We start from the raw sequence: 57,671 nt of genomic DNA, 5'->3' as shown, positions 1-57,671 counted from the left end.
GACCTCAATTTCGACAATCCGCGCGTGGTCAGCGCGCTCATCCAGGTGATGAAGCGCTGGCTGGATGCCGGGGTCGACGGCTTCCGCCTCGACGCCATTCCCTATCTGTGCGAGCGCGAGGGCACCTCGAACGAGAACCTCCCCGAGACGCACGCCATCATCAAGCGGCTGCGCCAGGAGCTGGATTCCTATTCCAAGGGCAAGCTGCTGCTGGCCGAGGCCAATCAATGGCCGGAGGACGTGCAGGAATATTTCGGCCGCGGCGACGAATGCCACATGGCCTATCACTTTCCGCTGATGCCGCGCATCTACATGGCGATCGCGCAGGAGGACCGCTTCCCGATCACCGACATCCTGCGCCAGACGCCGGATATTCCGGCGAGCTGCCAATGGGCGCTGTTCCTGCGCAATCACGACGAGCTGACGCTGGAAATGGTCACCGACGTCGAGCGAGACTATCTCTGGACCACCTACGCCAACGATCCCCGCGCCCGCATCAATGTCGGGATCCGCCGGCGCCTCGCGCCGCTGATGGACAACGACCGGCGCAAGATCGAGTTGATGAACTCGCTGCTGCTGTCCTTCCCCGGCACGCCGATCATCTATTACGGCGACGAGATCGGGATGGGCGACAACATCTATCTCGGCGACCGCAACGGCGTGCGCACGCCGATGCAGTGGAGCCCGGACCGCAACGGCGGCTTCTCGCGCTGCGACCCGGCACGCCTCTATGCACCGCTGATCATGGACCCGGTCTACGGCTACGAATCGGTCAACGTGGAGGCGCAGTCGCGCAGCCTGTCGTCGCTGCTCAGCGCCACCAAGCGGCTGATCTCGGTGCGCAAGTCGACGCTCGCCTTCGGCCGCGGCACCATGACCTTCATCCGCCCGGCCAATCGCGCCGTGCTGGCCTATGTCCGGCAATATCGCGACGAGGTGATCCTGTGTGTCGCGAATCTTTCGCGCGCAGCGCAAGCCACCGAACTCGATCTGTCGCCGTGGAAGGACCGCATCCCGCAGGAGATGCTCGGCCGCACGCGCTTCCCCGCGATCGGCGAGCTGCCCTACATGATCACGCTGGGGCCTTACGGCTTCTACTGGTTCCAGCTTCAGGAGCGCGACAAATCCGAGCCGGTGACGCCGCGCGCGGTTCCGGAGTTCGAGACCCTGGTGGTGCCGGTGAACTCGAACTGGGTGTCGCTGGCCCGCGAGCGCGGCGTGTTCGAGCGCGACGTGCTGCCCGGATTCCTGTCACGGACGCGGTGGTATCCCGAGCACAATCCCAAGCAGATCAAGACCACACTGACCTCGGCGGTGCCGTTCAGCGACATCGGCGACAACAGGCCATGGATCGCGTTCTTCGAGACGACGCGGGACGACGTTACGACGCGCTACGTGCTGCCCATGCAGATCGAATGGGTGCGCTTCGACCGCGAACGCTTCAATCCGAAGGCGCTCGCCGCCGTCCGCCAGGGTGCGCGCGAGGGTACCCTGCTTGACGTCGGTACCGACCAGATCTTCATCGGCCTTTTCTTGCGAGGTCTGTCGCAAGATCTGGTCGTGGACGAGAACAATCTGCGGCTGGAGTTCAAGGCCACCAGCCGGTTCGCTGACTATACCGTCAAGGAGCCCGAACGCATCCGCGCCATCGAGCAATCGAACAGCACCGCGCTGGTCGACAACCAGTATGTCGCCAAGATCTATCGCCGGCTGGAAGGCGGCATCAATCCCGAGATCGAGATCGGCCATTATCTCACCGAGGTCGCGCGCTTCGCCAATACGCCGGCGTTGCTCGGCAGTGTCGAGCTGGTCGAAGGCGACCAGCGCAGCGCGCTCGGTGTGCTGCATGCCTATGTCGAGAACCAGGGCGACGGCTGGACCGTGACGACGGGCTATCTTGATCGCTATGTCGACGAGCAGCGCGTGTGGATTGCGGGCGAAGCGCCCCGCGAGACCCAGGAGCAGACGCTTTATCTGCACTTCATCGCTCAGATCGGCCGACGGCTCGCCGAGCTGCATGTCGCCATGGCCGCCGCGAAGACGGATGATCTGGCTCCGGAGCCGATCGGCCCTGCACATGCCGAAGCCCTCGTGTCCAGCCTCAAGGCGCGGGCCGAGCGGGTGCTTCAGCGACTGGCCGACAGCCGCGACGGGCTGCGCGAGGCGGATCGGCCGTTGATCGACCGGCTCATGGCGCTGCGCGCGAGCCTACCCGGCCAGCTGAATGCACTCTTGCCTTCCGGGATGGGCGGGTTGAACATCCGTCATCATGGCGACTTCCGCCTCGGGCAAACTCTGATCGTGAAGGACGATATCTTCATCATCGACTTCGACGGCGATCCCCGTCTGCCGCTGGCCGGCAAGCGGCGCAAGCTGCCGGCCGCGCGCGACGTCGCCGGCATGATCCGCTCGATCGATGCGTCGGTCAACGCCGCGCTGAGCCGCGCGCTCACGGGCGCCTCCGACGAGCAAGGCCGGCTCACGGCCGCGCTCGACGAATGGCGCGAGCGAGCTGCCGTCACCTTCCTGTCCGCCTATCGCGATGCCATGACCGATCGGCGGCTGTGGCCGGAGAACCGGCAATCCGCGGAGGGCCTGTTAAGGTTTTTCCTGCTTGATCAGGCCTTCGATGACGTAGAGTACGAGCTGTCCCACCGGCCTGAGGGGCTCCATGCGCCGCTGACCGGACTGCTTCGCATTCTGTCCAGTACCGAGAGCGAAGCCCATGCCTAAACTGCCTGCCGAAGCCTATGCGATCATCGAGGGCCGCCACTCCGACCCCTTCCACTATCTCGGGCTGCACCCTGAGGGCGGCAAAAGCGTGGTGCGTGCGTTCCTGCCCGAGGCCTCGAATGTCGAGGCTGTGGGCGAACATGGCGAGGTCGCCTCGCTCGACCGCGTGCATGATGCCGGGCTGTTCGTCGGCGCCCTGCCCAACGGCTCGAAGCACTATCAGCTGCGCGCAAAATTCGGCGGCGCCGTCGTCGAGTTCGAGGATGCCTACCGCTTTCCGCCGATCCTGACCGATTTCGACCTTTACCTGCTCGGCGAAGGCACCCACCAGCGGCTGTATGACAAGCTCGGCGCCCATCCGATGCGGCACGAAGGCGTCGACGGCATCGGCTTCGTGGTGCTGGCGCCGAATGCACGGCGCGTCTCCGTGGTCGGCGATTTCAATTTCTGGGACGGGCGGCGCCATCCGATGCGGGTACGCGGCGCCGGTTATTGGGAATTGTTCATCCCGCATGCCAAGGCTGGCGATCACTACAAGTTCGAGATTATCGGACCGCATGGCCATCTGCTGCCGTTGAAGTCCGATCCGATGGCGTTTGCGAGCGAAGTCCGTCCCAAGACGGCGTCAATCGTGTTCGATGAGGCCCATCTGCCGCGCCCGCGCCCGTCACCTGATGGCATCAACGCGCTGTCGGCGCCGATGTCGATCTACGAGGTTCATCTCGGCTCATGGCGCCGCAAAAACGGGGATGAGTGGCTGACCTATCGCGAACTGGCCGAACAGCTGCCGGCCTATGCCCGCGACATGGGTTTCACCCATCTCGAATTCCTGCCCGTGAGCGAGCATCCGTTCGACGGCTCCTGGGGCTACCAGCCGACCGGCCTCTATGCCCCGACCAGCCGGTTCGGGACTCCCGAGGATTTCGCCGCCCTGATCGATGCCTGCCACCGCGAGGGCGTCGGTGTGCTGCTCGACTGGGTGCCGGGGCACTTCCCCGACGATCCGCATGGCCTGGGCAGCTTCGACGGCACCGCGCTGTACGAGCACGCCAACCCGCTGCAGGGCCGTCACCTCGACTGGGGCACGCTGATCTACAATTACGGCCGCACCGAAGTGACGAATTTCCTGGTATCGAATGCCCTGTTCTGGATGGAGCGCTATGCCATCGACGGCCTGCGCGTCGATGCCGTCGCGTCCATGCTCTATCTCGACTACAGCCGGCCGCCGGGCGCTTGGATCCCGAACCAGTATGGCGGACGCGAGAACATCGAGGCGATCAACTTCCTGCGCCGCTTCAACACCGAGGTCTTCGCCCGCTTCCCGCAGGCGACCACGGCGGCGGAAGAATCCACCGCCTGGCCGCAGGTCTCGCGCCCGGTCGAATTCGGCGGGCTCGGCTTCGGCTACAAGTGGAACATGGGCTGGATGCACGACACGCTGAACTACATCAGCAAGGATCCCGTTCACCGCAAGCACCATCACGGCGACATCCTGTTCGGCCTGCACTACGCCTTCTCGGAGAACTTCATCCTGCCGCTCTCGCACGACGAGGTCGTGCACGGCAAGCGATCGATCCTCGGCCGCATGCCCGGCGACGAGTGGCAGCGCTTCGCGAATTTGCGCGCCTATTACAGCTTCATGTTCGGCCACCCCGGCAAGAAGCTATTGTTCATGGGCGCCGAAATCGCGCAGAGCCGCGAATGGAACCACGACCAGTCGCTCGACTGGCACCTGCTCGAATACAAATACCATTCCGGCATCCAGTCGCTGATCCGCGACCTCAACCGGCTCTACCGCGCGGTGCCGGCGCTGCACCAGATGGACTGCGACCAGGCCGGCTTCGATTGGCTGGTCACCGACGACGCCAATCGCAACGTGTTCGCCTGGCTGCGCAAGGGATTTGACGAGCAGGCGCGGTGTCTCGTGATCACGAACTTCTCGCCGAACGTCTATCAGAACTATCGCGTTCGCGTGCCCTTCGGCGGCAAATGGAAGGAGGCGCTCAACTCGGACTCCGCCCATTATGGCGGCAGCAATGTCGGCAATGTCGGCGAAGTCCATGCCGAGAATGGCGAGCTTCGCCTCACCATTCCACCGCTCGCCGCGATCTTCCTCGTTCCGGAAAGCTGACACATGCGCCTGACTGCTGGATCGCCCGCACGCCTCGGCGCAAGCTGGGACGGGCGCGGCACCAATTTCGCGCTGTTCTCCGCCAACGCACAAAAGGTCGAGCTCTGCCTGTTCGACAGCCAAGGCCGCCGCGAGCTCGAGCGGATCGAGCTGCCGGAGAGGACCGAAGACGTCTGGCACGGCTATCTCAACGACGTCTCGCCCGGCCAGCTCTACGGCTATCGCGTGCACGGCCCCTACGAGCCCGAGCACGGCCATCGCTTCAACGCCAACAAGCTGCTGCTCGATCCCTATGCCAAGCGGCTCGCGGGACGGCTGGTCTGGAGCGACGCGCATTTTGCCTACCGCACCGGCTCGGCCCGCGAGGATCTCTCCTTCGACCGCCGCGACAACGCACGCGGCATGCCGAAGGCCGTCGTGGTCGACGAGACCTTCAACTGGGGCCGCCGCGAGATCCGTCCCAACATCCCCTGGGAAGACACTGTCATCTACGAGGCTCACGTCAGGGGGCTGACGCAGAAGCGCGATGACGTACCGCCGAATTTGCGCGGCACCTATGGCGGCCTGTCCTCGCCGGCGATGATCGATCACCTGAAGAAGCTCGGCGTCACCACGGTGGAGCTGCTGCCGGTGCATAGCTTCGTCGACGATCGCATCCTGGTGGAGAAGAAGCTCGTCAATTACTGGGGCTACAACACGCTGTCCTTTTTCGCACCCGAGGCACGCTATGCCCAGGACAACGCGCTCGACTCCTTCCGCACCACGGTGGCGCGTCTGCACGATGCCGGCATCGAGGTGATGCTAGATGTCGTCTACAACCACACCGCCGAGGGCAACCATCTCGGCCCGACGCTGTGTTACCGCGGCATCGACAACGCCTCTTATTACTGGCTGAACCGCGAGAACCCGCGTTATTACGACGACTTCACCGGTTGCGGCTCGTCGGTGAACCTCACCCATCCGCGCGTGCTGCAGATGGTGATGGATTCGTTGCGCTACTGGGTCGAGGTCTGCCACGTCGACGGCTTCCGCTTCGACCTCGCCACCACGCTGGCGCGTGGGCCGAATGGCTATGATCGCGGCATCTCGTTCCTGACCGCGATCCGGCAGGATCCGGTGCTGGCGACCGTCAAGCTCGTCGCCGAGCCGTGGGACCTCGGGCTGGGCGGTTACCAGGTCGGCGCCTTCCCCTCGCAATGGTCGGAATGGAATGACCGCTATCGCAGCGCCATGCGCCGCTATTGGAGCGGTGAAGGCAGCCTGATCGGCGACATCTCCAGCCGCATGACGGCGTCGTCCGACCTATTCAACCACGACGGACGGCGGCCGCGCGCCAGCATCAACCACATCACCGTCCACGACGGCTTCACGCTCGCCGACCTCTTCAGCTACAACGAGAAGCACAACGAGGCCAACGGCGAGGACAATCGCGACGGCTCCAACGACAACCACAGCAACAATTGCGGCGTCGAGGGTCCGACCGACGATCCCACAATCATCGGCCTGCGCCGCCAGCTTCGCAAGAACGTGCTGGCCTGCCTGATGCTCGCGCAGGGCGTTCCGCTGATCCTTGCCGGCGACGAGGTCGGCAATTCGCAATCCGGCAACAACAACGCCTATTGCCAGGACAACGAGATCGGCTGGGTCGGCTGGGACAATCTCGGCAAGGAAGGCGACGACATGGTCGATTTCGTCGCCCATCTCGCCGACATCCGCCGCCGGTTCTCGCAACTTCGCAGCCATCGCTGGCTCGACGGCCGCCCCAAGGACGGCATCTCTTACGGCGCACTGTGGCTGACCCCCGCCGGCGACGAGATGACGGAGAACGACTGGAAATTCCCGGAAGGGCGGTTTCTCTCCTATGTGATGGGGCCCATGGAACCAGGCAGCGCCGCGATCTTTATCGTTCTGAACGCCGCGCCCGAAGAGATCGCATTCAAATTGCCCAAAATGACCGAATACAAAAGCTGGCAGCAGATCCTGAACACGACGGATGCCAAGCTGAACACGGTCGACTTCCCGCCCGGAAGCGACAGCAAGGCGCCGCCACGCTCCGTGCTCGCCTTCGCGGGGGCCCTATGAGGCCATCCTTCGGGGCGAAGCCGACCAAGGACGGCGTGTCGTTCCGTCTGTGGGCGCCCGCCGCGCGCCGCGTCGATCTCCTGCTCGACCGACGGCACGCGATGCAGCGCCGTCAGGATGGCTGGTACGTGACCGAGATTGCCGGCCTTCCCGTAGGTAGTCGCTACAAGTTCAGGATCGATGACGAGATCGACGTGCCCGATCCGGCGTCGGCCTTCCAGCCCGAGGATGTGTTCGGTCCGAGCGAGGTGATCGACCACGACGCTTTTTCATGGCGTGCGCGCGATTGGCGCGGTCGCCCCTGGGAAGAGACGGTGCTGATCGAGACCCATGTCGGCACCTTCACGCCAAAAGGCACCTACCATGCCATGAACGACAAGCTCGATCACCTCGCTGCAACCGGCGTCACCGCGCTGGAGCTGATGCCGCTGGCGGATTTCGCGGGACGCCGCGGCTGGAGCTATGACGGCGTGCTGTGGTATGCGCCCGACAGCGCCTATGGCCGCCCGGAAGACCTGAAGACACTGATCGACGAGGCGCATCTGCGCGGACTGATGGTGTTCCTCGACGTCGTCTACAATCATTTCGGCCCTGAAGGGAATTATCTCGGCCGCTATGCACCGGCCTTCTTCACCGATGCGCACACGCCCTGGGGCAGCTCGATCGACTATCGCGTTCCGCAGGTGCGCGCCTTCGCGGTCGAGAACGCGCTGTCCTGGCTGACCGACTACCGTTTCGACGGGTTGAGGCTGGATGCCGCCAACCACATCATGGCAATCCCCGGCGAGCAGTCGATGCTGCAGGACCTCAGCGTCGCCACCGGCGAGCTCGCCAAGGCGACGGGGCGGCACATCCATCTCGTGATGGAGAACGGCGACAATCGCGCCAGCCTGCTCGATGCCGCGCAGAATCCGCCGAACGGCAAATATCGCGCGCAGTGGAACGACGACTATCACCACGTCTGGCACGTGATGCTGACGGGCGAGCTCGCCGGCTACTATGCCGACTACCAGACGCCGCGCATGGACCTCGCGCGCGCACTTGCCTCGGGCTTCGTCTATCAGGGCGAGGTTTCGGAGTTCTGGGGCAAGAAACCGCGCGGCGAGCCGAGCGGCGAGCTGCCGCCGGTGACCTTCGTCAACTTCCTGCAGAATCACGACCAGATTGGCAACCGTCCGCTCGGCGATCGGCTCGAAAGCCTGGCATCACCACAGCAGATCGAGGCGGCGCTCGCGGTCACCTTGCTCGCGCCGATGGTGCCGATGCTGTTTCAGGGCGAGGAATGGGGCTCGACGGTGCCTTTCCCATTCTTCTGCGATTTCCAGGGCGAACTCGCCGACGCCGTCCGCAAGGGGCGCAAGCAGGAATATGCCTGGGCCTACGAGAAATACGGCGACGAGGTGCCCGACCCGCTCGATCCGGCCACGATGCAATCGGCCGTGCTCGACTGGACCGGCCGCACCGCGGAGCAGGACGCCCGGCTGGCGTTGGTCCGACAGCTGCTTGCGCTGCGCCGCAAGGAGATCGTGCCGCGGCTGAGGGGCGCGAGTTTCGGCGAGGCCGAGGCGGCAGACAGCGGGCTGCTCACCGCACATTGGCGGATGGGGGACGGCACGACGTTGCGCCTGACCGCCAATCTGTCGGACCAGGAGATCGCCCGTCCCGAGAGCGCAACAGGCGCTCCTATTTGGGGCGATGCGAGCGGCGACCAGCTCGCGCCATGGTCGGTGATCTGGCATCTCGGAGGTTAACATGCCTCCTGCCATTCCGCTCGCGACCTACCGGCTCCAGCTCACCGCGGATTTCGACTTCGACAAGGCCGCCGCCGTCGTTTCTTACCTCAAGGCGCTGGGGATCACGCATCTCTACGCCTCGCCGGTGATGAAGGCGCGCAAGGGCTCGACCCATGGCTATGACACCGTCGATCACGGCCAGTTCAATCCCGAGCTCGGCGGCGAGGCCGGCTTTGCCCGGCTGAGCGAGGCGCTTAGGGAGCATGATCTCGGCCTCATCATCGACTTCGTGCCCAACCATGTCGGCGTGCATTTTGCCGACAATCCCTGGTGGCTGGACGTGCTGGAATGGGGCCAGGCCTCGCCGCACGCGGTCTCGTTCGACATCGACTGGGATCAGCTCGCCTATCGCGCCCGCGGCGGCGTGCTGCTGCCGATCCTCGGCAAATCCTATGGCGAAGCGCTGGAGAGCGGCGACATCGAGCTACGCTACGATCCGGATCAGGGCAGCTTCTCCGCATGGTATTTCGAGCATCGCCTGCCGATCGCGCCGGAGCGCTACGGCGAGATGCTGCGCATGATCGTGAAGGAAGCGGAAGCCGCCGAGACCGAGGCGGGCAAACGCCTGCTGTCGCTGGCGGCGCGATACGCCGGACTGCGCCGCCCCAACCGGAAGGAAGCCCCCGCCTTCAAGACCGAGCTTAAGGAGATGGCAGGTGGCGCCGACATCATCGCACGCGGCCTTGCCGCTTATCGCGCCGCCAAGGATCGCCCCGCGCAGATTCTGGCGCTGCATCACCTGCTTGAGCGCCAGCACTACAAGCTCGGGCATTGGCGGCTCGCCTCCAGCGACATCAATTATCGCCGCTTCTTCGACGTCAACGGATTGGCAGGTCTACGCGTCGAGGACGCCACCACGTTTGCCGCCACCCACCGGCTGGTGAAGCAGCTCATCACTGACGGCAAACTGCAGGGCATCCGGCTCGATCACATCGACGGCCTGCGCGATCCCGCCCAATATTGCCAGCGCCTGCGCCGGCTGGTCCGCGACGCGCAAGGCAACACCAAGCCGTTCTATACGGTGATCGAGAAGATCCTGTGCGAGCACGAACGCCTGCCGCATTTCGCCGGGGTCCAGGGCACCACCGGCTATGAATGGATGAACGTCATCACCCAGGTACTGGTCGACGCCAAGGGGTTGACGGCGCTGGACGAGACCTGGCGGCAGATCAGCAACCGGCCGCCTCAGCTTGCGCCCTACGTCAAGGACGCCAAGCGGCGCGTGCTGGAGACGCTGCTCACCAGCGAATTCACCGTGCTGACGCGCCTGCTCGCGCGCATCGCCAACGGGCATTACTCGACCCGCGATTTCTCCGCCGACAGCCTGCGCCAGGCGCTGGAACTCTATGTGCTGCATTTTCCGGTTTACCGCACCTATCTGACCAACAGCGGCCCGACGGCCCCCGACCGCAAGCTGATCGACGACACCATCGCCCGCGCCCGCGCGGAATGGTTCGCCGCGGACGAAGGCATCTTCGATTTTCTGCGCGACGCGCTGACCATGGACCTGCTCAAGCCCGGGCGTCCGCCACATAGTGTGCCACGCGTGCGGCGCTTCGCGCTGAAGGTGCAGCAATTTACCGGCCCGGTGATGGCGAAGTCGCTGGAGGACACCGCGTTCTATCAGTTCCACCGGTTGCTCGCGCTGAACGAGGTCGGCGGCGATCCCGCCAGCAACGGCCTTTCCATCTCCGCTTTCCACGAGGTCATGCAGGCCCGCGCCAGGGAATGGCCGCTGGGAATGACGGCAACCGCGACGCATGACACCAAGCGGGGCGAGGACGCCCGTGCGCGCATCGCGGCTTTGAGCGAAATTCCCGGCGAATGGACCAGCGCGGTTTCACGTTGGAAGGTGTTGAACGCGCCGCACCTCGCGCTCCAGGGCAATTTCCGCGCGCCGTCGGCGACGTTCGAATACATGCTCTACCAGACGCTGCTCGGGGCCTGGTCGCTGGGCGAGACGATCGACGCCGGCTTCGTGGAGCGCATCCAGGCCTATGCGCTGAAGGCCGCGCGCGAGGGCAAGGAAGAGACCAGCTGGCTCAATCCGCACGAGGCGTATGAGAACGGCGTGAAGAGCTTCGTCGAGAAGATCCTCGATCCCGCGCTGTCAGGCGAATTCCTGGAGGCGCTGCAAACGCTGGCCCGCCGCGTCGCACTGCTCGGCATGTTGAACTCTCTGAGCCAGCTCACGCTGAAGGCGACGCTGCCCGGCGTGCCCGACTTCTATCAGGGCACGGAATTCTGGGACCTGTCGCTGGTCGATCCCGACAACCGCCGCCCGGTCGACTTTGCCGCACGGCACGCGGCGTTGGGCTCGCTGGACGATCCGGACTGGAGCAGCCTGATCAAGAGCTGGCCGGACGGACGGATCAAGCTGGCCTGGACCCGGCGCCTCCTCAAGCTGCGCAATGAGCTCGCCGACGTCTTCGCGCAAGGCGACTACCAGCCGCTAGCGGTGCGCGGCGCACATGCCGACCATGTCATTGCCTTCGCCCGCCGCCACGGCCGCAACGCGGCGATCGTCGCAGTCGGGCGTCAGTTCGCGCCGTTCACGCAAGCCGGGCGGGAATGGCCCACGTGGGAAAGATTCGACGCAACCGTCGATATCACGGGCTATGCCGCGGCGGACTTTGCCGGCAACGAACTGCCGCTCGCGCAAGCCTTCCGTGATTTTCCCGCCTCCGTCATCGAGGCCCGGACGGCAAATGCCATCCGGCCCGCGCGGCCGCGCGCACGCGCCTGAAATTACTTTCCGCCGTCCTTGGTCAGCAGCAACTGCCCGCGCTTCCTGATCGTGGCCTGCGCCATCTCGGCAAACCGCTGCAACAGCCAGGGCAGCACGACTTGAACCTTGACGTGGTCGTCGCCGACATCGACCTGCCCCGTCGCGACCTGCCCCATCGCGCGGATACGAAAAGCCATGCTGTCGCCAGTCCAGCGCTCCTCCTCGACCTGCATCACGGGAATGCTGGCGGCGGCGCGGCCGAGCCCGGTCTTGAGCCGGCGCACCGCCTCCTCGCGGCCGAGGCGATGCGGAATGGAAACGACAAGCGGTGCTGACATGGCCCTGCCCTACGGTGACTGATCCCTCACATAATCATGCCGGGCGCCCCTACAAAGGTTCCATGCAAGTTGAGCCGCTGGGCCGTGTTTCATCGCGGGAACTTTAAAACCTGCGGCAAGTTGCCCCCGCACAACGGGACAGCTTGAAACGACCCTTTTGAGGAAGGGCTGGAGGAGATTCGCATGTCTATCGGTACGATCATTCTGATCATTCTCGTCATCGCCTTGCTTGGCGGCTTCAGCGGCATCGGCGGCGGCCCGTTCTATGGCACCGGCTATTACGGCGGCGGCGGTCTCGGGCTCGTCATCGTCATCCTGCTGATCCTGCTGCTGCTGGGACGGATCTAGGGCGAGGACTTGTAAGGTGGGTTAGCCGCAAGGCTTAACCCACCTCTTTGCTTTCCGCGGAGACGAAATTGGTGGGTTACGCTCAGCGACGACGCTGCGCGTCGTCGCCGAGCTAGCCCACCCTACTTCTTCCCCGCGAGCTTCTTGATCGCCGCCTTGATCGACGCGGCCGCATCCTCATAACCCTCCCACGCCTTCGACCGCGGCAGCAAGCCCGGCACGGTCCGCAGCGTGTAGCGCTTTGGATCGAGATCGCTCTTCACCTGGGCCCAGGTAACAGGCATCGAGACCGTCGCCCCTGCGCGCGCCCGCGGCGACAACGGCGCCACCGCCGTCGACATCCGGTCGTTACGGAGATAGTCGAGGAAGATCTTTCCCTTGCGCAGCTTCTTCGACATGTTCAGCAGATAGCGCTCCGGATCGTCGTCGGCCATCCACTGGCAAATGCCTTGCGCGAAGGCCTTGGCTTCCTTCCAGCTTACCTTGTCGCGTGCGCCGTGGCGCAGCGGCACGACGACATGCAGGCCCTTGCCGCCCGTGGTCTTGCAGAAGCTCTCCATGCCGACCTCGGTCAGGCGCTGCCGCATTTCCTTGGCTGCCTCCACGACGTCGGCAAACGCGACGTCCGGCGCCGGATCGAGATCGAACACCAGCCGGCCCGGCGTGTCATAGGCATCAGGCGCGCAATTCCATGGGTGCAACTCGACGCCGCCGATCTGCGCGACAGCCGCGAGCCCTTCGACGCGATCGATCTGCAAATACGGCTTGCGATCGCCTGAGACCTTGGCCAATTCGAGCAAATTGGAGGTGCCCTGCATGGCGTGGCGCTGGAAGAAGGTTTCGCCACCGATGCCATCAGGCGCACGCACGATCGAGCACGGGCGGCCCTTCAGATGTTCGATCATCCAGGTCCCGACCGCTTCGAAATAACGGGCGAGATCGAGCTTCGTCACGCCCTCGCCATCACCACCATCCGGCCACAGCTCCTTGTCGGGCTTGGAGATGACGACGCCCATCACCTGCGCCGTGCCGGAGTCCTTCGATCGCTTGGCCGTCTTCGCCACGCGCCTGCCGGCTTTGGGCTCGGCAAGCTCAGTGTCGACAGGCGTTTCCGCCTCGACCTCCTCAGCCGGCTTGTCCTGCCGCAAGCCCTTGAATGCGGCCTGGCGGATATTGCCGTCGGCGGTGAAGCCGGCGAATTCGATTTCGGCAACCAGCTCCGGCTTCAGCCAGTGCACCTCGCGTGTCTTCTTCGGCGCGTTCTTGCCGCCGAAGGGGCTTTCCTTGGCCGCCATCGCCTTCAACGACGGCATCAGACGCTTGACCTTGTCCGCGCCGAAGCCGGTGCCGACCATACCGACGAAAGCGAGATGATCCCCGCGCTGCACGCCGGCCATCAGCGAGCGGAATTTGCCGTTGGTGGTTTTCCAGCCGCCGATCACAACCTCATGGCCGGCGCGGCATTTGGCCTTGGTCCAGCTCTCGGTACGGCCGGAGCGATAGGGCGCGTCCAGCTTCTTCGACACCACGCCTTCCAGCTCGAGCTTGCAGGCCGACTGCAGCACCGCATCGCCGCCGCTCTCGAAATGCTCGACATAGCGGATCTGGGTCGATTTCCGCTTGCGTGATTCCAGTAGCTTCTTGAGCAGGGCTTTGCGTTCGCCGAGCGGCAGACGCCGGTAATCCTGGCCTTCTGCGAACAGCAGGTCGAAGGCAAAGAAGATCAACTCTTCGGTCTTGCCATCCGACAGCGCAGCCTGCAGCGAGGAGAAATTCGGCGCGCCATTGTGGTCGAGCGCGACGATCTCGCCGTCGATCATCCCGTCCGGCAGCGACCCCGCCTCTTTCGCGATCGCCGCGAACTTGTCGGTCCAGTCGAGGCCCTTGCGCGTCTTCAGCGTTGCCTCGCCGTCCTCGACCCGAAGCTGCACCCGGTAGCCGTCGAACTTGATCTCGTGGCACCAGCCATCGCCGGCCGGCGGCCGCTCGACCGACGTGCAGAGCTGCGGCGCCACGAAGTCCGGTATCGCCGAGACTTTTTTGGCAGTCGTCGCGGTCGTGGCCTTCTTCCTGGCCGACTTCCCGGCCTTCAGCGCCGTGCGGGGGGCCGGCTTGACCGTGTGCCCTTTGGTCTCCTCCGCGCGATTGGATTGCCAGACCGCATCGGCCTTGGTCTTGGCCCCCTTCGCCAGCATGAACGGTTTCGGCGCGCGGCCCTTGCCTTCGGCGATCTCTTCCATCGCCCGGCCGGAGGCCACCGATCTGTCCTCGTCGAGGATGTCGTTGTCCTTGCCCTCGCGGACATGTTCGTCGCGATGCTTGATCAGCAGCCAGTTGGTGCGCTTGCCGCCGGTGCGGTCGTTGCGCATGCGCACCAGCACCCAACTGCCGTGCAGCTTGTCCCCGTGCAGGGTGAACTTCAAATCGCCCTTCTTGAAGCCGCGCTCGGCGTCTTCCGATTCCCAGGTGCCGCGGTCCCACAGCATCACCGTGCCGCCGCCATACTGCCCTTCCGGAATCGTGCCTTCGAAATCGCCATAATCGAGCGGATGGTCTTCCACTTCGACCGCCAGCCGCTTGTCGTGCGGATCGAGCGAAGGTCCCTTGGTCACGGCCCAGGACTTGAACACGCCGTCGAACTCGAGCCGGAGGTCGTAGTGCAGTCGGCTCGCATCGTGCTTCTGGATCACGAAGCGCCGCTGCTTCGATGGCGCCACGGCGGACTTGCCCGACGGCTCCGGCGTCTTCTCGAAGTCACGCTTCTTTCGGTAGGTCGAGAGTTTCTGCAGCACGGCCAGTCCCGCTTTTCTTTCGGGGATTCAAGCCTATCACGGCCCAAGTCCCATCCGGAACCAAAACCCCACGGGACGGTTGGGGTTCCAAATCACCTTGAAACACCGGAGAATGGAATGGCCCCGCGCGCCTATTGGAAGGGAACGTTGAAGCTGTCGTTGGTCAGCTGTCCGGTGGTGCTTTATCCGGCGACCACGGCGGCCGAGAAGACGCGGTTTCACCTGATCAATCGCGAAACCGGAAACCGGCTCAAGCAGCAGATGATCGATTCCGAGACCGGCGACGTCGTCGAGAGCGACCAGAAGGGGCGCGGCTACGAACTGCGCAAGGGCAAATATGTCGAGATCGAGCCGGAGGAGCTTGAGGCCGTCCAGATCGAGAGCAACCACACCATCGACATCGAGAGCTTCGTGCCGAGCGAGGAGATCGACCAGCGCTATCTCAACCATCCCTATTACATCGCGCCCGACGGCAAGGCCGCGGTCGACGCCTTCGCGGTGATCCGCGACGCCATGAAGGATCAGGAACGCGTGGCGCTCGCCAAGATCGTGCTCACCAACCGCGAGCACGTCATGGCGATCGAGCCGCTGGGCAAGGGCCTGCTCGGCACCACGCTGCGCTTTCCCTACGAGCTGCGCGAGGAGGATGAGTTCTTCGACGACATCAAGAGCCCGAAGATCACCAAGGACATGGTCGAGCTCGCCGGCCACATCCTGCAGACCAAGGCGGCGCATTTCGACCCCAGCAAGTTCAAGGACGAATACGAGAACGCGCTGAAGGCGCTGGTGAAGCGCAAGGCCAGCGGCAAGAAGATCGAGCTGCCGGAGCGCGAGGAGCGGCCGAGCAACGTCGTCAACCTGATGGACGCGCTGAAGCAGAGCCTGAAGGGACGCGGCGGGAAACAGGCGGCAGCGAAGTCGCATGCCCGTCGTGCGACCGGCCGGCGGCAAGCCGCAAAGAAGGCGCACCGGTCCACGGCGCGGCAGAAGAAGGCGGGTTAGCTCGTCATTCCGGGGCGATGCGAAGCCTCGAACCCGGAATCCATCATGCCGAATGCGACGAGCGGAGAAATGGATTCCGGGTTCGTGCCAAGGGGCGCGCCCCGGAATGACAGCGAGACCTAATCCCCCGCCTTCAACCGATAACCGATCCCCGTTTCGGTGAGCACGTATTGCGGCCGTTCCGGATCGGCTTCAATCTTCTGGCGGAGCTGGCGGACATAGACGCGCAAGTACTGCGCGTCGGTCAGCTCGTCCCAGAGCTCCCTCAGCAGGAAGCGATGGGTCAGCACCTTGCCGGCGTGCTGCACCAGCACGCGCAGCAGGTCATATTCCTTCGGCGACAGCTTGATGTCGCGCTCGCCAACCTTGACGATACGGCGGACGAGATCGACCGAGAGATCCCCGGTGCGGAATACCGGGCGTTCGCCCTGAACCTGGAGCTGGTGGCGCAGCGCGGCGCGCAGGCGGGCCAGCAGCTCCTCCATACCGAACGGCTTGGTCAGATAATCGTCGGCGCCGAGGTCGAGCGCCTGCACCTTGCCGGCCTCGTCGCCGCGGCTCGACAGCACCACGATCGGCACGGCTTCGTTGCGGGAGCGGATGGTGCGCAGCAATTCGTGGCCCTGCACGTCGGGCAGGCCGAGATCGAGGATGATCAGCGCCGGCTCCTCGACGAGCTTCTCCAGCGCCATCTTGCCGTTCGAGGCTTCCAGGATTTCATAGCCCTGCGTCGTCAATCCCATCCGCAGCAGTTTGCGGATCGGCGGCTCGTCGTCGATGACCAGGACCTTGATCGGGGCAGCGCTCATGCGGCGGTATCCAATGCGCGGCTTTCTGCCGGAACGGGAAGACGAACAGTCAGAACCGCGCCGCTGCGGTCGCTGCGGTTGGCGGCCGAGATCGTGCCGCGCATCGCCTCGACGAAGCCGCGCGAGATGGCAAGGCCGAGGCCCGTGCCGGGGCGAACGTGATCGCCCTTCTGCGCGCGATAAAACTTGTCGAACACGCTCTCGAGCTCGTCGGGCGGAATGCCGCCGCCCTCGTCGGCAATCTCCAGCACGACCTGATCGCGCTCACGTTTGCTCTTGATCGCAATCGTGGTGTCGGGCGGCGAATATTTGGCTGCGTTGTCGAGCAAATTGAACAGCACCTGCTCGAACAGCACGGCGTCGAGCTGGAGCATCGGCAGATCGGCCGCCAGCACCAGTTCCACCTTATGGGCGGTCAGGATCTTGCTCGCCCGCCGCAGCGCGCTGCCGACGATCTCGCCGAGATCGTGCAGCGCCGTGTTGGGCACGATGGCTCCGGATTCGAGCTTGGTCATGTCGAGCAGGTTCGCGATGAAACGGTTGAGCCGCTCGGACTCGTCGATCACGGTCGCGAGCAGGTCGCGCTTCTCGGTGTCGGAGAGCGCGCCGGCGAGGTCGCGCATCGTCGAGGCCGCGCCCAGCACCGAGGCCAGCGGCGTCTTCAGATCGTGCGAGATCGAGGTCAACAGCGCCGAGCGCAAGCGCTCGGATTCGACGGTGCGCTTGACGCGGTCCATGTCCTCGACCAGCAGCACGCGCTCGATCGCCAGCGCGCCCTGGTCGACCAGCGCGTCCAGCAGCCGGCGCTGGTCCGGTGTCAGCAGCGGACCGGTGCGGTCGTTGTCGATGCCGATCACGCCGATCGGGCCGCGCCCGGTGCGCATCGGCAGGAACAGCCGTTTTGCGCCCGGCAGCGTATCCGAGCCACGGCCGGCGGGGCGGTCGTTGCTCCAGGCCCAGTTGGCGGCGGCGAGATCGGCCTGGTCGAGATCGTCTTCCGGCGGGTAGCCCGACTTCACCGTGAGCAGGCCGTCTTCCGGCAGCAGCAGCACGACGCGGACCTTCAGCATCAACGCGATCTGGTAGGCTGTTGCCCACAGCACGTCGTCGAGCGTCGCGGTGCCCGCGAGCTTGCGGCTGAAGGCGTAGAGCTGCTCGGACATCCTGATCCGGCCGATGGCGGCGTCGGCCTGGGTGCGTACGCGCGCGGCGACATTGGAGACAATCATCGCCACCACCATGAACAGCACGAAGGCGGCCACGTTGGTCGGATCGGTGATCGTGAAGGTGTAGATCGGCGGAATAAAGAAGAAATTATAGCAGAGCGACGCCGCCACCGTCGCCAGCAGGGACGGCCACAAGCCATAGCGCACGGCAACCGCGACGACTGAAGTCAGCAGCACGAGATCGACGTTCTCGATGCCGAAATAGGGCTGGATCAGCTCGGCGGCACCAAGGCCGACCAGTACGATCCCGAGCGCTTTCAGATACGGCAGCGGATCGAACGGCTCCGAACGCGCTGCAGTCTGCACCGCAGTCTTGGGCGCCTCCTCGCCCGGGAGCTCGTCGCCGGGGATGACGTGAACGCTGATATTACCCGCACGGCGCACCAGATCATGCACGACCGAGCCGCGCGTCAATTCGAACCAGCGCGAGCGTGTCGACTTGCCGATCACGATCTGGGTGACGTTGTTGCCTTGCGCGAAATTGACGACGTCGTCGGCGATGCGGCGGCCGACCGCGGGAATCGTCAGCGCCTCGCCGCCGAGCGATTCCGCGAGCCGCAGCGTGTCGGCCAGCCGGTCGCGCTGCTCGTCGGACAATTGCAGGGATCGCCGCGTCTCGATCGAGATCGCGGTGAACGGCGCGTGCAGCCGGTCGGCCAGCCGCTTGGTGTAGCGCACGAGGCCGGCCGCGCGCGGGTCCTCGCTGACGCAGACCAGGATGCGCTCGCCTGCGGCCCAGGGGCCCGCGATGGCATTTGCCTGCATATGGTTGAGCAGCTGCTCGTCGACCCGCTCGGCGGTCCGCCGCAAAGCGAGCTCGCGCAGCGCGGTCAGATTGCCCGGCGAGAAATAGTGCTCCAGCGCCCGCTCGGCCTGCTTGGGCACATAGACCTTGCCCTCCTTCAGCCGCTGAATGAGATCGTCGGGCGTGAGATCGATCAGCTCGATGGCGTCGGCGCGGTCGAACACGGAATCGGGCACGGTCTCGCGCACCCGGACATGGGTGATCTGGGCGACGACGTCGTTCAGGCTCTCGATGTGCTGGATGTTGACGGCGGTATAGACGTCGATGCCGTGGGACAGCAGCTCCTCGACGTCGAGATAACGCTTGGGGTGGCGACTGCCGGCGGCATTGGTGTGGGCAAGCTCGTCGACCAGTGCGATGCCCGGCCGCCGGGCGATCACCGCATCGAGATCCATCTCCTCGACGACCTGGCCGCGGTACTCCAGCCGCTTGCGCGGGACCACTTCGAGCCCGCGCACCAGCGCCTCGGTCTCGGCACGGCCGTGGGTCTCGACGAAGCCGACCACGACGTCGATGCCGGCCTTGCGCTTGGCGTGGGCGCTTTGCAGCATCTCATAGGTCTTGCCGACGCCCGGCGCGGCGCCAACGAAGATCTTCAACTTGCCGCTGGCGCTCTCCTCCCGGCGCGCTGCCTCCAGCAGCGCCTCTGGCGACGGACGTTGTTCGGAATCGCGGCGCTGTTGAACCATCAGGCCAATATAATCATCCGGGCATTCCCAGCCTAGACCGCTACTTCGCCGACGCACGATCCAGCGCGAGATTCAGCGCCAGAACGTTAACCCTGGGTTCGCCGAGCAGGCCGAGCATGCGGCCCTGAACGCTGGAAGCCACAAGCTGCCTCACGGTGTCTTCGGGCAGATTCCGCGCCTTCGCCACCCGCGGCACCTGAAATTGCGCCGCTTCTGGCGAGATGTCGGGATCAAGGCCGCTGGCCGAGGTGGTCACGAGGTCGACCGGGACCGCGGCGTTCGGGTTCTCGGCCTTCAGCTTGTCCACATCCTCCTTCAGCCGGTCGGCCAGCGCCTTGCTGGTCGGGCCGAGATTGGAGCCGCCCGAATTGGCGGCGTTGTAGGGCGCCGGGACCGTCTTGGAGGAATCATTGGGGTCCGGGGCCAGCGTCGCCGACAGGCGGCCGTGGAAGTATTTGTCGTCCTTGAATTCCTGCCCGATCAGGGCGGAGCCGACGACCTTGCCGTCCTTCTCGATCAGGCTGCCTTGCGCCTGCGAAGGAAACAGCGCGCCGGCGATGGCGGTCATCGCCAGGGGATAGGCCAGGCCCGTGATGGCGGTGAGCACCAGCAGGAGGACGATGGCGGGGCGGATTTCTCTGAGCATGTTGGGTCTCCGATTTCTTCATCATTGCGAGGAGCGAAGCTACGAAACGGTTCAGTCTGTCGGCCGTGGAGGCATTTCTGGATTGCTTCGTTGCGCTCGCAATGACGGGGTCAAGCCAGGTGCAAGGCGGTGACGACGAGATCGATCGCCTTGATACCGATGAAGGGAATGACGATGCCGCCGAGGCCGTAGATCAAGAGGTTGCGGCGGAGCAGCGCGCCGGCGCCGACGGCGCGATAGGCCACGCCTTTCAGCGCCAGCGGGATCAGCGCGATGATGATCAGCGCGTTGAAGATGATCGCCGACAGGATGGCGCTCTGCGGGCTCGACAGGTTCATCACGTTCAGCACGTTGAGCTGCGGATAGAACGCCAGGAACATGGCCGGGATGATCGCGAAGTATTTGGCGACGTCGTTGGCGATCGAGAACGTCGTCAGCGCGCCGCGCGTCATCAAGAGCTGCTTGCCAATCTCGACCACCTCGATCAGCTTCGTGGGGTTGGAGTCGAGGTCGACCATGTTGCCGGCCTCGCGGGCGGCCTGCGTGCCGGTGTTCATGGCGACACCGACATCGGCCTGCGCCAGCGCCGGCGCGTCGTTGGTGCCGTCGCCGCACATGGCGACCAGCTTGCCCTTGGCCTGCTCGTCGCGGATCAGCTTGAGCTTGTCCTCGGGAGTGGCCTGCGCCAGGAAATCGTCGACGCCGGCCTCCGCCGCGATCGCAGCCGCCGTCATCGGATTGTCGCCGGTGATCATGATGGTGCGGATGCCCATGCGGCGAAGCTCGGCGAAGCGCTCGCGGATGCCGCCCTTGACGATGTCCTTGAGTTGGACGATCCCGAGCAGCTTGCCGTCCCTGGCGACCGCCAGCGGCGTGCCGCCGGACTTCGACACGTCGTCGGCAATGGCCTGGATCTCGCGGCCGAGTTCGGAGAGCGCCGCAGGCTGCATCGCCCGCGCCGTGTTGCCGGAAGCGACCGCGGTCGGCGCACCGCCGCCGACATAGTTCAGCATGGCGTCGACCGCACCCTTGCGCACCGACGAGCCGCCGGCATCGACGCCGCTCATGCGGGTCTGCGCCGTGAACGGGATGAAGGTAGCGCCAAGCTCGGCCATGTCGCGGCCGCGGATGCCGTGCTTCTCCTTGGCAAGCACGACGATGGAGCGGCCCTCCGGGGTCTCGTCGGCGAGCGAGGCGAGCTGGGCGGCGTCCGCCAGCTCCTGCTCGGTGACGCCGCGCACGGGACGGAACGCGGTGGCCTGCCGGTTGCCGAGCGTGATGGTGCCGGTCTTGTCGAGCAGCAGCGTGTCGACGTCACCGGCAGCCTCGACCGCGCGGCCGGACATCGCCAGCACGTTGAAACGCACCAGGCGGTCCATGCCGGCGATGCCGATGGCGGACAAAAGCGCGCCGATCGTGGTCGGGATCAGTGTCACGAACAGCGCAACCAGCACGATCACCGAGATCGAGCCGCCGGCATAGGCCGCATAGCTCGGAATGGTGACGGTGGCGAACACGAAGATGATCGTGAGGCCGGCCAGCAGGATGTTGAGCGCGATCTCGTTCGGCGTCTTCTGCCGCTCGGCGCCTTCGACCAGCTTGATCATGCGGTCGATGAAGGTCGAGCCCTGGGCCGCCGTGATGCGGACGCGGATCCAGTCCGACAGCACCTGCGTGCCGCCGGTGACGGCAGACCGGTCGCCGCCGGATTCACGAATGACGGGCGCGGACTCGCCGGTGATGGCGGCTTCGTTGACCGAGGCGACGCCCTCGATCACCTCACCGTCGGAGGGAATCGTGTCGCCGGCCTCGACCAGCACGACGTCGCCGACCTTGAGGCTGGTGCCCGGCACGAGATTGAAGGCCTGCCCGGCCCCGGTCAGGAGCTTGGCCTGGCTCTCGGTACGGGTCTTGCGCAGCGTCTCGGCTTGCGCCTTGCCACGGCCTTCCGCCACCGCTTCGGCGAAATTGGCGAACAGCACCGTGAACCAGAGCCAGACGATGATCTGGAAGGTAAAGCCGAGGCTGGCGCCGCCGCTGACGACGTCGCGCAGGAAGATCAATGTGGTCAGCGCAGCGACGACCTCGACCACGAACATCACGGGGTTCTTGATCATCAGGCGCGGATCGAGCTTGGTGAAGGAGGCGCGGATTGCGGGCAGCACGATCTTGGGATCGAGCATTGCCGACATCGGCGCACGTTTTTGCGTTTGGGTCGTATCCATGGAAGTCACTCCAGACAATCAGAACAGGTTGCCGGCGTTCATCGCCAGGTGCTCGACGATCGGGCCGAGCGCGAGCGCCGGGAAGAAGGTCAGGCCGCCCATGATCAGGATGACGCCGACGACCAAGCCGACGAACAGGCCGCCCGTGGTCGGGAACGTACCCATGGACGGTGGGATCGATTTCTTCGCCGCGAGCGAGCCTGCGATCGCCATGGCCGGGACGATCATGAAAAAGCGGCCGACGAACATCGCGCTTGCGAGCGTGAGATTGTAGAAGAAGGTGTTGCCGGTGAGGCCCGCGAAGGCCGAGCCGTTGTTGGCCGTCCCCGAGGTGAAGGCGTACAGCACTTCCGTGAAGCCGTGCGGTCCGGCATTCGCCATGGAGGCGACTGCCGCCGGGTAGACCACGCCGACGGCGGTCCAGCCGAGAATCATCAGCGGCAGGACGAGAATGGCGAGCATCGCCATCTTGACCTCGCGCGCCTCGATCTTCTTGCCGACATATTCCGGGGTGCGGCCGACCATCAGGCCCGCGACGAAGATCGCGAGGATGACGAACAGCAGCATGCCGTACATGCCGGCGCCGACGCCGCCGACGATGATCTCGCCGAGCTGCATGTTGATCAGCGGGATCATGCCGCCGAGCGCGGTGAAGCTGTCATGCATGGCGTTGACCGCGCCGCACGAGGCAGCGGTGGTGATGACGGCGAACAGCGAGGACGCGACGATGCCGAAGCGGACCTCCTTGCCCTCCATGTTGCCGCCGGTCAGGCCCAGCGCATGCATGGTCGCGGTGCCGTTGGCTTCCGCCCAATAGCAGACGCCGACGCCGGCAACGAACAGCAGGCCCATCACGGCAAGGATCGCCCAGCCCTGGCGCTGGTTGCCGACCATGCGTCCGAACACATTGGTGAGCGCGGCGCCGAGCACGAAGATCGACAGCATCTGCACGAAGTTCGAGAACGCGGTCGGGTTCTCGAAGGGGTGTGCGGCGTTGGCGTTGAAGAAGCCGCCGCCGTTGGTGCCGAGCATCTTGATCGCGACCTGCGAGGCGACCGGGCCGACCGCGATGGTCTGCCTGGCGCCCTCGAGCGTGGTCGCCTCGACATAGGCCCCAAGCGTCTGCGGCATGCCCTGCCAGACCAGGAAAAGCGTGTAGACGATGCAGATCGGCAGCAGGACGTAGAGCGTGCAACGGGTCACATCGACCCAGAAATTGCCGACCGTGCGCGCGGAGGCGCGGGCAAAGCCGCGGATCAGCGCGACCGCGAGCACGATACCCGTCGCTGCGGACAGGAAGTTCTGGTGCGTCAGGCCGACCATCTGGGTCAGATAGGACAGCGTGCTCTCGCCGCCGTAGTTCTGCCAGTTGGTGTTGGTGATGAAGGAGACCGCAGTGTTGAAGGACAGATCTTCGGCGACCGCGCCCTGCCCGGCCGGATTGAACGGCAACACGGCCTGGAGGCGCATCACGCCGTAAATGACAAGGAAGCCGCCGACATGAAACAGCAGCATGGCGACCGTGTAGGTCAGCCAGTGCTGTTCGCGCTTCTCGTCGACGCCGGAGACCCGATAGATGCCGGCCTCGATCGGCCGCAGCACCGGCGACAGGAACGTCCGCTCGCCGCCAAACACGCGCGTCATGTACCAGCCCAGCGGCTTTGTGAATGCGACAATGACGACACAGAACAGAATGATCTGGAGCCAACCGATCATAGTCATGGAATCAACCCTTCAAGCTTGGTGTCCGCCGCAGCAGCGGCAGGAGCAGCGCCAGCAGGCCGGCGACGAGCACGGCGTCCGCCAGCAGTAGTTCGACAATCAGCAGCACGGGTCAGAACCGCTCGGGCCGCAGCAGCGCGTAAGTGAGATAGACCAGCAGCCCGAACGAGACGGCACTAGCGAGCGCATAATCGAAGATCATGGTCCGCTCCCTCACAGCCGTTCGCAGGCGTAGGTGTAGCCGATCGCGAGCGCGAAGAAGCCAAAGCCCAGCGCCAGCATCAGAATGTCCATCATGGGATTCTCCTTATTGCGCTCAGTCCCGGCGCAACTATTCGGTAGTCTCCGGGCGGGCCTCTTGTGGCAGACCAAAAGCGCGATCCGCGTCCCGCGGCGCCTGCCCGGAATTTTCACTGCATGGAGGTGCCAGCGCTGACATAGGTTTTCGAGATGAAGGCTATGGCAACGTTATAGGAATCTCATAAAGAGCGCCCCGCTCGCGCGGTCAGACGGGAGGTATTCGAGGCGGGAGGTCTGGCTGCCCCCTCCGGACGGCGGGAGGAATGGCGCCCCGCCCCATTTATGAAATCCCTATATCTCCCGCCCCGTCGTCATCTCGTTTTCAAATGCCGTTCCAGCCATCTTGGAGACGCCGGCCGACTGACCGACGCCACCTCCAGGAGGCCTCCCATGACCGACCTTGTTCGGCGAAATGATCCGTTCTCGCTCGCCGAGCGGCTGCACGCTGCTGATGCGATGACGCGGCCGCTGATGCTCGACGTTATCACGTGCGCATGCCGGCGCCTCCCTTTGCTCGGACAGAATGAAAAGACGGCGCGCCTGACGCAGTTGATCCAGGCTCAGGCCTGGACCGACGCCGCGCTGGCGCTGCTGGAGCTGGAGCTGCCGATGTGGCAGGTCCGCCGCATTGCCTATGACGAGGGCGAGTGGCATTGCGCGCTGTCACGAGAGCGCGAGCTGCCGGACTGGCTGGACGCTGCGGTCGAGGCCCATCATGCCGACCTCGCGCTCGCCCTGCTGTCGGCGTTCCTCGAGGTGCGGGCACTGGCAGCGGATGTGTCGCGCCCGAGCGTCCCTTCCGTCCGTCCTGTGCTGGATCAGCTTTACGAGCCGGTCGCCTGCGACAATTTCGGCTAGACCCGGCCAACGGACCAAGGCCATGCCGCAAGCTCCGGACATTCCGCGCATGCTGAGCCCGTCGCGCGCAATCGCGCGCTTCGCCGTCCGCCTTGCGCTGCTCATCGGCTTTGCCGCATTCGGCAGCGTCGGCTTTGGCCGGAGCCTCGCCGTCCTGCTCTGGATGTCGATCATCCTGTGCGCACTCGCCGGCCTGGTCAGGCGGGAGCCCCTGTTCGGGGCTACACTCAATCATTGGGATGAAGCTGTCGCCTTCGGCGCGCTGTTCGCACTCGTCCATATCGTCAATGATCCGGCCTGAACGGCGCACTTCCGGCTTTATATCCTTCCTATGAGATCGCCGCGCGCCCGCCCTCGAAATCATATTCACGACTGAGGATATTGAGCACGCCGGCAAGGACATGCATCCCCAGGCTGGCGCCGTTCAGAAGGATTAAACCCGTGAAACTCGTCGAACCTCCCTCGTGCAGCTCGCCTTCGACCATTGTCTTCATCGGCAGGAACCGCCGCGGGCAATGGATCGCTCAGGAACAGAACGGCCTCTATGGCGGCCTGTTCATCAGCCGCGCGCAGGCGATCAAGTATGCGCTGTTCGAGAACGGACAGCATCCCGAGACCATCGTCGAGCTACCGAGCGAGCTTGAGCTCGACATGGCCAAGAGCCCCAATACCATCATCGCGCAGCGCGCCGCCTGAGCCGGCGCCAACCATGCTTATCCCTCCCGCTGCCTGGTTCACCGGATTCATTCCGGACCTGCCGACCCCGTTCGACGCAGCAGATGCGGTCGATCTCAAGGCGTTCGCCGCACTGTGCGAGCGACAAGTCGCGGCCGGCGTTCCCGCCATCGTCGTCTGCGAGACGGCCGGTGAGGCATCGACGCTCTCGCCGGCCGAGCAGGAGCTCGTGATTCGTACCGCGGTCGAGGTCGCCCGCGGCCGCGTGCGCGTCATCGCGGGCGCGGTCTCAAACGCAACGAGCCGCGCCACCGAACTGGCGCGGCGGGCGGAAGCGGCTGGCGCGGATGCCGTCATGTCGGTAGTGCCCGCGTACAACAAACCGATGCAGGAGGGGATGCTCGCGCATTTCCGAACCATCACCGGCGCGATCGGACTGCCCGTGATCCTGCACGATAACCCTTCCCGCACGCTGCGCCCGCTCGCCGACGAGACGCTTTTGCGCCTGGTCGAATCGCGCCAATTCGTAGGCCTGCGCGACGGGAGTGGTGACATCACCCGTCCAATGCGGCTGTCCCGCAATCTCCCGGCCGGTTTTCGCTTTCTCTCGGGCGAAGACACCACCGCCTTCGCTTGCATCACGGACGGCGGCGATGGCGCGATTTCGGAGGTCGCCAACATCGCTCCGGATCTCTGCCGCACGATCTTCTCACATCTCAGGCAGGGTCGGTTGCAATCCGCCCGCTATCTGCACAAGCGCCTGATCCCGCTCATCGCCTGCCTGTCCAAGGAAAGCCCGGCCGCGCTGAAATACGCCCTTAACATCCTTGGCCTGATGTCGGCCGCCACCCGCCTTCCGATCGTGCCGCTGGACGCAGCCGCGCAGAGAAGCGTAGTGCGCGCATTCGCGGCGATCGCCGACGAAGAACTGATCGACACCGTCGGAGCCTGACGCGGCGAGCCCGTCCGAATTGCATGCTTGGCCTCGCCGATGGATCTCAAAGACTGCTCCACGCCTGGAAGCTGGCGCTGCTACGCTTTGCCGTGACGCGGGACGAAGCCGACAGGCTCAACGTCGCAGCACTTGCGGCGGAGCTCGATCGCCTCGGGGGACGGCGCACGGACGAGACGTTTCACTTCTTCCGGCGAGCCAGCTCCCAGCTCTGCGCGGCCATCAGCGGGCAGCCAAAGAACGCGGCGGACACGCTGGAGGGGTTCTGCAAGCAGATCGAGGAGCCGCGGTTGCGCCTCGCCTTTGCCGCGGCGATGGGGATCACGCATTCGGATTCCGCGCCGTCTCAGGACGCGCGACCGAAGCGGAACCCAGGTCTCTTCAGAGGGTTGCCGGCGCGAAGATCGGCGTCTTTATGACATTCCTATGCGGGCGCGCCGGCGCTCATCTCGCAATCCTACGCAACGATGGACATCATAGGCGGCAGATCGGAGCGGCGTCTCGCTGCGCCAAGGACAAGGACTTCCGCGATGTCGATTTTGACACATGGTTTTGACCGGCCGTTGGGGGCCGAACGCGCGATGCGCATCTCAGAGGCGCGCAAGGTCCAGCTCAAGCGCGTCGCGCTCCAGGCGCTTGCCCTGCTCTCGATGGGCAGCGTGCTCACCGCGCTGATCGCGCTGAGGACCGCAATCTATGTCTGGCGTCTTCCCGCCTGACCGGCGCGGCGCATGTCATGACCTTACAGATGTGTGAGGAGGCCGCCATGGCCGCGATCGCCCTTCAAGCCGTTCACCGCCTGCCGGAGCAGCGAACGACGGTATCCGAAATCGAGGTGGCAACGGCACTCAATCCAATCGACCCCGATGTCGTCAGCGCCGCCATTCCCGCTTTTTTCATCGGACGTAACCGAGCCGGGCTTTGGGTCGCGCGGGAGGCGAAGGGGCGCGCCGGCGGTCTCTTCCTGTTCGAGAGCTCCGCGATCGATTTCGCCAACCGCCGAAGCGCGCCGGAGCGATGCGCGCTGGTATTTCCCGCCGAGAGCTTCGAGCTCGACATCGAGAATCAGGGCAACCCACTGGTTGCGCTGGCAGCACGATGGCTGGACGGGGCGAAGCGACATCTGGCCCGCACGGCGAGGTAACGGCATGATCGAGCTCAAGATTGCCATCCTGGTCGCCTTGATGGGTGCATTGCTGCTCGGCATGCGCGTCACCGCGAACCCGACTCCGGACGGCTAGCATGCCGTTTCTCAACGGAAATTTCGAGCAGATGGTCACGGTGACCATCCTGACCATGACGTTGAGCCTGATCTGGGGTGCGATTCTGACGCTCGTGATCACGCTTCTCGCGCGCGGGCTCGGGGTCTAGTTCCTCGCTTCCCGCTCGATCAGCCGCGCCAGTTCCGCCGCCGTGACCTCGATCGGGCGGCCGCTGCGCTCGACGCGGGCCTGGATCAGCGCGCCCTGGAGCGCTGAGGTGCAGAGCACGGCGAGCGATTCCGCGCGCGGCCTGGAAAACCCGTCGGCCATCAGCTTGTCGCGCAGGAGCGATATCCGCGCCGCATAGGCCTTGCGACCGGCCTCGGAGACGGCGCGCTCGCGCGGCGCAAGCTCCAGCAGCACGGTCGTGATCGGACAGCCGTTGCGGAAGCCGGAGCCCTGCATCCAGCCTGCCAATAGTCTCGCATGGGCACGCAACAGGTCGGCGGTCGAGCCGCACTCCTCCGCAAGCTTGGCGACGGTTGCCGCCACGCGGCGGCCCGCCTCCTCCACCGCCGCCACCGCGATCGATGATTTGCCGTCCGGAAAGTAGTGATAGAGCGATCCCTTCGGCGCACCGCTGACGTCGACGATGTCGTTCAGCCCGGTTCGGGCAAATCCCTGGCGGCGGAACAGCGTCACTGCGGCATTGATGATGGGCTGACGGTGCTTTGGCACGGCCGGCATGGCGTTACCCCCTTCGCTCGAAATTATATTGATTGGTCTACATCAGCCTCCGACAGTCAAGCCTCGTCCATGAACAGGAGAGGCAAATGGCAATGAGAGTGAGCTTCGAAGTGACGTCGGGTGTCGCGCAGATCGGGCTCGACGACGGCAAGGTCAATGTGATGTCGACAGCGATGCTGGCCGCGATCGGCGCCGCCTTCGACCGGGCCGAAAACGAAGCCGAGATCGTGGTGCTGCGCTCGGCACGGCCGGGCATCTTCTCGGCCGGCTTCGATCTCAAGGTGTTCGCCTCGGGCGATGCCGCCAAGAGCCTGGAGATGGTCCGCGCCGGCGCCGAGCTTGCGCTGCGGCTGATGTCGTTTCCGCATCCGACCGTCGGCGTGATGGAAGGCCACGCCTTCCCGATGGGAACGTTCCTGCTGCTCGCCTGCGACGTCAGGCTGGGCGCGCGCGGGCCGCATCGCATGGGGCTGAACGAGGTCGCGATCGGCATTGCGCCGCCGAGCTTTGCCATCGAGCTGGCGCGCAGTCGCCTGCATGCGGCCTGGCTCAGCCGCACCGCCACGCTCGGTGAAATGTACGAGCCCGAGGAAGCGCTGACGGCCGGCTTCCTGGATCGCGTGGTTGCGCCGGAGGCCATCGAGGCCGCCCTTACCGAGACTATCGCCGCCTTGCGCGCGATCCACAAGCCGTCGCATGCGACCGCGAAACAGCGCCTGCGCCAGCCCGCGATGGACGCGATGCGCGCGGCGATCGACCGCGAGTTGACCATGGCTGCCTATGCAGCGAGCAACCGGGCCCGCAGCGCGGTGGCGAGGCCCGGCTGAGACCCGCCGTCCCTTCGGAAAAGGCCCGGCCGATCTGGCGCAATTCGAGGGAACCGTGTAGATCGGTTTCATGAGCACCAGCAGCAACGTCAACGTCGTCGCCCACCCTCTGGTCCAGCATAAGCTCTCCCTGATGCGGGAGAAGGATCGCTCGACCAAGAGCTTTCGCGAGATCCTGAACGAGATCGGGATGCTGCTCGCCTACGAGGTGACGCGCGATTTGCCGCTGGAGCTGGTCGAGATCGAGACGCCGATCGCGCCGATGCGGGCGCCCAAGATCGCCGGCAAGAAGCTAACGCTGGCGCCGATCCTGCGCGCCGGCGTCGGCTTCCTCGACGGCATGCTGGCGCTGATGCCCTCGGCGCGCATCGCCCATATCGGCCTCTACCGCGACCCCGAGACATTGCAGGCCGTGGAATATTACTTCAAGGCGCCGCAGGACCTGTCCGATCGCACCGTGATCCTGATGGACCCGATGCTTGCGACCGGCAATTCGGCCTGCGCCGGCGCCTCCCTGCTCAAGGCCCGTGGCGCCCGCGACATCCGCTTCGTCTGCCTTCTCGCCGCGCCCGAGGGCATCGCGCAATTCGAGAGCGAACACCCCGACGTGCCGATCTGGACCGCAGCGATCGACGAGCGGCTCAACGATCACGGCTACATCGTGCCAGGCCTCGGCGATGCCGGCGACCGCATGTTCGGCACCAAGTAGACAGGTCCGCAAGATCGGGTTACTCCGCTTGCCATGAGTGCCAACACGTTTTCGCTGCAATCGCTGCTCCGGAGAGAGGCCGCCGATCCCGCGTTCGTATTCGACGGCACACCGATCTCGCGCGCGGAATTCGCCGCAAAGGTCGAGCAGACCGCGGCCTGGCTTGCGGCGCAAGGCATCGGCAAGGGCGACGTGGTCGCGGTCTGGCTGGTCAACCGGATCGAATGGCTCGCGCTGCTGTTCGCCGCCGCCCGCCTTGGTGCGATCGTCGCGGCCGTCAACACGCGCTATCGCAGTGCGGAGGTCACGCATCTGCTTCGCGTGTCCGGCGCCAGGCTGATGGTGGTCGAGGCGGCTTTCCGCGCGATCGACTTTGCCGCGATCCTCGCCGACGTTGCCAAGGACGAGGTGCCCGCGCTGCAGAAGCTCGCGGTGGTCGGCGCGGATGCGATCCCGACGCACTGGCCCTGCGTCCGCTTCGATGCTTTCGACACGCCCTACCCGCCGGCGCCGCCGACGCAGGACGACATCGATCTGCCGGTGCTGCTCTACACGACATCTGGCACCACCAAGGGGCCGAAGCTGGTGGCGCATTCGCAGCGGACGCTGGCGGGCCACGCCGTCTCCGTCGCCAAGACGCTTCGGCTCGACCCGCAGCGCCATTCGCTGCTGGCCATGCTGCCGTTCTGCGGCACCTTCGGCATGACGAGCCTGCTCGGTTTCGTCGCGGCCGGTGCCACCGTTCACGTGGTCGACGCCTTCGAGGCGGCGCCGGCGCTGAAGATCCTCAGCGCGCACAGGATCACGCATTCGTTCGGCTCGGACGAGATGTTCCGCCGCATCCTCGCCCTCACCGATGCGCCGCGCCCGTTCCCGCATCTCGAAGTCTGCGGCTTCGCCGCGTTCCAGCCCGGCTGGCGCGAGCTGGCTGCGGACGCCGAGGCGCGCGGCCTGCCGCTGTTCGGCCTCTACGGGTCGAGCGAGGTGCAGGCCCTGTTCGCGATCGCGCAGCCTGGCGATGCCTTCGCCGACCGCATCGAGGGCGGCGGCTGGCCGATGTCTCCTGAGGCGCAAGTGCGCATACGCGACACCGAGACCGGAGAGTTTGCGGCCGAAGGCGTGTCCGGCGAGATCGAGATCAGCGCGCCGTCACGCTTCCTCGGCTATTTCAACAACCCGGATGCGACGCGTGATGCGATCACTGCGGACGGGTTCTTTCGCACCGGTGACATCGGCCGGCTGCGCGGCGACGGCTCTTTCGTCTACGAGACCCGCGCCGGCGATGCCATGCGGCTCGGCGGCTTCCTCGTCGCGCCCGGGGAGATCGAGGACGAGCTCAAATCCTATGACGGCGTCGCCGACGCCCAGGTGGTCGCGGTCGATCTGAAGGGCCAGGCGCGCTGCGTCGCGTTCGTGATCCCGGCAGGGGAGCCGCCGATGCAGGAGACGCTGATCGCGCATCTGCGCGAGCGGCTCGCCGGTTACAAAGTGCCGGCGCGAATCTATCTCTTGGATGCCTTCCCCGTCACCGACAGCGCCAACGGCGTGAAGATCCAACGCGCCAGGCTGCGCGCCATGGCGATGGAGCGGATCGCCGCGGAGTAACGTCCGGCGAGCGACATCCACACACGCGCCGTCATGCCCGCGTAGGCGGGGCATCCAGTATTCCAGAGACAACGGTGACAGAATCGAGAAGCCGCGGCGTACTGGATTCCCCGCCTTCGCGGGGAATGACACCGAGTATGTTGAGCCTACTTTAAATAGCTCGCCAGATTGATGCTCAGGATCTTGGCCAACGCCGAATAGGACGCGGTGAGCTGCGCCTGGTAGGTCGACAGCTGTGCCGTGATAGCGGCGACATCGACGCCGGTAAGGTCATTGGACAGCGTCTCGGCATAGCTCTTGTAGTCGGTCTGGCGGGCGCTCGCCGTCTCGATCGAGGACGCCGCGTTCGAGAGCCGTGCCTGCACCGCCGCGGTATCGTCGAGCGCCGTGCCGGCAAGATCGAGCGCGCTGGAAATGTCCGAGGACGACAGCGTGGTGCTGTTGGCCACGAATTTCAGGACCCGCATCACCTCTTCGAACGCCGAATTGTCCGCGGTGACGCCGTACGACACCGTCTCATCCGAGGCAACCCGAACCGCGGCGATCTCGTCGTCGCCCCCGTAGTAGCTGGTGTCGGTCGCGGTGGTGGATCCGGTGCCGGAGGCGAAGCTCGTCAGATTGACCGGCGCCGTATCGGTCTTGCCTCCGGCGAACACATATTGGCCGTCATACTGCGTGTTCATTAGCGAGCCCATCTCCTGCAACATCTGCTGGGCGGTGGTAATCACCGAATTGGACTCTGTCGAGCTGCCGGTGGAGGCCGCGCTGAGCTGGGAACGGAGCTGGGTGAGAATGTCGGTCATCGACCCGATCGCCGAATACATCACCTGGATCTTGCTGTCGGCGAGCGTGGCGGCATCGACATAGGACTGCGCGCGCGTGACCGAGACCTGGAGGTTGACGACGTGCTGCGCGTCCGAGCCGTAACCGCCGAAATCGGTCGAGATCACCCCCGTCGATTCCTGGATCTGCTTGTTGGCCATGACCGACTCCACGCGCATCGCGTCGGCGATCATCCTGTTCGACTGTGCGAAGGTGGCAACCCGCATCGCGACCATGAGCGTGCCTCCCAGCCGCTAGGACTGAACGGCGGAGAGCAGCGCCGAATACATCGTATTGATCGCCTGGATCAGCGCGGATGCCGCGGTATATTTGTTCTGAAGCGTGCTGAGCTTGGCGGATTCCTCGTCGAGGTTGACGCCGGATTGCGAGGACAACGAGTTGGCATAGGTCGACTGCGCGGTTTCCTTTGCCGTGTAGGTGGTCGACGCCTGCGACGCCTTGCTGGCGACGTCCGACACGATGGCCGAGGCATAGTCGGCCAGGGAGCCGGTGGTGGCGGCCAGCCCCCCGGTGGACGCGAAGGATCGGGACGCCGTCAGCGCATCGTAGAAGGCGTTGACCACGCTGGCCGAGCCTGACGACAGCACGCTGCTGCCGACGGTGAGGCTCGACGAGGAATCCAGCGTCGCGAGCTGAAGCTCGTTCGTCCCCGACAGGATCTTGCTGTTGACCGCGATATCCGCAGCGCTCGTTCCGGTCACGAGGTCGTTGAGGCCGAAATAGTCCGAGAACCCCTCGTTTGATGCTCCGACCGAGCTCGTCATCTCGTTGATGGCGACACCGTTGCCCGAGCCGGTCGCATTGATCGCGAGATGGCCGTCCGCATCGACCGACGCCGACAAGCCGGAAATACCATTGATAGCGGTGACGAGATCGCCGACGGTGGAATAGGACGACAGGTCGAGATCGCCGTACGAGACCAGATTGCCGCTCTGGTCGGTGACGGCGATGCGTACCGTGCCCGAGGCGGACAGCGCCGTGCCGCTGCTGACGCTGGCCGTGCCGGTCAGGCTCGTCGGCGCCGGCTCCGCGGAGGCGCCGTTCGAGACGCCGTTCATCACGGAGGCGAGCTGCTGGGCGAGTTGGTCGAGCTGGGACTGCGCGTTCGGCAGGGTCTCGTCGCGGAGCATGATGAGCGCGCCGATGTCTCCGCCCGAGATCTGCGAGGTGATGTCGACGCCGTTCACCGTGATCGCGCTGAAGCCGCTCGACGAGGAGCCAGCCGTATACGTGGTCGACGCCGTCACATTGGCCGCCGCCGTATAGCTGATCGCATGCGCGGAGCTGTCGACCAGCGCCTGGCCGGACTTGGTATAGATCTGGATATCGCCGTTCGAGGCGGTGAAGTAGTTGATGTTCATCTTCGAGGCGAGATCCTGCAGCGCGGTGTTGCGCTGGTCCTCGAGGTCCGCTGTCGACTGTCCGGTCGCAGCCGTCTGCTTGATCTGCGCGTTCAGATCCGCGATCTGCTGCAGATCGGTGTTGACGTCGTCGATCGCGGACGCGATGTCCTGATCGGCGTCGGCGCGGAGCTTCTGGATGCTGCTCGACGTCTCCCGCAACTGGCTCGCGACGTCGTCGAGCGCGCTGACGACGTTGGATTGCAGCGAGGCGCTGCTCGGCGTGCTCGCCAGCGACGACAGCGCCGATTCCAGCGAGGCGATGCTGTTGGCGAGCGAGGTCCCGGTTGACGAGCTGTCACTGCTGCTCGTTGAGCCGTAAAGCTTGCCCAGCGACGTCAGGTAGGTATTCGTGGTGTCGGCGGATCCGAGCTCGGATGTCGCCGAGATCAGCGACTTCAGCAGCAGCTTGTCGACCGTCGAGGTGATGCCCGTCACCGTGACGCCGGTGCCGACGCCGTTGGTGACGCTGCTCGACTGGTTCGCGGTCTTCGCGGTATAGCCCGTCGTGTCGGCGTTCGAGATGTTCGACGACGTCACGCTGATCTGCACGGACGTGGCCGACAGCCCGCTGAAGGCGATCGATCGCGCGATATCGAGTGACACGGCGGCCTCCTCGACTGATCAGGCGCTGCGGCTGGTGCCGCTGGACACGGCGCGCGCGGCGAGACGGCCGGAGGCGCCATAGGGCGACACCGCCGCGATCTGCTCGCGGATCGCCTGCATCACCGCCTCGATCCGGCGGTTGCTGGCTTCGATCGCCGCGCGCAGGCGCACCAGATTCTCGTCCATGGCGACGCGCAGCTTCAGGATCCGCTCCAGCAGCTGCTCGCGCAGCATCCGGTCCCGCACGGTCAGGCTGGTCGTGCCGGCAGCGCAGTCGGCGACAGTCCGCTCGAAGATCTCCGCCAGCCGGTTCTTCTCGTCGACCTGCTTCAGGCGCGAGGCCGGCAGGCCTTTGGCCAGTTCCGCATTCTCCTCCGCGACCAGCGCGGTCAGCGTGTCGATCAAGGTGATCAGCGCCTTGATCCGGGCGTCCCCATTCGCGGGATTGATCATCTTGGCCTGGGCTGCACTCATCGTTCTCGCCTTCTTCTAATGATGCGGTTTGCCGCGGGCGACTTGCGAGTTGCGCAAGTAAGCACCGATCGCATTCGTTCTGGCCGTGGCCTGCTTCATCTGCGCTTCGATCTCCGCGCATTCGCGCAGGAGGTCGCCCCTTGTCGTCTCGAGGTCATCGAGCAGCGCGAGCAATTGCCTGCGATCGGCGCTCTTGACGGCCCCGGCCCGGGCCAGGAGCCGCCGCAGCCGCAGCAGCAGCGCCTCTCCGGCTGCGTTTGCCGTTTCGCTGGGCATCGCTCACCTCATCGCCGAGATCAGGGTGTCGTACATCTTGTTGACGGTGGAGATGACCTGGGAGGCGGCGGAATAGGCCTGTTGCGCCGAGATCATGCTCGAGAACTGGCTGGAGGTGTCGGTGGTCGACGATTCCAGCTCGCTGCCGTAGACCGTGCCCGCGCCGTTCTCGCCCGAGGCCTGCAAGGCGGCGTTGCCGGAAGTCACCGTCGCCGAATAGATGCCGTTGCTGGAAGCGGCGAGCCCATTGGAATCGGCGAAGGTCGCGACCGCGATCTTGTAGATCGCAATGGTCTGGCCGTTGGAATAGGTGGCGTCGACGACGCCGTTCTTGCCGATCGAGATGCTGGACAGCTTGCCGTAGGACAGGCCGTCCGAATCGATGCTGGTGACGTTGACCGACGGGGTGGTCTCGCCAGAGGCATACTGGGTCAGTCCGTCGGTCTTGCCTGCCGTACCGAGGGCCATGGTGATGGTGCTGTCGGCGGCGCCATCGGTCCAGCCCGTGATCGAGACGGTCGCGGGATCGGGGCTCGTGCTGGCGAGCGATCCGTCGCTGTTGAAGGTGATGTCGACCGTGCCCGAGGCCGTGCCTGTCGCAGTCGTCGTGTCCGAAGCGGACGTCGGATTGGCGAAACTGGCGGACCAGGTGTTGGTGCCGGTCTTGCTCCAGGTGATCTGCATCGTGTTCGCGGCACCGAGCGAATCGTAGACCGTCATCGAGCTGGTGTAGGTATCGCCGGTCGCGGCATCCGACGGCAGGTTCGCTGCAATCGTGGTCTTGGTGGTCGCGCTGCCGCTGGTCGAGGCGACCTGGGTGTTGATCGCTCCGAGATTGCTCGCCGATTCACTTCCGACGACATTGCCGTCCGCGTCGGTGCGCCAGCCCTCGAGGTAATAGCCGTTGTTCTCGAGATAGCCGGCATTGTTGATCGTGAAGGCGCCGTTGCGGGTGTAGGCGACGGTGCCGCCGGACGTGGCATCGGTCACCACGAAGAAGCCCGAGCCCTGGATCGCAACGTCGGTGGCGTTGGAGGTCGCGGCGAGCAAGCCCTGCTGGGTGATGTTGGCGCGGCCCGAGACGGTGACACCGCCGGAGGCGTAGGACGTCGTGTTGCTAGAGGCCGTTACCAGCGCGTCGAACATGGCCGACGTCGTCTTGTAGCCGGTCGTGTCGGAATTGGCGATGTTGTCGCTGATCATCGACAGGGACTGGCTCTGGGCGCTGAGCGCCGAGATCGCCGAAGACAATGCGCCGGTGAGACTCATGATGAAACTCCGAGGAGATCTGGAAGCGGGATCAGGACGTGACGCCGAGAATGTTCGCGGCGCTGACCGCGACGCCGTTCACCGTGAGCGAGGGCGTGGAGGTCGAGGTGTCGATACCGGTCACCGTGCCGGTGACGGTGGTGTAGTTGAGCACCGAGTTGCCGGCGCTGTCGGTCGCGGTCACCGAGATCGTGTACTGGCCGCCATCGGAGAGCTGATTTCCGCTGGAATCCTTGCCGTCCCAGGTGAAGCTGTTGGAGCCGGAATTCCCTGTTCCGGTGCCGGTGTAGACGACGTTGCCCGAGGAGTCCGAGATGCTGATCGAGACGTCCGATGCGGCCGAAGACAGCGAGTAGCCGAAGGTCGCCGAACCGTTGCTCAGCGTCGATGTGTCGGTCTTCGCCTCGACGGTGTGGCCGATATAGTTCACCGAATTCAGCGTCACGAGGCTCGAGAACGAGCTCGCCAGCGACGACATGTTGGAGTTGATCGACTGCTGCTGGGTGAAATTGGCGTAGGAGGTGAGCTGATTGATGAAGTCGGTGGTCGAGGTCGCGTTCAGCGGATCCTGGTTCTGAAGCTCGCTGACCAGCAGGCTGAGGAAGTCGCTCGACGTCAGCGACGACGAGGACGACGTGCTCGACGAGGACGATGTCGTGGTGGTCGCGGTCGTTGCGGAACTCACGGCGGAAACGGTCATCAGAAACTCCGGCTTCCCGCGCTGCCGGCAACCAGATGCTGGTCGGCGCGCTTGAAATCTGTGTGCTGATAAAACGGCTGGGCGCGCGGATTCAGGCGGCGATTCACGCGCGCAAAAACGGCTTTCGACACGGCAAAATCTGCCGCGTGCACGCGTTAGAAAACGGCGATGTCGAGTCTATTTTTCGGCGATGCGGTGCACTCCCTCGCCCGCTTGCGGGGAGAGGGTTGGGGTGAGGGGGAGTCTCCGCAAGGACGGTGAAAGTTGGATTCGCGGAGAGTCCCCCTCACCCGGATCGCATCTTCGCAATCCGACCTCTCCCCGCGAGCGGGGCGAGGTGAAGGAAGCAACTATGCAAAGGAAAAAGCGTCAGCTCTCCGCCGTCTCACCTTCCGTGCGCGGCTCGGCGGAGTCGTCCTTCATCCTGGCCGCGGCGGCGACGATGCGGTCGGCGAGGCCTGAGGGCGCGCGGACCGCCGGGGCCGCGAGCGCGCGGCGCAAGGTCCGCGCCTCTTCCAGCAGCGCTTGCGCTGCGGGCGAGCGCGCCAGCAGCTCTTCGGCAGGCACGCGCCGATCGTCGGGCCAGAGCGAGAGATCCTCGCCCAGCCGGTCGATCAGTTCCTCAAACTCGGTGACGTCCATCGCCTGCCGGTCCCGCCATGGTCCGGCCCGTCATAAAGCATTGCGCGCGCGTCGGAAACCGGTTTCGAGGCGGCTTTGGCGCCAAAACGGCCCGGACCATTACGGAAGCCATCGAAGCGGGGGGCCGAAATCGTCGGCCACCGCCCGGCATCGGAGAGCGCCCGCCGCGTCAGCCCCTGCGCGCCGAATCGACTGGCGCGGCGCCTCCGCCACGCGCTGTCGCATCGACGAACTCCCAGGCCTGCCGAAGCTCGGCAAGCCCGGCGACGATGCGCCCAAAACTCGCGCGCGCATGGGGGCGGCCGAACGCCTTGTGACTTGCCAGGATCATCGCATTGTAGGTCTGGAACAGACGCTCCGCCACCGCACCGCCCTTGGCAAAATCGAGGTTGTGGCTGAGCCCGCGCAGGATCGCAGTCGCCCTCATCAGGTGCTCGTGCCCCTCCTCGAACCGGCGCGCCTCCTGCGCGGCCAGCGATTTCTGCAGAAAGGTGATCGCGCCGCCGAGCAGCATCGAAATCGCCTTGAGCGGCGGCACGCTCGTTGCCGCGCCCCGATAGGCCTGGTTGGCCATGTACGCCATCTGGTTATACATCATCGATTACTCTGTCTCACACGATCAATCGCTCGAGGAGCTATTCAACAGTGCCTTGAGATAAGTCAGCGTGCTGTTGGCGCTCTCGATCGCTGCCTGGTATTTCGCATATTGGGTCTGGAGCTGTGACTGCAGCGTCGCGGCCGCGCTGTTGATGTCGTCGACCTTCTGCTGAAGGTCGTCGTCGCGCGTGGTCAGATTGGTGATCAGCGTTTGCAACACGCCTGTCGACGACGAATAGTTCTTCGCGATCTGATAGAGCTGCGTCGCGATACCCGAGGTCGACGTCACCGTAATCGATTGGGAGGTCGAGCCGCTGTAAGTGAAGGCCATGCCGGCATAGATCGAGCCGGAGGCGCCGATGATTGTGGTCCCGCTGACCGTAAACAGCGTCGAATCACCGCCGACCGACGCGGAGGTGAGGTTGCCGTCGGAATCGACTGCCACATCCAGCGTGAAGGATTGTGGCGACGTCCCCGTATTGACGACGCTGAGCTGGCTGGACGACGTCGTGGTCTGCGCCGACAACAGCTTGGTCACGCCGCTCAGATCAGTGCCCAGGATGTCCGATAGTGTCGAGGTGTCGAGCTCCAGCTCGTTGCTCTCGTTGAACGACAGACCGAGATCGGCCATGGTCATGCCGCCGATCGTGCTGTTCAACGCATTCTGGAGCGCATCCATGATGTTGCGCATCGTTCCGTCGCCGAACAGGACCGCGCTCGAATCCGCCGTGCCGTCGGTCGCCGTCGCCTGTTGGGCGATGACCTCGTCGCGAAAGGCGTTGTAGTTGGTGACGAACGTCTCCAGCGCCGACTGGATCTGGCTGGTGTCGGTCTCGATGCTGATGTTCAGCGACGTTCCGTCCGGTGTCGCCTGGAGCAGGTTGAAGGTGACCCCGCTGAGGACGTCGGAGATGTCGTTGGTGTCACGTGTCATGGAGATGCCGTCGAGCGTGAATTCGGCCGACTGCGCCTCCTGGATGACGTTGGTGAAGCTTCCCGAGCTGTCCGTGACGCCCAGCTCGTTCATGATGTCGTCGCCGGACGTGCTGGAATAGCTGATGTCCGCTGCATCCTCCGTGCCGGTCAACACGAGGCGGTACGACGCGCTGGACACCTGCACGATCGAGGCCTGAACGTTGGTCGTCGAGGTCTGGGCATTGATGGCATCGGCGACGTCCTGGAGCGACATCGTGCTGGTGACGGTGATGTCGGTCGTCGTGCCGCCATCGAGCCCGATCGAGAACGTGCCGGAATAGCCGAGCTCGTCGGTCTGGCTCGATTGCGCTGTGCCGGACACCTTGTGGGCTGTGGCGAGCTGGCTGATCGTCAGGGTGTGGTCGCCGGTCGCCGCTCCGCTCTTGATCGTCATGGAGAGCGCCGAGGAGGCGCTGACGTCCCCGGTCGAACTGATGCTCGCGGCGCGCGTGGCAAAGGCGCTGGTGGACAACGAGTTGACCACCGCGGTCGAAAGCGAAGCCAATCCCGAATACAGCGTCTTCAGATCGCTCTGCAGCGTCTGATAGGCCGAAATCTTGGCCTCGTTGTTCGTGATCGTGGTCGAGATCGTGTCCGCCTGCGCGGTCTTCGCGTCGACGGCGGCCTGGATCAGCGCCGACCAGTCGATGCTGCTCGAATTGGTGGTCCCGCTCGTGGTGACGGAGACACCCGAACTTGTGCTGCTGCTGGTCGAACTGACGGAAGCCACTGTGCGCATCTGTCCCTGGTAAGAAGCGGGCCGGCATCATGCCGGCCCGCCCAAATTGTCGTCAGCCCAGCAGCTTGAGCAGGTACTGGGGCATCTGGTTCGCCGCGGCGAGTGCCGACACGGCGGCCTGGGTCTTCACCTCCGCGGAGGAGAGCTTGGACTGCTCGGCCGCGATGTCGACGTCCTTGATCGCCGAATTCGCCGATTGCAGGTTCTGGGTTTGGGTCGAGATCGAGTCCGCGCTGAAGTTGAAGCGGGATTCCTGGGCGCCGATGCTGGCGCGGGCGGCGGAGACCGTGTCGATCGCCGTGTCCAGTGTGCTCAGCGCCGAGGTTGCGTTTGACAGCGAGCTGACGTCGAGTGACGACACACCGAGCGACGAGGCCGTCAGGCTCGTGAGCGTGATGGTGATGGTGTCGGAGCCCGAGGAGCCGACCAACACCGAGACACCCGAGGCGAACACGCTGGAGCCGTCGAGCAGGCTCTGGCTGGAGTAGCGGGTGCCGGACGCGATCGAATCGATTTCGCTCGTCAGCTGCGTGAACTCCGAGTTGATGTAGGCGCGGCTGGAATCGGTCGTGGTGCCCGAGGCGGACTCCGAGGCCAACGACTTCATGCGGGCGAGAATGTCGGAGATGTTCGAGGCGCCGCCGTCGGCGGTCTGCAGGATCGCATTGGCCTGCGAGGCGTTGGTCGCGGCCTGCTGCAGGGTGGTGACGTCCGAGGAGATGCGGGTGGAAATCGCAAGCCCCGCGGCATCGTCCGATGCCGAGGTGATGCGAGAGCCGCTCGACAGCTTCGAGAGCGAAGACGTCTCCTGCGATGAGTTGATGTTGAGGTAACGGACCGCGGCATTGGCGGCGGTATTGGTGTTGATCGCGGGCATTGAAAGCTCCTGTGCTGATGGGCATGGCGTGCCGCATCGTTGAAGACGATTGACGACGCAGACCGCAGCCCCGTCCGTTCGCTCAAACGACGGAGCGCAAGGAGTTCAGGCGCGAAAATTTTCGCTGGCGCGATTTTATGGTTAGCAGTCGGTAAACGCGGTGCGGATGTCGCGCTCGTGCTTGCGCAGCAGCTGACGCAGCTGCTGGCGTCCGCGCTTGAGCAGCGACTCGACGGCGGCCACCGTCGTGTCCATCACCTCGGCGATCTCGCCGTTGCTCATGTTCTCGTGGTACGAGAAGATCACCGCGATGCGCTGCTGCTCCGGCAGGCGCTGCATCGCGGTCTCCAGCATGCCGTTCAGCTCGTTACGCGCGATGATCTCGACCGCGCCGGGCTGGCCGTCGGCGACCTCAGGCACGGTCTCGACGTTCTCGGTCCGCGGCTTGCGGCGCAGATCGATGCAGCGGTTGGAGATGACGCGGTAGAGCCAGGTCGAGAACTTGGCACGGCCATGCTGCCAGCGTCCACGATGGCTCCAGATCTTGAGCATGGTGTCCTGCACCACGTCCTCGGCATCCGCCGCGTTGCCGACGATGCGCAACGCGATCGCATAGGCGCGGTCGATATGACGCTCGACCAGCGCGCGGAACGCAATTTCGTCGCCGGTCGCGAGCCTGTCGAGAAGCTCGCTGTCTTCATCGTGGACGACATCGTCGGCAACAGGCGCGCTGTCCGGCGCGAGCGGCACGGAGGGCATCACCGGCACGATCGCGTCGACCGGCACCGTTGTCGTGATCTCGGCTTCGGCGGGAGCCCAGACATCAGCAGCGTAACTCATCCCGCAACCTCCAACCCGCAATGCCGCTGGCGCACATGCCGCACGGCTTCCAGGCGTTGAACGCAGGAGCAAAACAATCCGGTCGGAGAATTTTTGTTATTTTTCAAGATGTTACCTGGCATCTTTTGCCGAGCGTCGGGCAATAATTGCCGACAGCGCGATGCTCTCGCGCTTCAATTCTGCAATCATCACATCGTCTCGCGCCATGGCGGATCATCCATCCTGAACAGATGCAACGGTGAGAAAACGCTGACATTACCCGGCACTAGGTGATCGAACGCGACGCGCGCGTGGCGCATCGAGACGCGATTGTTTCCGAGTGTGAATGAACGCGAGACGACTTCCGCACTCGGCAATTTTTTCCGAATCACCTTTTCGAACCTAGCGGTTTTTTTGAATCTGTCAGTCGCGACGAACGCGATTTTGAATCGCGCGTGAACTTTTTTTGCGTTTGCGCGCCTGACTCCACGCATGCGCGCGTTAATCGTCCTGGTGGACGGGGAATTGCAGCATGAAGATCGCAGCGGCCGGCGCGGAGCGCCGCGCGCAAATTGTTTCTGCTTGGTCGTTCGATGTTTTCGATACATTTCTGCTGCGCGCCTGCACGACGGCAGATGGCGTATTTGAAAGGACTTACGAGCTATCCGGCATTTCACGTACTTGTCCGAATGTGTCCATGAGTTTCGTTCAGCATCGCATCCAGGCCGAATCGCGTGCACGCCGGACCGCGAAGGAGACGCGCGGCACGAGCGAAGTGCACATCGGCGAGATCTATTCCTATTTTCCGTTCAAGCTGTTCGGCCTTTCGCGAGCCGACCTCGACGATCTGGTCGAAGCCGAGTTCGCGGCCGAGGTCGCGCTTTGCCGCGCCAACCCGGAAATGATCAGGCAATATCTGGACATGAAACACGCCGGCCATCGCGTCGGATTCATCTCGGACACTTATTGGGACACGGGCCGGCTGGCGCGGCTGCTGCGCGCTTGCCATCCCGGCCTCGCCTGGGACTTCCTCTATGCGTCCTGCGACCATGGCAGCAGCAAGAGTGAAACCCTGTTCGCCACCTACCTCACAGAACAAGGCATCGACGCCGGCGCCTCCTTTCACGTCGGCGACAATGACAGGGCCGACATCAAGGGCGCGAAGCGTCACGGCATTCATCCCCGCTATTATCCGCAGGCATCGGCGCAGCTTGCCTCGACGTTTCAGCGCGAGACGGCCCTGTTCGAGCTGCTGTGCGCGGGCGCGCTGTCGCGGCTCGATCATGGCGCGCGCACGCTGCGGCGCATGGTCGCCGCGCGCAGCGCCGAGCGGTCCCGCGCCTTCCACCTCGGGCTGACCGTGCTCGGCCCCGTCATGACCGCGTTCGACGTCTTCGTGACGCAGCGCTACCGGGAGATTGCCGGTCCCGGCCGGCAGATCGCGCTCGGCTTTCTCGGCCGCGACGGCTTTCTGTCGCATCGGATCCGGCAGGAGCTGCATGGCGCCACATCGTCCTATCTCGAGATCAACCGGCGCGTCAGTCTGATCGCCTCGGCCGACACGATGCAGCCGCTCGTTGATCTCTTCAGCAAAGTGTTCAAGATCGACGCTCCGACCTTCCATGACATGGTGAAGATGATGCCGTCGAAGGTCGCGGCGTTCTTTGCCGGCTTTCCGGACGGGATTGCCTCCGGCGAAGACCTCGCCGAGGCGCTTCCCGAACTGATCGATCCGGCCGAGATCGTCACGCTCGCCGCGGGCTTGCGCGCCCGGCTGCTCGCCTATCTCCGCGACGCCATCCCCGGCTTCGACGACTGCACCGATCTCGTGCTGGCCGATCTCGGCTATTCCGGCAGCGTGCAGAAGGCGCTTCGCCGCATCTTCGACCTCGAAGGACTCAATATCCGTCTCCACGGCGCCTATCTGATGTCGCTCGACGACGCCTTCGACGACCTCGCCGAGGAGGACACCACGGCCGGCTTCGTCTCCGACCTCGTCGTCACCCCGCACGTCAAACGCATGCTGATCCGCAATGTCGCGCTGCTGGAGCAGGCCTGCTGCTCCGCCGACGGCTCGGTGCGCGATTATGACGGCGGCGCGGTGCTGCGCGAAATCAATCCGCGCCCTCCGGAGCAGCTGGCGTTAGCCGCTGAGATCCAGGCCGGCGCGCTGGCTTTCGCTGGCAGCGCGGACGACGTCGCGCGCGACTACGGCCTCGATCCCTATGCCGCACCCGATGTCGCGGCGCGCTGGTGCGCGGCGACGCTGGCGCGGCTTCTGCTGCTGCCCGACGATGACGAGTTGACACTGCTCGGCACGTTGAAGCACGACGTCAATCTCGGCACCCACGCGCTCGCGCCGCTGCTGGACCAGCAATTCGTGCGCGACCAGATCACTGCCCGCGGCCTCTCGGCGGCTTGCACGGCCGCCGCACCACCAATGTGGCTCGCCGGCAGTTTTGCGGGCCTGTCGCCGTCCTACAATTATCTGTACGTGCTGTTCGGCGCCAACCGCTTGCCCGCTGACGTCTTCGAGGAGCGGGCTGCCGGCCCGGTCCAGGTCGGACTGTTCCGCGCCGACGGCGGTGCGGCGCTGGAGGCGGTGATCGTCCACCGCACCGGCCTCGGCGAGTTGCGCCTGCGCATCCCGCTATCGCGTCGCATGGCGGTCACCACGATCGCGCTGCCGCTGGCCAAGTTCGCGCGCGAGGGCCTGCTTCACGGCGTGACCGTGCAGCAGGGCGACGACGTTCGTGACGCCGCCGGGAGCCAGGATGTTGTCGCTATCGCGACCGACGGGCTGATCTATGCCGGCTTGCAGCGGAATGGCGGCCACTATCGCGCCGAGACTGAAGACGGCTGCCTGCTGATCCCGGTCAGCCCGATGACCCGGGAGATCGCGATCTATTCCGTCGCGATCACCCCGCTCGCAGCCGCCCCCAAATAGTACGCCTGATCGCGCTGCCCCGGCCGTTGAAGTCCCAGGGCTGACGAGGGGGCACGGAAAATTGCGGGACGATACGCAGGCAAATCTTGATCAAGTGCTGCAATCCGGCGGCATCCGGCTGGGCCGGGCCCAGCACGACCGCCTGAGCTGGCTGGTCGGCCAGTACGGTGCCCCCACGCTCGATGACGTCCCGGACGGACGGCGCAGCGGCGTCATGATCCTGAAGGAGCCACCGAGCGGCGCGGCGGCCGAGTTGCTCTACCGCTCGCTCAATCCCGCCTGCGCCGTCGTCGTTCCCAGAAGCGAGAATCCCGGCTTCGATTTTCTCAAGTCCAAGCTGACTGAATTCGGCACCATCGGTCCCTGCGGCGCTGACGGCCCGCACGAAATGTGGTGGGGCGGCATCGGCTGGTCCAAATTCCTCGCCGCCGCCGACACGTCCACCCCGCGGCCGCGGATCGTCTCCTGCCATCCGCGCGGCGGCGACGAGGCAGCGCCGCTCCGGCTCCGCCATTCACTCGAACGCCTGCAGCTTGGTTGCCATATCGAGGCGATCGACACCCAGCTCGACGATCGCCTGCTCTGCTTCGAGAAGGCGGAGTTCATGGTGCGGATGTGGAACAAATATCGCGAACCGCTGCTGTTCGTCGATGCGGGCGCTACCTTGCGCGAGGCGCCGCTGCTGCCCTCCTTCCTCGGCTGCGACGTCGCCCTGCACAAGTGGAATCGCTGGGAGATGTCGGCGCGCACGCTCTATCTCGGTCGCTCCGCGCATGCGGAACGGCTGCTTCGCGCATGGCAGCAGCTTGCGGCCGCCTATCCCGCGATCTGGGAAGGCTACCTGCTGGACCAGGCCTGGAGCCTGACGTCGTCGCAGGTGCCGCTCGATACCGTGTGGCTGCCGCGCTCCTACCACGCGCTGAGAGGCGATCTCGGCGCTTCGCGCGCGACGATCCTGCATGACCAGCAGACGACGACGCTGGAGCTTGGTCCCGATCCCGGCTTCGCGAGCATCGTGCGCACGGCCCGCCGGGCCGGCCGCACCGGTGCCCGCGACGCCTTCATGGTGATGACCTCGAAGGCCGCGACCGGAGGCGGCATCGCCGTGATCCTGCGTGACGTCTCGGCCAGCGATGCCGGAGCCGTGGCGGCGACCGTCGAGGCCGTGACCGGCGCCTATGCCGCCGATTGCGGTGGCTACGGCCGGCTCGAGCTGTCGCTCTGCGCCTGGCAGGACGACGTTGGTCTCGCGCGTGAAGCCGCGAGCCTGGCGCGTTACCGCATCCTGGAAATCGCGCCGGGACAGCGCATCGCCAACGACTTTTTCGCAAGCCACGCGTCCGACGATGCTGCCATGACCGCACGCCAGCTTTTCCCCTGAGGGCCCCTCACGATGCTCAAGACCATCATCCTGCTCACCGACACCGTGCACCAGCAGCAGCCGCTGGCCAATCTGCTCCGCGAGCACAACGGCGATCTCTCCTTCTGCTCGGCGCTCCGTACAGCGGACCTCAGCGCCATCGACCCGAACGTCCTGAGCGAAGCGCGGCTGGTGTCTTTCGCCGCCGATGTCGCCGTGCCGGAAAAATTCCTGCTCAAGCTCGGCTATGGCGCCTACAAATTCTACGCCACGCCGACGCAATATCCGGGTCTGCCGTCGGCGCCCGACGACAGCGACGACGATCCGCGCTGCTACTCCGTGATCGCGCAGTCGATGACGATCTGGCCGGATTTCAAGAAGGTGGTCGGCCTGGAAACGGTCACGATCCCCGATGGCACCGCTCCTGCCGAGCGCGAGCGGCTGGTGTTCTCCCGCCTCGCCCATCTGTTCTGGGGCATGTCGCACATGATCGCAGGGGAGGTGACGGACCTTCCCGGGGTCATCGGCTCCGGCGAGAGCCAGCGCCCGACGGCCGCGATGATGAACTGAGCTAACGCGCGCGAAGCTGCGCCGACAACCCGTCGCGGTGCTCGGGCGCGGCGATCGCGATCATGCGCCGCGCCCGCTCGACAAGGCCAGAGCCGCGCAGCTCGGCAATCCCCCATTCGGTGACGACGGCGTCGACATCGGCGCGTGGCGTCGTCACCGTCTCGACGTCGGCGACGATCCGGCTGGTCCCATCGGGCGCCGTCGCCGGCAGCGCGATGATCGCCCTTCCTCCGGGAGAGGCATTGGCCCCGCGCACGAAATCGAGCTGCCCGCCGATCGCGCCGATCGCAACACCGTTCAACGTCTCGGAATTGACGCTGCCGTCGAGCCCGACCTGAAGCGCCGAATTGATCGCGACCAGCCGGTTGATCCGCACCAGCACGTCCTGGCCGTGGGTGTAGGAGGTCGGCCGCACGGACACGGCCTTGTTCCCATGCACGAAGCGGTAGAGCCGCTGCGTGCCGATCACCTGGTTTGTGACCGTGATCCCGGTATCGATCCCCTTTTCCGCATTCGTCACCGCGCCGCACGCGATCAAATCGACGACGGCATCGTTGATCAGGCCGGAATGGATGCCGAGATTGCGCAGATGAGAGAGCGAGGAGAGTATCGCGTCGGGAATTCGCCCCACCCCGAACTGCAGCGTGCAGCCGTCGGCGATCAGGCTCGCCGCACGGGCTGCAATGCGCCGTGAGACGTCATCGGGCGGCGTCGAGGCCAGCTCGACGGGTGGCCGGCGCGCGGCCACGCGAATATGGATCGGCACATCCTCCGGCCATTCCGCCCCGAACGTGAACGGCGCATCCGGATTGATCTCGGCGATAACGATACGCGCACCGCGCGCGGCGTCGATGACGTAGTCGTTCGAGAGGCTCGCGCTCAAGCGGCCCCCGGAGGCTTCGGCAAGCTGCACCAGAACGACGTCCGCCCTGTGGCGACGCGCGGCGAAGTCAGCACAGAAGGCGCTGTAATTGCTGGGTATCACGTCGAGCCGCCCGGCCTTCGCCAGCCGCCGCACATTGCCGATCACGCCGTAACTCTGGAACGCCACGTTGGGGGCGCAGGCCACGGGGAACGTGTCGGAAAAGATCGGCCCGACCATCATGCGGAAGGCCGGAAGTCGCGCGGCCTGCTGCATCAGCGCTTGCGTCAGGGTGACGGGCTCCGCCGTCGCCTGCCCGCACACGACGAGATCGCCCTCGCGGATCAGGCCGGAGAAATCGATCGGCGCCGAAGGTTCGGAGATCGCCATCTCAGCCCATCGGGGTGAGGCGCTTGGAGGACTCCGCCAGCAGCGTGCGCAGCTCGGTCTTCACGATCTTGCCGTAGCTGTTCTTGGGCAGCTCATGGATCTCATAATAATGCTTCGGCCGCTTGAAACGCGCGATCCAGGCGTTGCACATCTGGTCGAGCTCGGCGCGCGTCACCGCCCTGCCCGCGACGGGAACGACGACCGCCACGACCTCCTCGCCCCATTCCGGATGCGGCCGGCCGATCACCGAGACTTCGGCGACAGCCTCGTGCCGCAGCAGCACTTCCTCGACCTCGCGCGGATAGATGTTGGTGCCACCGGAGATGATGACGTCCTTGGAGCGGTCCTTCAGTGTGAGGAAGCCTTCGGCGTCGAAGGCACCCATGTCGCCGGTATGGAGCCATCCGTCGCGCAGCGTATTCGCAGTCGCCTCCTGGTTCTGCCAGTAGCCGGACATCACGGTATCGCCGCGCACGATGATCTCGCCGACCTCATCCGGCGCAACGTCGCGGCCCGTCTCGTCCACCGTGCGCACCTGCACGACGCCTTGGGCGATGCCGACCGAGGCGAGGCGCTCTTCGTGGCGGGGATGCCCGGTATCGACATGCATCGATCTCGGCAGATACGTGATGGTCATCGGCGTCTCGCCCTGACCATAGATCTGCGCCAGCTTGGGACCGAACACGCCGAGCGCGGCCTTGCAATCGGCGACATACATCGGACCGCCGCCATAGACGATGGTCTTCAACCCTGGTGCGGTTGCACCCGCCGCCTCCGCCGCGACCGTCAGGCGCCGCACCATGGTGGGCGCGGCGAAGAAGGAGATGTTCTCGCGCTTTGCCGTCAGCGCCAAAATCTCGTCCGGCTCGAAACGGCCGCTCTCCGGAATGATCTGCGCGCCCATGCCGAGCACATGCGGCACCATGTAGAGACCGGAGCCGTGCGACATCGGCGCGGCGTGCAGCAACGCCTCGCCTCCTACGATCGGATTGATCTCGGCAAGGTAATTCAGCGACATCGCGAGCAGATTGCGATGGCTGAGCACGGCGCCCTTGGGCCGGCCGGTGGTACCGCTGGTGTAGAAGATCCAGGCGGGATCGGTGATGGCGACGTCGGCGATGGAGATGCCTTCGACCTTCTCCAGCGCGCGGTGCTCGGCTGAACCGATCTCGACGATGCGCGGCTTGACTGTCGCGAGCGTCAACGCCTCGGAGGCAACACCCGCCATGTCCTCGGTCACGAAGACCACGGCCGCACCTGAATTGTCGAGAATGAACGCAACCTCGCGCGGATGCAGTTTTGCGTTGATGGGAACGGCGACCAATCCCGCATGCCAACACGCATAGAGGCAGGCGACGTAATCAGGCACGTTCTTCATCAGCAGCGCCACGCGATCGCCCTTGGCGAGGCCGAGGCGTTGCCGCAGCGCGCCCGCGAGCGATGCCACCGTGTTGGCGAGCCGGCCGTAGTCGGCGACCACCGTCAGCCCCTTGAGCAGGGCCGGCGCGGACGCGTCGGCCTTGGCGGCACGCAGCAGATGATGAGCGAGGTTCACCGCGATCCTCCCCGGGGCCCTAAGGCTAATACGATTTGGCGAGCCCCAGCACCTTTTCGGCGATGAAACTGAGCGCGAGCTGCGGGCTGACCGGCGCGATGCGCGGGATCAATACTTCGCGCAAATAGCGCTCGACGTGGAACTCCTTGGCGTAGCCAAAGCCGCCATGCGTCATCACCGCCTGCTCGCAAGCGTGGTAGCCGGCCTCACCGGCGAAATACTTCGCAGCATTGGCGCCGGCGCCGCAGGGCAGGCCCTTGTCGTATTGCCAGGCTGCCTGCATCACCATCAGCCAGGCGGCCTCGAGCTCGACCCAGTTCACCGCGAGCGGATGCTGGATACCCTGGTTCTTGCCGATCGGACGGTTGAACACGACGCGCGTCTTGGCATATTCGGTGGCGCGTGACAGCGCCAGCTTGCCGAGGCCGACCGCTTCCGCCGCGATCAGGATGCGCTCGGGGTTCATGCCTTCGAGGATGTACTGAAAGCCCTTGCCCTCTTCGCCGATGCGATCCTCCATCGGGATCTCGAAGTCCTCGAAGAACAGCTCGTTGGAATCGACGACCTTGCGGCCCATCTTCTCGATCTCGTGGACCTTGATCCTGGTGCGGTCGAAATCGGTGTAGAACAGGCTGAGGCCGTGGGTCGGCGAGCGCACCTCCTCCAGCGGCGTGGTGCGCGCCAGCAGCAGAATTTTGTGCGCGACCTGCGCGGTCGAGATCCACACTTTCTGGCCGTTGACGATGTAACGGTCGTTCTTGGCGACCGCCCGCGTCTTGAGCTGCGTGGTGTTGAGGCCGGTGTTGGGCTCGGTGACGGCAAAGCACGCCTTCTCGCTGCCCTCGACCATCGGCGGCAGCATGCGCTTGCGCTGCTCCTCGGTGCCGAACACGACGACGGGATTGAGACCAAACACGTTGATGTGCACTGCGGAGGCGCCGGACATGCCGGCCCCTGATTCCGCGATGGTGCGCATCATGATCGCGGCTTCGGTGATGCCGAGACCCGAGCCGCCATATTCTTCCGGCACGCAGATGCCGAGCCAGCCGGCGTCGGCCAGCGCCTTGTGGAAGTCGTGCGGAAAGCCGCCGTCGTGGTCCTTCTTCAGCCAATAGGCATCCGGAAAGCCTTCGCAGATTTTTGCGATGGCATCGCGAATGGCTTCCTGCTGATCGGTGAGCGCGAAATCCATGTTCTTGATCTCCTTCTTGGGAGCCGCGAGCTCCGATCCTAACGCCCCATCTGCGAGGGCAGCCAGAGGATGATAGACGGAAACGCCACCAAAATCGCGATCGCGATCAGATGCGCGATGAAATGCGGGAAGGTGCCGTGGAACACTTCCGCCACCGGCCGCTTGGCGTAGCGGGCGACGATGAAGCAGTTGAGGCCCACCGGCGGCGTGATCATGCCGACTTCGGCGGTGACGATCTTGATGACGCCGAACCAGATCGGATCGAAGCCGAGCGTCTTGATCAGCGGCAGCACGATCGGCACGGTCAAGACCAGGATCGCGATCTGGTCCATGAAAGAGCCGAGAACGATGTAGCCAAACAGAATGAGCGTGATGATCACCCAGCGCGAGGTCTGCAAGGACCCGATCCAGGCGACGAGGTCCTGCGTGACGTGGGTGAGCGTGAAGAAATAGCCGAAGATCGAGGCTCCGACCAGGATCGTCACGATCATGCAGGTGCCGTGGCAGGCGCTGAGCAGCGCCTTGTAGAGCGAGCCGGGTGTCACCCTGCGCTTGGTAATGGCAAGGCCCAGCGCTCCCGCAGCGCCGAGTGCAGAGGCCTCGGTCGGTGTCGCTACGCCGAGATAGATCGTGCCGGTGACGAGCGCGAACAGCAGCACCATCGGACTGACTTGCCACAACAATGCAAATCGTTTCCGCCACGGTACCGGCTCCACGCGCGGGGCGCGCGAAGGATCCTGCCAGACCAGGAAGTAGATGGTCGCCATGATTGTCGCGGTCACGAGGATCGCGGGAATGATGCCGCCGATCAGAAGTTGCCCAATGTTGACTTCCGCGAGCAGACCGAAAATCACCAGCGCCACGCTGGGTGGAATCAGCATGGCGAGCGTTCCCGAAATGGCGACGACGCCGGCCGCCATTTTCGGCTCATAGCCCTGCTTGATCATCGCGGGGAGGCTCGTTGCCGACAGCGTCGCCGCGGATGCCGTCGAAGTCCCGCAGATCGCGCCGAAACCGGCGCCGGCCAGCGCCGTCGCCATGCCGAGCCCGCCGGGAATCCGGCCGATCCAGGCAGACGCCGTCTCGAACATGTCGTCGGCGACGCCCGACAGCAGGACCAGCTCTGCCATGAGCAGGAACATCGGGATGGTGATCAGTTCGTAGGACGATACCGTGGAGAGCGGCGCCGTCTGCAGGATGCCGAACAGCGTGCTGGTGCCACCGACCATCAGGAGGCCGACCGAACCTGAGAACCCCATGGCAAAACCGACCGGTGTACCGATCGCCAGCAGGAGGAAGAGCAGCCCGAGTACGAGAAAAACAGTCATTGTGCCGCCTATTCGAAGCTGCGGGCTTCGTCGGTCACCGACGGAAGTGGGAAAATGTCTCTGCCGGAGACGAGGCTGGCCACATGGCCCACGAGCTGCAACGCCAGCCGCAGCACGAGCACGCCGCAGCCGAGCGGCACGAGCACCGCGGAGATCCAGGTCGGCCACGGAATGGCACCGGAGAGCACATCGTGCTGTTCGTAGTTCTCCAGCGCGCGATCGAATCCGACCTTGCTGATGAGGACGAAGACGAACAGTCCGGTGAGGGCGGTGACGATCTCGGAGAGCCGCCGGCCTGCAGGCGGGAAGCGCGACGCCAGGACGTCGACACCGACATGCGCATGCACGCGCAGAGTATCCGACAGCGTCAGAAAGAATGCCCCCGCGAGCAGATAGAGACCGATCAGGTCATAGGTGAAGGAAAGGGGGCTATTCAGGACGTAGCGCATGAAGACGTCGACCACGACAAGCGTCATGATTGCGAAGAGGCAGATCGCCGCGATCACCGTAAGTGCGCGCTCCAGCACGCCGAGTAGATCCGTTGCTCGCCTGATCACCTCTGGCCCCCTCCTGTGCCGAATCGGGTCGAACTACTTGGCGCCGCCGGCGGCGAGCAGGTCTTCGAACTCCTTCAACGCGGCGGAGGCCTGCTTGCCGCGGCTGTCGAGCCCGCTCGCCCATTCCTTGCCGACGCCCTTGAGCTTGTCCTTCATCTCGGCACGCGTCGCTTCCGGCAGCGGATCGAAGCTGATGCCTTCGTCCTGCATCTGCTTCTTGGTGGTTTCGCCTTCCTTTTCGACGCCGGCGCAGGCCTGCGGCGTGATCGCCTCGGAAGCCTCATTCATCGCCTTCTTCACGTCGTCGGGCAGCTTGTCCCAGACTGACTGGTTGATGGAGTAAGCAACGATGAAGCTGCCGAAGCTGACGCCTTCGGTGGCGTGCTTGACCAGCTTGTCGAGACCATAGGACACGACGCTGTCGAGCGGGAAAAGCAGGCCGTCCATGGTGCCGCGCGACAGCGACTCATAGGCATCGGGCGCAGCCATGCGCACCGGTACGGCATTGAGCGCACGCAGCGTCAAATCCTGCGCGCCGCCCGTGGTGCGCAGCTTCAGACCCTGCATGTCCTTGGTGGCTTCCACCTTCGACTTGACGGTCCACACCTGGTAGGGCGGCAGCACGACGGCCATCAGCAGCTTGATCTTGTTCGGCGCGTATTCCTGCTTGGCCAGAATGCCCTCGCGCGCGCTCTTCCAGTAGGCGAGCGTGCCCTGGCAACTGGTCGCGAACGCGCCCGGCAATTGCGCGACTTCCGACAGCGGCATCTTGTCGGACACGTAGGACGGCCCGATGTAGCCGATGTCGACCACGCCGGACTGGGTCAGCCGCAGCATGTCTGCGGCTTTCCCGATCTGCTGGTTCGGGTAATAGGTGAAGGTCACCGCGCCGTTGGTGCGCTTGGTGACGTCGTCCATCCAGGGCTTGAGCATCAGGCGGACGAGGTAGTGACCGGCGGGGAAGCTGTCGGCGACCTTCAGCTCCAGAGCCTGCGCCGACCATGTCGAGACCGGCAAAGACAGCGCGAGCGCGGCGACAATCCGGACCAGGTTCTTCTTCATTTCATTCTCCTTGACGCGTCCCCACGCCGGAGGCGGCAGCCGATCGCTGCGGCACCTACGGCTTCGTTCCACTTCTTGCTTGAGGAAAATGTACATATACGTGAATTTATTTGTCAAGTATATGAACTGTGCATGGAGCCATGCGCTTGGGACCGCGAACCTCGAATTGACACCTCCATTTTATGAACTCTAACTCCACGTATATGAATTCATCCCACGAGGCCCCATGGGACCGCTTGCCGGCTTCACCGTTCTCGACCTGACCTCGGTGCTGATGGGCCCCTACGGCACCCAGGTTCTGGCCGACATGGGCGCCGACATCATCAAGGTCGAAAGCCCCGAGGGCGACATCGTTCGCCAGATCGGCCCCGGCCGCACGCCCGGCATGGGCGGGATGTTCCTCAACGCCAATCGCGGCAAGCGCAGCATCGTGCTCGACCTCAAGAAGAAGGAAGGGCGCGAGGCGCTGCTGCGGCTGGCGAAGCGCGCCAACGCGCTGGTCTATAACGTGCGCCCGCAGGCGATGGCGCGGCTCGGCCTCGACTACGAGACGCTCGCCGCTATCAATCCCGCGCTCGTCTATGTCGGCGCGTTCGGCTACGGCCAGTCCGGTCCCTACGCGGCCAAACCCGCCTATGACGACCTGATCCAGGGCGCGGCGACGATTCCGACATTGCTCGCCGCCGCCGGTGACGGCACGCCGCGCTACGTTCCCGTCACCATTGCCGATCGCATCGTCGGGCTTATGATGGTGAATGCGATCATGGGCGGGCTGATGCACCAGCAGCGCACCGGCATCGGGCAGCGCATCGACGTGCCGATGTTCGAATCCATGACCGAGTTCGTGCTGGTCGATCATCTCGGCGGGTTCACCTATGACCCGCCGCTCGATCATGGCGGCTATCCCCGCCTGCTGTCGCGCTATCGGAAGCCCTACAAGACCAGCGACGGTTATCTCTGCGTGCTCATCTACAACGACAAGCACTGGCGCAGCTTCTTCGAGGCGATCGCGCAGCCGGAGTTCCTGCAGCAGCCGCGCTTCGCCAACCACGCGGCGCGCACCAAGCACATTGACGAGATCTATGCGGAGATCGGTCAGATCTTCACGACGCGTACCACCGCGGAATGGCGCGAGCTCTTGGAGCGCGCCGATATTCCGGTGATGCCGATGCACACGCTGGAGACCATTCTGGACGACCCCCATCTCGATGCAGTCGGTTTCTTCAGGACGGTCGATCACCCCGTGGAAGGCCGCATCCGCCAGATGCGCGTGCCCTCGACCTGGAGCGAGACCCAGCCGGAAGCCGCCGGGCCCGCCCCGACGCTCGGCCAGCATGGCCGCGACATTTTGCGCGAGGCCGGCTTCTCGACCGAGGAGATCGAGCAGCTCGCCGAACAAAAAGCAGTTCACCTGGCCGCGCCGCCTTAAGCCGCAGCGCTGGCCAAAATCGCAGGACATACAGGGAGGAAACCGCGATGGCCGGACTTTATTTCGAAGACTTTTCCGTGGGCCAGGAGTTCAGGCATCCGCTGACCCGGACCGTCACGGAGATGGACAACACCATGTTCAGCCTGCTGACGCTCAATCCGCAGCCGCTGCATATCGACGCCCATTTCGCCGAAAAGACCGAGTTCGGCCAGCGCATTTTCAACAGCCTTTACACCCTCGGCATCATGATCGGCATGACGGTCTATGATACGACCATGGGTACCACCGTTGCCAATCTCGGCATGACCGACGTGACGTTTCCAAAGCCGGTCTTCCATGGCGACACCTTGCGGGCGACGACGAAGGTGCTTTCGTTGAGGGAATCCAAATCGCGCCCCAAAGCGGGCATCGTCGAGTTCGAGCACCATGCCTTGAACCAGAACGACGAAATCGTCGGCAAATGCCGCCGCATGGCGATGATGCACAAGAGGCCGGTCTGATGCGTTCGATGCTGTTCGTGCCGGGCGATTCCCCGCGCAAATTCGAGAAGGCGAGCGAAGGCAAAGCCGACGCGCTGATCATCGACCTCGAGGATTCCGTCGTCACCGATAAGAAGCCGGAGGCGCGTACGCTGACGCTTACCATGCTGACGAGCCGCCGCGGCCCGCACCAGCTCTACGTCCGCGTCAACGCGCTCGACACCGGCATGACGCTGGCCGATCTCGCCGCGGTGCTGCCCGGCAGGCCCGACGGCATCGTGCTGCCGAAATCGCAAGGCGGCGACGACGTGCGCCAGGTCGCGACCTGGCTCGAAGCCTTGGAAGCCGCTTCCGGCATCGCGATCGGCTCCACCCGCATCGTCTGCGTCGCGACGGAGACGGCAAGCTCGATCTTCGGCCTCGGCAGCTACAAAGGCTGCTCCCCCCGCCTCGCCGGCCTGATGTGGGGCGCGGAAGACCTCTCGGCCTCGCTGGGGGCCACCGAGAAGGCATCTAGCGGCGTGTTCCACAGCCCCTATCGCCTCGCGCGCGATCTCTGCCTCATGGCCGCGGCCGCGGCTGAGGTCGCGCCGATCGACACCGTCTATACCGACATCGACAATCTCGCCGGCCTCGAGCAGGAAACGCGTGCGGCGCGGCGCGACGGCTTTTCGGCCAAGGCGCTGATTCATCCCAAGCATGTCGATGTCGTCAATGCCGCGTTCGCACCGACGGAAGCCGAACGGACCTGGGCGGAGAAAGTGATCGCGGCGTTCGCCAGCAATCCCAATTCTGGCACGCTGCGGCTCGACGGCCAGATGATCGACAAGCCACATCTTCGCGCCGCGAAGAAGATCCTCGGCCAGCCCTAGAGAAGCAGGACCGCAACGCCGCCATGATCGTTCGCCAAGCCGCAAACGTCCTGGAGATCATGGAATTCTTCGCGCAAGTGAAGAAGCCGGCGACGCTTGCGGAGATCGCCGATCATTTCGGCTGGCCGCGCTCCTCGACCTTCAACCTGCTCGCGACGCTGTCCGAGAAGGGCTATCTCTATGAGCCGCGACCGCGCGCCGGATTCTATCCGACGCCGCGCTGGCTCGCGATGGCGCGGATGATCTCGGAGGTCGAGCCGCTGCCGCAATGGACGCATCAGCTGATCGCCGACCTCTCCGCCGAGACCGGCGAGACCGCATCCATCGTGGCGCCGGCCGGCGTGATGGCGGTGTTCATCGACGTCGTCGAATCCCAGGCCGCGATCCGCTATTTCGCCACCATCGGCCACCGCGTGCCGATCCACGCCACCGCCAGCGGCCGCGCGCTGCTGCTGCAATACTCCCAGGAAGAGCGCGACTCGGTCTATCGCAAGATCGAGTTCAAGCAATACGGCCCGTCGACGCCGATCAGCATCGAGGCGGTGGAGACCGAGCTGCGCAACTCGATTGCGCGCGGCTATTGCCAGAGCTTTGCCGATTACAGCCGCGACCTCGCGGGCGCCGCGATCCCCTTGCCGATCGGCGACCGCCGTCTTTCGGTGGTCGTCGCCGGCCCGGAATTCCGGATCGGCCCGAAGGTCGCGGATGTGGCAGCGCTGATCGCCAGGACGGTCGAGCGGTTGCGGCCGAAGGCGCCGGCCTGAAGCGCTGCGACCTCAGTCGAATCCCTGAACGGGCGGCGTCGAGGTCTGCGCCGGCGCGGCCGGCGCAGCCTGAACCGGCGCCGCCTGAGTGCCGGCGGCTCTCATCTGGCCGTTGGCATTCATGGCCTGGCGCGCGCGGGGCG

Annotated in this window: 51 protein-coding genes and 1 pseudogene (1 of these 52 cut by a window edge); 25 read left to right on the top strand and 27 right to left on the bottom strand. The window is 64.9% G+C overall.

The window, feature by feature from the left end; genetic code table 11:
* The 5 genes in view from treS to treY are tightly spaced (at most 3 nt apart) and all read left to right on the top strand, a layout consistent with a single transcriptional unit that may run on beyond the window.
* Positions 1–2,733, top strand: partial view of a maltose alpha-D-glucosyltransferase gene (gene treS / locus SE92_RS30135; RefSeq protein WP_063201711.1) — the 3' portion only. The gene continues 561 nt to the left of window position 1, outside the view; only the last 2,733 of its 3,294 coding nucleotides appear in the window; the start codon falls outside the window, past its left edge; it ends in the stop codon at positions 2,731–2,733.
* On the top strand, positions 2,726–4,864 hold the full coding sequence (glgB, locus tag SE92_RS30130) for a 1,4-alpha-glucan branching protein GlgB (protein ID WP_063201710.1): 2,139 nt from the start codon (positions 2,726–2,728) through the stop codon (positions 4,862–4,864). The genes treS and glgB overlap by 8 nt, the downstream gene beginning before the upstream one ends.
* A gap of 3 nt (positions 4,865–4,867) precedes the next feature.
* Positions 4,868–6,946 (top strand): glycogen debranching protein GlgX, encoded by a 2,079-nt coding sequence (gene glgX, locus SE92_RS30125; RefSeq protein ID WP_063201707.1) that lies wholly within the window; start codon positions 4,868–4,870, stop codon positions 6,944–6,946.
* The gene (treZ, locus tag SE92_RS30120; protein WP_063201704.1) at positions 6,943–8,697 is read left to right on the top strand and encodes a malto-oligosyltrehalose trehalohydrolase; all 1,755 of its coding nucleotides are present in this window, start codon (positions 6,943–6,945) and stop codon (positions 8,695–8,697) included. Before glgX ends, treZ begins: the two co-directional genes overlap by 4 nt.
* A 1-nt stretch (position 8,698) precedes the next feature.
* Positions 8,699–11,485 carry a malto-oligosyltrehalose synthase gene (gene treY / locus SE92_RS30115; RefSeq protein WP_063201701.1) on the top strand — a complete coding sequence of 929 codons (2,787 nt, stop codon included), beginning with the start codon at positions 8,699–8,701 and terminating at the stop codon, positions 11,483–11,485.
* A 2-nt stretch (positions 11,486–11,487) separates the two neighbouring features.
* Here the strand turns inward: treY and SE92_RS30110 are convergent, their stop codons facing one another.
* The gene (locus SE92_RS30110; protein ID WP_063201698.1) at positions 11,488–11,805 is read right to left on the bottom strand and encodes a polyhydroxyalkanoic acid system family protein; all 318 of its coding nucleotides are present in this window, start codon (positions 11,803–11,805) and stop codon (positions 11,488–11,490) included.
* Between the two features lie 183 nt (positions 11,806–11,988).
* Here SE92_RS30110 and SE92_RS35235 point away from each other — a divergent pair, with 183 nt between their 5' ends.
* Entirely contained in the window at positions 11,989–12,153 is a 165-nt protein-coding gene (locus SE92_RS35235; RefSeq protein ID WP_007595743.1) for a DUF3309 family protein, read from the top strand.
* Between the two features lie 122 nt (positions 12,154–12,275).
* Here SE92_RS35235 and ligD read toward each other — a convergent pair whose 3' ends face one another.
* The gene (gene ligD, locus SE92_RS30105; protein WP_063201696.1) at positions 12,276–14,945 is read right to left on the bottom strand and encodes a DNA ligase D; all 2,670 of its coding nucleotides are present in this window, start codon (positions 14,943–14,945) and stop codon (positions 12,276–12,278) included.
* 117 nt (positions 14,946–15,062) lie between these two features.
* Here ligD and ku point away from each other — a divergent pair, with 117 nt between their 5' ends.
* Complete coding sequence (gene ku / locus SE92_RS30100; RefSeq protein ID WP_063201693.1) at positions 15,063–15,947, top strand: non-homologous end joining protein Ku; 885 nt, start codon at positions 15,063–15,065, stop codon at positions 15,945–15,947.
* Between the two features lie 119 nt (positions 15,948–16,066).
* On the opposite strand, the gene SE92_RS30095 is transcribed toward ku, so the two are convergent.
* The 6 genes from SE92_RS30095 to SE92_RS30070 form a co-directional block, all read right to left on the bottom strand.
* Complete coding sequence (locus SE92_RS30095) at positions 16,067–16,756, bottom strand: response regulator (RefSeq protein WP_063201690.1); 690 nt, start codon at positions 16,754–16,756, stop codon at positions 16,067–16,069.
* Entirely contained in the window at positions 16,753–19,476 is a 2,724-nt protein-coding gene (locus SE92_RS30090; protein WP_063201687.1) for a DUF4118 domain-containing protein, read from the bottom strand. Before SE92_RS30090 ends, SE92_RS30095 begins: the two co-directional genes overlap by 4 nt.
* Positions 19,477–19,516: 40 nt before the next feature.
* Positions 19,517–20,122, bottom strand: coding sequence for a K(+)-transporting ATPase subunit C (locus SE92_RS30085; protein ID WP_063201684.1), 606 nt, complete (start codon positions 20,120–20,122; stop codon positions 19,517–19,519).
* Between the two features lie 110 nt (positions 20,123–20,232).
* Positions 20,233–22,347: a potassium-transporting ATPase subunit KdpB gene (kdpB, locus tag SE92_RS30080; protein WP_063201681.1), complete on the bottom strand. Its 2,115-nt coding sequence runs from the start codon at positions 22,345–22,347 to the stop codon at positions 20,233–20,235.
* An 18-nt stretch (positions 22,348–22,365) separates the two neighbouring features.
* The gene (kdpA, locus tag SE92_RS30075) at positions 22,366–24,069 is read right to left on the bottom strand and encodes a potassium-transporting ATPase subunit KdpA (RefSeq protein WP_063201678.1); all 1,704 of its coding nucleotides are present in this window, start codon (positions 24,067–24,069) and stop codon (positions 22,366–22,368) included.
* Positions 24,070–24,181: 112 nt separating this feature from the next.
* Positions 24,182–24,271: a K(+)-transporting ATPase subunit F gene (locus SE92_RS30070; protein WP_063203846.1), complete on the bottom strand. Its 90-nt coding sequence runs from the start codon at positions 24,269–24,271 to the stop codon at positions 24,182–24,184.
* Positions 24,272–24,759: 488 nt separating this feature from the next.
* Here SE92_RS30070 and SE92_RS30065 point away from each other — a divergent pair, with 488 nt between their 5' ends.
* The 8 genes from SE92_RS30065 (at position 24,760) to SE92_RS37410 (ending at position 28,225) form a co-directional block, all read left to right on the top strand.
* Complete coding sequence (locus tag SE92_RS30065; RefSeq protein ID WP_063201675.1) at positions 24,760–25,227, top strand: hypothetical protein; 468 nt, start codon at positions 24,760–24,762, stop codon at positions 25,225–25,227.
* 22 nt (positions 25,228–25,249) lie between these two features.
* On the top strand, positions 25,250–25,528 hold the full coding sequence (locus SE92_RS30060; RefSeq protein WP_063201673.1) for a hypothetical protein: 279 nt from the start codon (positions 25,250–25,252) through the stop codon (positions 25,526–25,528).
* Positions 25,529–25,668: 140 nt separating this feature from the next.
* Positions 25,669–25,923, top strand: a complete 255-nt coding sequence (locus tag SE92_RS30055) for a hypothetical protein (protein WP_063201671.1) — start codon at positions 25,669–25,671, stop codon at positions 25,921–25,923.
* A 13-nt stretch (positions 25,924–25,936) separates the two neighbouring features.
* Positions 25,937–26,854 carry a 4-hydroxy-tetrahydrodipicolinate synthase gene (dapA, locus tag SE92_RS30050; RefSeq protein ID WP_063201668.1) on the top strand — a complete coding sequence of 306 codons (918 nt, stop codon included), beginning with the start codon at positions 25,937–25,939 and terminating at the stop codon, positions 26,852–26,854.
* Positions 26,855–26,877: 23 nt separating this feature from the next.
* Positions 26,878–27,273, top strand: a complete 396-nt coding sequence (locus tag SE92_RS30045) for a hypothetical protein (protein WP_063201665.1) — start codon at positions 26,878–26,880, stop codon at positions 27,271–27,273.
* 111 nt (positions 27,274–27,384) lie between these two features.
* Positions 27,385–27,573, top strand: a complete 189-nt coding sequence (locus SE92_RS30040; protein ID WP_063201663.1) for a hypothetical protein — start codon at positions 27,385–27,387, stop codon at positions 27,571–27,573.
* 47 nt (positions 27,574–27,620) lie between these two features.
* Complete coding sequence (locus SE92_RS30035) at positions 27,621–27,998, top strand: hypothetical protein (RefSeq protein WP_502686784.1); 378 nt, start codon at positions 27,621–27,623, stop codon at positions 27,996–27,998.
* Positions 27,999–28,096: 98 nt separating this feature from the next.
* Positions 28,097–28,225 carry a hypothetical protein gene (locus SE92_RS37410; protein ID WP_283806802.1) on the top strand — a complete coding sequence of 43 codons (129 nt, stop codon included), beginning with the start codon at positions 28,097–28,099 and terminating at the stop codon, positions 28,223–28,225.
* Here SE92_RS37410 and SE92_RS30030 read toward each other — a convergent pair.
* The gene (locus SE92_RS30030; protein WP_063201658.1) at positions 28,222–28,803 is read right to left on the bottom strand and encodes a TetR/AcrR family transcriptional regulator; all 582 of its coding nucleotides are present in this window, start codon (positions 28,801–28,803) and stop codon (positions 28,222–28,224) included. The two genes, SE92_RS37410 and SE92_RS30030, sit on opposite strands and share 4 nt — an antisense overlap.
* 86 nt (positions 28,804–28,889) lie before the next feature.
* Between SE92_RS30030 and SE92_RS30025 the strand changes: the two genes are divergently transcribed.
* From SE92_RS30025 to SE92_RS30015, 3 genes are all read left to right on the top strand, one after another.
* Positions 28,890–29,630: a crotonase/enoyl-CoA hydratase family protein gene (locus SE92_RS30025; RefSeq protein WP_063201656.1), complete on the top strand. Its 741-nt coding sequence runs from the start codon at positions 28,890–28,892 to the stop codon at positions 29,628–29,630.
* A 70-nt stretch (positions 29,631–29,700) separates the two neighbouring features.
* A complete protein-coding gene (upp, locus tag SE92_RS30020) occupies positions 29,701–30,339 on the top strand; it encodes a uracil phosphoribosyltransferase (protein WP_063201653.1) in 639 nt (212 codons plus the stop codon).
* Positions 30,340–30,372: 33 nt separating this feature from the next.
* Positions 30,373–31,944, top strand: a complete 1,572-nt coding sequence (locus SE92_RS30015; protein ID WP_063201650.1) for an AMP-binding protein — start codon at positions 30,373–30,375, stop codon at positions 31,942–31,944.
* Between the two features lie 146 nt (positions 31,945–32,090).
* Here SE92_RS30015 and SE92_RS30010 read toward each other — a convergent pair whose 3' ends face one another.
* The 12 genes from SE92_RS30010 to SE92_RS29960 form a co-directional block, all read right to left on the bottom strand.
* Complete coding sequence (locus tag SE92_RS30010) at positions 32,091–32,960, bottom strand: flagellin (protein ID WP_245324832.1); 870 nt, start codon at positions 32,958–32,960, stop codon at positions 32,091–32,093.
* A 60-nt stretch (positions 32,961–33,020) separates the two neighbouring features.
* Complete coding sequence (gene flgK, locus SE92_RS30005) at positions 33,021–34,793, bottom strand: flagellar hook-associated protein FlgK (RefSeq protein WP_063201645.1); 1,773 nt, start codon at positions 34,791–34,793, stop codon at positions 33,021–33,023.
* Between the two features lie 18 nt (positions 34,794–34,811).
* Positions 34,812–35,267, bottom strand: a complete 456-nt coding sequence (locus SE92_RS30000) for a hypothetical protein (RefSeq protein ID WP_063201642.1) — start codon at positions 35,265–35,267, stop codon at positions 34,812–34,814.
* A 15-nt stretch (positions 35,268–35,282) separates the two neighbouring features.
* Positions 35,283–35,543 (bottom strand): hypothetical protein, encoded by a 261-nt coding sequence (locus tag SE92_RS29995; RefSeq protein WP_063201639.1) that lies wholly within the window; start codon positions 35,541–35,543, stop codon positions 35,283–35,285.
* 3 nt (positions 35,544–35,546) lie between these two features.
* The gene (gene flgE / locus SE92_RS29990; RefSeq protein WP_063201637.1) at positions 35,547–36,812 is read right to left on the bottom strand and encodes a flagellar hook protein FlgE; all 1,266 of its coding nucleotides are present in this window, start codon (positions 36,810–36,812) and stop codon (positions 35,547–35,549) included.
* 31 nt (positions 36,813–36,843) lie between these two features.
* Positions 36,844–37,512 (bottom strand): flagellar hook assembly protein FlgD, encoded by a 669-nt coding sequence (locus SE92_RS29985; RefSeq protein ID WP_063201635.1) that lies wholly within the window; start codon positions 37,510–37,512, stop codon positions 36,844–36,846.
* The gene (locus tag SE92_RS37405) at positions 37,512–37,643 is read right to left on the bottom strand and encodes a hypothetical protein (protein ID WP_283806801.1); all 132 of its coding nucleotides are present in this window, start codon (positions 37,641–37,643) and stop codon (positions 37,512–37,514) included. Before SE92_RS37405 ends, SE92_RS29985 begins: the two co-directional genes overlap by 1 nt.
* A gap of 238 nt (positions 37,644–37,881) precedes the next feature.
* Entirely contained in the window at positions 37,882–38,154 is a 273-nt protein-coding gene (locus tag SE92_RS29980; RefSeq protein WP_063201632.1) for a hypothetical protein, read from the bottom strand.
* Positions 38,155–38,323: 169 nt separating this feature from the next.
* On the bottom strand, positions 38,324–38,752 hold the full coding sequence (locus SE92_RS29975; protein ID WP_063201629.1) for a flagellar export chaperone FliS: 429 nt from the start codon (positions 38,750–38,752) through the stop codon (positions 38,324–38,326).
* Between the two features lie 21 nt (positions 38,753–38,773).
* Complete coding sequence (gene fliD, locus SE92_RS29970) at positions 38,774–40,465, bottom strand: flagellar filament capping protein FliD (RefSeq protein WP_063201627.1); 1,692 nt, start codon at positions 40,463–40,465, stop codon at positions 38,774–38,776.
* 52 nt (positions 40,466–40,517) lie between these two features.
* On the bottom strand, positions 40,518–41,342 hold the full coding sequence (locus SE92_RS29965; RefSeq protein WP_063201624.1) for a flagellin: 825 nt from the start codon (positions 41,340–41,342) through the stop codon (positions 40,518–40,520).
* Between the two features lie 141 nt (positions 41,343–41,483).
* Positions 41,484–42,182 (bottom strand): RNA polymerase sigma factor, encoded by a 699-nt coding sequence (locus SE92_RS29960; protein WP_063201622.1) that lies wholly within the window; start codon positions 42,180–42,182, stop codon positions 41,484–41,486.
* Between the two features lie 511 nt (positions 42,183–42,693).
* On the opposite strand from SE92_RS29960, the gene SE92_RS29955 reads away from it, so the two are divergent.
* The 3 genes from SE92_RS29955 to SE92_RS29945 all read left to right on the top strand — a co-directional run bounded on the left by SE92_RS29955 (position 42,694) and on the right by SE92_RS29945 (position 47,038).
* Positions 42,694–45,108 carry a hypothetical protein gene (locus tag SE92_RS29955; protein ID WP_063201619.1) on the top strand — a complete coding sequence of 805 codons (2,415 nt, stop codon included), beginning with the start codon at positions 42,694–42,696 and terminating at the stop codon, positions 45,106–45,108.
* A 94-nt stretch (positions 45,109–45,202) separates the two neighbouring features.
* The gene (locus tag SE92_RS29950) at positions 45,203–46,489 is read left to right on the top strand and encodes a hypothetical protein (protein ID WP_502686783.1); all 1,287 of its coding nucleotides are present in this window, start codon (positions 45,203–45,205) and stop codon (positions 46,487–46,489) included.
* A gap of 12 nt (positions 46,490–46,501) precedes the next feature.
* Complete coding sequence (locus SE92_RS29945) at positions 46,502–47,038, top strand: hypothetical protein (protein WP_063201614.1); 537 nt, start codon at positions 46,502–46,504, stop codon at positions 47,036–47,038.
* Position 47,039: 1 nt separating this feature from the next.
* On the opposite strand, the gene SE92_RS29940 is transcribed toward SE92_RS29945, so the two are convergent.
* From SE92_RS29940 to SE92_RS29915, 6 genes are read right to left on the bottom strand one after another with little or no spacing between them, the layout of a single operon-like run.
* Positions 47,040–48,290 (bottom strand): acetyl-CoA hydrolase/transferase family protein, encoded by a 1,251-nt coding sequence (locus tag SE92_RS29940; protein ID WP_063201612.1) that lies wholly within the window; start codon positions 48,288–48,290, stop codon positions 47,040–47,042.
* Position 48,291: 1 nt separating this feature from the next.
* Entirely contained in the window at positions 48,292–49,845 is a 1,554-nt protein-coding gene (locus SE92_RS29935) for an AMP-binding protein (protein WP_063201610.1), read from the bottom strand.
* A gap of 25 nt (positions 49,846–49,870) precedes the next feature.
* Complete coding sequence (locus tag SE92_RS29930; RefSeq protein ID WP_063201609.1) at positions 49,871–51,037, bottom strand: acyl-CoA dehydrogenase family protein; 1,167 nt, start codon at positions 51,035–51,037, stop codon at positions 49,871–49,873.
* A 38-nt stretch (positions 51,038–51,075) separates the two neighbouring features.
* Positions 51,076–52,365 carry a TRAP transporter large permease gene (locus SE92_RS29925; RefSeq protein WP_063201607.1) on the bottom strand — a complete coding sequence of 430 codons (1,290 nt, stop codon included), beginning with the start codon at positions 52,363–52,365 and terminating at the stop codon, positions 51,076–51,078.
* Between the two features lie 8 nt (positions 52,366–52,373).
* Positions 52,374–52,922 (bottom strand): TRAP transporter small permease, encoded by a 549-nt coding sequence (locus tag SE92_RS29920; protein WP_157095743.1) that lies wholly within the window; start codon positions 52,920–52,922, stop codon positions 52,374–52,376.
* A 33-nt stretch (positions 52,923–52,955) separates the two neighbouring features.
* Positions 52,956–53,984: a TRAP transporter substrate-binding protein gene (locus SE92_RS29915; RefSeq protein WP_063201605.1), complete on the bottom strand. Its 1,029-nt coding sequence runs from the start codon at positions 53,982–53,984 to the stop codon at positions 52,956–52,958.
* Between the two features lie 226 nt (positions 53,985–54,210).
* Between SE92_RS29915 and SE92_RS29910 the strand changes: the two genes are divergently transcribed.
* The 4 genes and pseudogenes from SE92_RS29910 (at position 54,211) to SE92_RS29895 (ending at position 57,528) form a co-directional block, all read left to right on the top strand.
* Positions 54,211–55,413 (top strand): CaiB/BaiF CoA transferase family protein, encoded by a 1,203-nt coding sequence (locus SE92_RS29910; RefSeq protein WP_063201602.1) that lies wholly within the window; start codon positions 54,211–54,213, stop codon positions 55,411–55,413.
* Positions 55,414–55,445: 32 nt separating this feature from the next.
* Positions 55,446–55,913, top strand: a pseudogene (locus SE92_RS29905) (MaoC family dehydratase); the annotation flags it as partial.
* A complete protein-coding gene (locus SE92_RS29900; protein WP_063203844.1) occupies positions 55,913–56,764 on the top strand; it encodes an HpcH/HpaI aldolase/citrate lyase family protein in 852 nt (283 codons plus the stop codon). The pseudogene SE92_RS29905 and the gene SE92_RS29900, both read left to right, overlap by 1 nt.
* Before the next feature lie 23 nt (positions 56,765–56,787).
* The gene (locus SE92_RS29895; protein WP_063201599.1) at positions 56,788–57,528 is read left to right on the top strand and encodes an IclR family transcriptional regulator; all 741 of its coding nucleotides are present in this window, start codon (positions 56,788–56,790) and stop codon (positions 57,526–57,528) included.
* Positions 57,529–57,671: the final 143 nt, after the last annotated feature.

It is taken from the genome of Bradyrhizobium sp. AT1 (assembly GCF_001590795.1).
Lineage (GTDB): Bacteria > Pseudomonadota > Alphaproteobacteria > Rhizobiales > Xanthobacteraceae > Bradyrhizobium.
Note: the sequence above shows the minus strand (reverse complement) of the source record. Positions and strands in the feature narration are given on the sequence as shown.

Bases quoted from the DNA above. Each gene is read 5' to 3' on its own strand.
- SE92_RS30000 (WP_063201642.1), bottom strand. From the start codon at position 35,267: ATGAGTGCAGCCCAGGCCAAGATGATCAATCCCGCGAATGGGGACGCC.
- SE92_RS30045 (WP_063201665.1), top strand. From the start codon at position 26,878: ATGCTTGGCCTCGCCGATGGATCTCAAAGACTGCTCCACGCCTGGAAG.
- treY (WP_063201701.1), top strand. From the start codon at position 8,699: ATGCCTCCTGCCATTCCGCTCGCGACCTACCGGCTCCAGCTCACCGCG.
- kdpA (WP_063201678.1), bottom strand. From the start codon at position 24,069: ATGACTATGATCGGTTGGCTCCAGATCATTCTGTTCTGTGTCGTCATT.
- flgE (WP_063201637.1), bottom strand. From the start codon at position 36,812: ATGAGTCTCACCGGCGCATTGTCTTCGGCGATCTCGGCGCTCAGCGCC.
- SE92_RS29940 (WP_063201612.1), bottom strand. From the start codon at position 48,290: ATGGCGATCTCCGAACCTTCGGCGCCGATCGATTTCTCCGGCCTGATC.
- SE92_RS29975 (WP_063201629.1), bottom strand. From the start codon at position 38,752: ATGATGTATAACCAGATGGCGTACATGGCCAACCAGGCCTATCGGGGC.
- dapA (WP_063201668.1), top strand. From the start codon at position 25,937: ATGCTTATCCCTCCCGCTGCCTGGTTCACCGGATTCATTCCGGACCTG.
- upp (WP_063201653.1), top strand. From the start codon at position 29,701: ATGAGCACCAGCAGCAACGTCAACGTCGTCGCCCACCCTCTGGTCCAG.
- SE92_RS29900 (WP_063203844.1), top strand. From the start codon at position 55,913: ATGCGTTCGATGCTGTTCGTGCCGGGCGATTCCCCGCGCAAATTCGAG.
- SE92_RS29925 (WP_063201607.1), bottom strand. From the start codon at position 52,365: ATGACTGTTTTTCTCGTACTCGGGCTGCTCTTCCTCCTGCTGGCGATC.
- SE92_RS35235 (WP_007595743.1), top strand. From the start codon at position 11,989: ATGTCTATCGGTACGATCATTCTGATCATTCTCGTCATCGCCTTGCTT.
- SE92_RS29895 (WP_063201599.1), top strand. From the start codon at position 56,788: ATGATCGTTCGCCAAGCCGCAAACGTCCTGGAGATCATGGAATTCTTC.
- treZ (WP_063201704.1), top strand. From the start codon at position 6,943: ATGAGGCCATCCTTCGGGGCGAAGCCGACCAAGGACGGCGTGTCGTTC.
- SE92_RS30060 (WP_063201673.1), top strand. From the start codon at position 25,250: ATGCCGCAAGCTCCGGACATTCCGCGCATGCTGAGCCCGTCGCGCGCA.
- SE92_RS29980 (WP_063201632.1), bottom strand. From the start codon at position 38,154: ATGGACGTCACCGAGTTTGAGGAACTGATCGACCGGCTGGGCGAGGAT.
- SE92_RS30090 (WP_063201687.1), bottom strand. From the start codon at position 19,476: ATGGTTCAACAGCGCCGCGATTCCGAACAACGTCCGTCGCCAGAGGCG.
- kdpB (WP_063201681.1), bottom strand. From the start codon at position 22,347: ATGGATACGACCCAAACGCAAAAACGTGCGCCGATGTCGGCAATGCTC.
- SE92_RS29960 (WP_063201622.1), bottom strand. From the start codon at position 42,182: ATGAGTTACGCTGCTGATGTCTGGGCTCCCGCCGAAGCCGAGATCACG.
- SE92_RS29985 (WP_063201635.1), bottom strand. From the start codon at position 37,512: ATGACCGTTTCCGCCGTGAGTTCCGCAACGACCGCGACCACCACGACA.
- SE92_RS30065 (WP_063201675.1), top strand. From the start codon at position 24,760: ATGACCGACCTTGTTCGGCGAAATGATCCGTTCTCGCTCGCCGAGCGG.
- SE92_RS30070 (WP_063203846.1), bottom strand. From the start codon at position 24,271: ATGATCTTCGATTATGCGCTCGCTAGTGCCGTCTCGTTCGGGCTGCTG.
- fliD (WP_063201627.1), bottom strand. From the start codon at position 40,465: ATGCGCACAGTGGCTTCCGTCAGTTCGACCAGCAGCAGCACAAGTTCG.
- glgB (WP_063201710.1), top strand. From the start codon at position 2,726: ATGCCTAAACTGCCTGCCGAAGCCTATGCGATCATCGAGGGCCGCCAC.
- SE92_RS30030 (WP_063201658.1), bottom strand. From the start codon at position 28,803: ATGCCGGCCGTGCCAAAGCACCGTCAGCCCATCATCAATGCCGCAGTG.
- SE92_RS30010 (WP_245324832.1), bottom strand. From the start codon at position 32,960: ATGATCGCCGACGCGATGCGCGTGGAGTCGGTCATGGCCAACAAGCAG.
- SE92_RS30040 (WP_063201663.1), top strand. From the start codon at position 27,385: ATGTCGATTTTGACACATGGTTTTGACCGGCCGTTGGGGGCCGAACGC.
- SE92_RS29915 (WP_063201605.1), bottom strand. From the start codon at position 53,984: ATGAAGAAGAACCTGGTCCGGATTGTCGCCGCGCTCGCGCTGTCTTTG.
- glgX (WP_063201707.1), top strand. From the start codon at position 4,868: ATGCGCCTGACTGCTGGATCGCCCGCACGCCTCGGCGCAAGCTGGGAC.
- SE92_RS29995 (WP_063201639.1), bottom strand. From the start codon at position 35,543: ATGCCCAGCGAAACGGCAAACGCAGCCGGAGAGGCGCTGCTGCTGCGG.
- SE92_RS29930 (WP_063201609.1), bottom strand. From the start codon at position 51,037: ATGGATTTCGCGCTCACCGATCAGCAGGAAGCCATTCGCGATGCCATC.
- SE92_RS30015 (WP_063201650.1), top strand. From the start codon at position 30,373: ATGAGTGCCAACACGTTTTCGCTGCAATCGCTGCTCCGGAGAGAGGCC.
- SE92_RS30095 (WP_063201690.1), bottom strand. From the start codon at position 16,756: ATGAGCGCTGCCCCGATCAAGGTCCTGGTCATCGACGACGAGCCGCCG.
- SE92_RS29955 (WP_063201619.1), top strand. From the start codon at position 42,694: ATGAAGATCGCAGCGGCCGGCGCGGAGCGCCGCGCGCAAATTGTTTCT.
- SE92_RS30035 (WP_502686784.1), top strand. From the start codon at position 27,621: ATGGCCGCGATCGCCCTTCAAGCCGTTCACCGCCTGCCGGAGCAGCGA.
- SE92_RS29965 (WP_063201624.1), bottom strand. From the start codon at position 41,342: ATGCCCGCGATCAACACCAATACCGCCGCCAATGCCGCGGTCCGTTAC.
- SE92_RS30110 (WP_063201698.1), bottom strand. From the start codon at position 11,805: ATGTCAGCACCGCTTGTCGTTTCCATTCCGCATCGCCTCGGCCGCGAG.
- SE92_RS30085 (WP_063201684.1), bottom strand. From the start codon at position 20,122: ATGCTCAGAGAAATCCGCCCCGCCATCGTCCTCCTGCTGGTGCTCACC.
- ku (WP_063201693.1), top strand. From the start codon at position 15,063: ATGGCCCCGCGCGCCTATTGGAAGGGAACGTTGAAGCTGTCGTTGGTC.
- SE92_RS29910 (WP_063201602.1), top strand. From the start codon at position 54,211: ATGGGACCGCTTGCCGGCTTCACCGTTCTCGACCTGACCTCGGTGCTG.
- SE92_RS37410 (WP_283806802.1), top strand. From the start codon at position 28,097: ATGCCGTTTCTCAACGGAAATTTCGAGCAGATGGTCACGGTGACCATC.
- SE92_RS30025 (WP_063201656.1), top strand. From the start codon at position 28,890: ATGGCAATGAGAGTGAGCTTCGAAGTGACGTCGGGTGTCGCGCAGATC.
- SE92_RS29945 (WP_063201614.1), top strand. From the start codon at position 46,502: ATGCTCAAGACCATCATCCTGCTCACCGACACCGTGCACCAGCAGCAG.